Below are 57,671 nucleotides of genomic sequence, written 5' to 3'. Positions count from 1 at the left end.
CGGCGTGGACGTGCACTCGATGCGCCAGCCGCTCGGCGTCGTCGCCGGGATCACGCCGTTCAATTTCCCGGCCATGATTCCGCTGTGGAAGTCCGGGCCGGCACTGGCGGCCGGCAACGCCTTCATCCTCAAGCCCTCCGAACGGGACCCCTCCGTGCCGCTCCGCCTGGCCGAGCTCTTCACCGAGGCGGGTCTGCCCGACGGCGTGTTCAACGTGGTCAACGGGGACAAGGAGGCCGTGGACGCGCTTCTGGAGGATCCCCGGGTCCAGGCGATCGGCTTCGTCGGCTCCACCCCCATCGCCCAGTACATCTACGCCACCGCCGCGGCGAACGGCAAGCGCGCCCAGTGCTTCGGCGGTGCCAAGAACCACATGGTGATCATGCCGGACGCGGACCTCGACATGGCCGCGGATGCCCTCATCGGGGCCGGCTTCGGCTCCGCGGGCGAGCGGTGCATGGCAATCTCGGTCGCCGTCCCCGTCGGCCGCAAGACCGCCGATGACCTGGTGGCAAAACTGCAGGAGCGGATCGCCGGCCTCAAGGTCGGCCACAGCCTCGCCGAGGACTCCGACTTCGGCCCGGTGGTGGCGGCCTCCGCGAAGGAACGGATCGAAGGCTACATCGCCTCCGGCGTCGAGGAAGGCGCCAGCCTCCTCACCGACGGCCGGGGCCTGAAGGTGGAGGGCTACGACGGCGGGTTCTGGGTGGGGCCCACGCTGTTCGACAACGTCACGAAGGAAATGAAGATCTACAAGGAGGAGATCTTCGGCCCGGTGCTCAGCGTGCTCCGCGCCGAGGACTACGACGAGGCACTCCGGCTCTGCAGCGAGCACGAGTTCGGCAACGGCGTGGCCATCTTCACCCGCGACGGCGACGCCGCGCGCGACTTCGCCAGCAGGGTCCAGGTGGGCATGGTGGGCATCAACGTCCCCATCCCCGTGCCGATCGCCTACTACACCTTCGGCGGCTGGAAGGCCTCCGGCTTCGGCGACCTGAACCAGCACGGCGCCGACGCCTTCCGCTTCTACACGAAGACCAAGACCGTCACCTCGCGCTGGCCCTCCGGCATCCGCCAGGGCGCCAGCTTCGTGATGCCGGAAGGCAGCTGATGGGGGCAGAGGCTGCGCGGGAAACCGGCGGCGGAACCGCAACCGGGGAAACAGCCGATGTGCTCTTCGAGCGGCGCGGGCGCCTTGGCGTCGTGACCCTGAACCGGCCCAAGGCCGTCAACGCCCTCACCGCGGGGATGGCCGACGCCATGCTGGAGCAGCTTGCGCTCTGGGCAGACGACGACGCCGTCGCGGCAGTGCTGGTGCGCGGCGCCGGGGACCGGGGCCTCTGCGCCGGCGGCGACATCGTCGCCATCTACCGGGACATGCTCGACGGCGGGGACGCCACGGCGGACTTCTGGGCCGTGGAATACCGGTTGAACCTGCTCATTTCCGAATACCCGAAGCCCTACGTGGCGTTCATGGACGGGCTGGTCCTGGGCGGCGGGGTGGGGATCTCAGCGCACGGCTCAGTGCGGGTCGTCACCGAACGCACCCGCACCGGGATGCCCGAAACCACCATCGGGTTCGTGCCCGACGTCGGCGGCACCCTGCTGCTCTCCGGCTCGCCGGGGGAGACCGGTACCCATGCGGCCCTGACCGGCGCGCACCTGAGCGGCGCGGACGCGCTGTTCCTTGGCCTCGCCGATCACTTCGTGCCCTCCGACCGCTTGCCTGAGCTGGCGGCGGCGCTGGAGTCCGAAACGGTGGAAACCGTCGTCGCCCGTTTCGCCCAGCCGGCCCCGTCGTCGGGTCTCGCCGCGCGGCAGGAGTGGATTGACGCCTGCTACTCCACCGACGACGCCGAGGAAATTCTGCGCAGGCTCCGGGCCCGTGGCAGAGAGACCGGCGGCGAGGCCGCCGACGCCGCGGACACCATTGAGGCCAAGTCGCCAACGGCGGTCAAGGTGGCGCTGGAGTCCCTGCGCCGGGCCCGCGGGCTGAGCCTGGAACAGGCCCTCGAGCAGGAATACCGCGTGGGCCTGCGCTTCCTCGAGGGGCCGGACTTCCGGGAAGGCATCCGCGCCCAGGTGGTGGACAAGGACCGCAACCCCCGGTGGAAGCCCGCCACCCTCGCCGAGGTCACCGCCGCCGACGTCGCGGCCTACTTCGCGCCGCTGGGCGCGCGCGAACTGGAGCTCTCTCCGAGGGAGAAGAACAAGGAGAAGAACAATGTCTGACACCGCAGGGTCTGAAACCGCACCAACCGAGGCAGCCCAGTCGGAAACAGCCCCGGTTGGCACCGAGCTGTCCGCAACGGGCATGATCGCCTTCCTGGGCCTCGGGCACATGGGCGGGCCGATGGCCGTCAACCTGGTCAAGGCCGGCTACGCCGTGACCGGCTTCGACGTTGTGCCGGCCGCGCTGGACGCCGCCCGGGAGCATGGAATCCCGACCGCCGGGACGGCCGCCGAGGCCGCGGCCGGGGCCGGCGTCGTGCTGACCATGCTGCCCAGCGGCCGGCACCTCCTCGACGCCTACCGCGGCACAGGAGGTGCGCCCGGACTGCTCGAGACGGCCGCGCCGGGCACCATGTTCCTGGACTGTTCCACGATCAACGTGGACGAGGCCCGCGAGGCCGCGGAACTCGCGGTCGCCGCAGGCCACCGCGCCGTCGACGCCCCCGTGTCCGGAGGCGTCGTGGGGGCCGAGGCCGGCACGCTGACGTTCATGGTTGGTGCCCTCCCGGAAGACTTTGAGGCGGTCAAGCCGCTGCTGGAAGTCATGGGCAAGCGGGTGGTCCACTGCGGCGGCCATGGCGCGGGCCAGGCGGCCAAGATCTGCAACAACATGATCCTGGGCGTCTCAATGATCGCCGTCAGCGAGGCCTTTGTGCTGGGCGAGAAGCTCGGGCTGACCCACCAGGCGCTGTTCGACGTCGCTTCCGCCGCTTCGGGGCAGTGCTGGGCGCTGACCACGAACTGCCCCGTGCCGGGGCCGGTCCCGACGAGTCCCGCCAATCGGGACTACCAGCCAGGCTTCGCCGGGGCTCTCATGGCCAAAGACCTCAAGCTGGCGCTCAACGCCCTGCAGAGCACCGGCGTCGCGGCCCGGCTCGGCCCGCTCGCGTCCGAAATTTACGATACCTTTGCCGCGGAAGGCGGCGCCGGCCGGGACTTCTCCGGCATCATCACCGACATCCGGGAAAAGTCGGAGACGGGCACCTCAGAAACCGGCACGGCCGGACCCTAGGCCCGGACCGCAGCCAAATCCAGACCCGGAACCAGACACAGACCCAGCTAAGGGGAACACTCATGACCGATCAGTTCGCGAACATCCTGGTGGAGCGCCGCGGCCGTGTGGGCCTCGTGACGCTCAACCGGCCGGAAGCCCTAAATGCCCTGAACAAGGCCACGATGGACGAGCTCGTGCAGGCCGTCGCCGGAATGGACGCGGACCCGGAGGTCGGTGCCGTGGTGGTGACCGGTTCGGCGAAGGCCTTCGCCGCCGGCGCGGACATCAAGGAAATGCAGTCCAAGGGCTACATGGACATGTATGCCGCGGACTGGTTCCGCGGCTGGGAAGACTTCACCCGGCTGCGCATCCCCGTTGTGGCGGCCGTGTCCGGGTTCGCGCTGGGCGGCGGCTGCGAGCTTGCGATGATGTGCGATTTCATCATCGCGGGGGACAACGCAAAATTCGGCCAGCCGGAAATCAACCTCGGCGTGCTCCCGGGCATGGGCGGCTCGCAACGCCTGACCCGTGCGGTGGGCAAGTCCAAGGCCATGGACATGATCCTGACCGGCCGCTTCATGGACGCCGAGGAAGCCGAACGGGCGGGCCTGGTGTCCCGCGTGGTCCCGGCCGCCGACGTCGTCGAGGAGGCGCTGAAGGCTGCCGCGGTGATCGCGTCCAAATCCAAGCCCGTGGCGATGGTGGCCAAGGAAGCCGTCAACGCGGCGTTCGAGACCGGGCTTGCCCAGGGCGTGTTGTTTGAGCGGCGCGTGTTCCACTCGCTGTTCGCCACCGAGGACCAGAAGGAAGGCATGGCCGCCTTCACCGAGAAACGGCAGCCGGAGTTCACCCACCGCTGACAGGCGCCGGCGGGACATGTGGATTTGATCGCTCTTGCGGACGAACCGCGCTCAACGCCTCGTCTCGTACCGGGTCAGGACCACGCCGCCGGGAAACGTCCGCGTCTCCACCAGGTTCAGGTTCACCCAGCTGTCCAGCGCAGTGAAGAACGGCGTGCCGCCGCCCACCCGGACCGGATGGGTGGCCAGCACGTATTCGTCGATCAGCCCGGCCCGCATGGCCGCCCCGGCGAGCGTTGCGCCCCCGACGCTCATCGGGCCACCGCCCCCGGCCTTGAGCCGGGTGATCTCGGCGACCGCGTCGCCGGTGACCAGGCGGGTGTTCCAGTCCACCTTGTCGATCGTCGAGGAGAACACCACCTTCGGCGTGTCCCGCCAGTTCCGCGCGAACTCGATCTCCGCCGGAGTGGCGTTGGGCTGCTGGTCCCCGGTCGGCCAATAGGAGCTCATGGTCTCCCACAGCTTGCGCCCGTACAGCGACAGGCTGCTGGCCCGCTCCTGGTCGAGCCACCACTGGAACAGTTCCTCGCTCGGCTCGCTCCAGCTGATGTCATCGCCAGCCGCGGCGATGTAGCCGTCCAGAGTCAGATTCATGCCATAGATCAGTTTCCGCACGGCGCCAGCCTTCCATCCTCGTAGTGGTCGAGAGTGTCATGGATCACTGTCTTCGCGCCAGTGATCTGCATCATCCTGTCCCTCATGAACCCACCGTAAACGCTCATGATCTGGATGCCATAGCCTCCGGCCCGCGGTTCACCTGAGCCTTTTTTGCACCCCCAAAGATCCGGTAACAGGATTTTCGAAGTGCCTGACGGTCACGGGCACGGTCTCAAGAAGCACGGTCTCAAGAAGCCTGGTCTCAAGAAGAAAGTGGCGGCGCAGCGAGGCTGGTCGTGATGACCCGGAGTTGGGCCAGGACGGTTTTCACGTTTGCCCGTTCGAGTGTTTCGGGGCGGCCGAGGCAGTCGATGTGGCGGCCGGGTCCAAGGCGGGAAATCGGCCGGAGGAGCAGGTCCGGGTGATGATGCAAATCGGTGGTGTAGCGGGGCATCAATGCTACGCAGTCGCTGGCGGCAACCACTGCAGCGGCAACGAAAAATTCGTTGATCCGGTGAGCGATGCGGGCTTCGGCACCTCCAACACCGGCGATTTGCTCGATGGCGTTCTCGAGAGGAAACCCCTGGTGGACGGCCACCCAGGTTTCTCCTCGGAGGTCTTCTGGGTCGATGGAGTCTTTGGCCGCCAGCCGGTGGTCCTTGCGGATCACGAGGTCCAGGGGTTCGAACATCAGCGGTTCCACGCGTACCGATCCCGGCCACGGCGGACTGCCCGTCCACCGGTGGGCGATGACCAGATCGTGATCCTGGGTGAGGGCGGGGAAGCTTTCCTGGGCTACGTCGAAGTCGCTCAGGGTAACGCCGGGCTGGCCCGGGGCGTTCAACCTAGTAAGTAGCGGCCCGAAGATCGCCAGCGCAGCACTGTGGAATGCCGCGATCGCCACAACCCCCTGCGGTTCGCTCTGGAACTGCGCGACCGCCTGCTCCGCCCGTTCAAGCGCCACCTCCACTTCCACAGCCGCCAGGGCCAAGGCGCGCCCGGCATCCGTCAGCGCGGTCCGCCGTCCGTCCTTAAAGGTCAGCGGAACAGCCACGCCGCGCTGCAGAGCGCTGAGCTGCTGCGACACCGACGACGGCGTGACGCGGAGGGCTGCCGCGACAGCGGCGATGCTGCCCCTCTCGCCCAACTCCCTCAAAGCGCGAAGCTGTCCCAATTCCATTAGTCCAAACTAATGCATAGGCAACTTAAATAGCGGCTAGTGCTAATTGATGTACATGGGGAACGATTGGCCGATGGGTACTTTTCTTGCACGGTTCCGGGTCGATCTCTTGCTGCTTCTGGTGGCCGTATCTTGGGGATCGACCTATCTCGTGGCTAAGGAACTCGTCACGGCGGGCACGGTGTTGGCCCTTCTGGCTGCGCGGATGCTGCTCGCGGCCGGGGTAATGGCTGCAGTCGCGGGTGTCCGGCGGAAGCCTCTGACGCGTAAAGAGGTGTTCGCCGGCGTACCAATCGGGGTGCTGCTTGCAGCGGTCTTCGTCCTCGATACGTTCGGGATCGCGCATACCTCTGCCACGAATGCAGGGCTCATCATCAGCCTCACGATGGTCTTCACTCCGGTCCTTGAGTCCGTCGTGTTGCGCCGGCGGCTACCTGCCACGTTCTTCGCAGCCGCCATAATGGCGGTAGTCGGTGTGTTTCTGCTCGCCGGCAACGGTACCTTCGAACCTCCTAGCTTTGGAGACCTGCTCGTTCTGGGCGCCGCGGCCATGCGCGCCGCGCACGTTGTCTCCATGCACAAACTCACCGGCGGCAAAGCCCTGGATTCGCTGCACCTCACGGCCGTGCAGCTGGGAACCTGCGCGCTCCTATTTACGGCAGGCTCGTTCATTTACGGGGATTCCATCCCGCGCTACCTCTCACGGCTGGACGCACACCAGGCAGTGATGTTCCTCTACTTGGTGCTGATCTGCACCGTGTTTGCGTTCTTCGTGCAGATCTGGGCGGTCAGGCGAACTTCTCCATCGCGGGTCAGCCTCCTACTCGGCACAGAGCCAGTCTGGGCAGCCTTCATCGGCATAACCATCGCCCACGACACCATAGGGACCGCGGGGTATTGCGGCATTGTCCTCATTCTCGCCGGAACTGCCTGGGGCCGATTAACCGAACAGCAGCACCGCCAGGCAGTTCTTACGTTTCATCCGCTCCGATCAGAGCCCAAGCAACACGTTGCGGCGCCGCCAAACGGGGCTAACAGTGCGATGCAAGAAAACTCAACGCCAGGGTGAGCGACACTAGTGATAGCAGAACGCCGCGACGAAGCGTTGAACTCCGCCGGCAGGAAGGCACACATGAACACCGGATTCCTGGGAGTCGGTCCGTCCGCGGAAGAGGTCCGGGCCTTCATGCCCGGCGATGCGCTGGTCGCCGCCCCGGATGTGGTGATGGACCGCGGCTTCGACCTGGCGGCCCCGCCCGAGACCGTCTGGCCGTGGATCGCCCAGCTGGGCAAGGAACGCTCCGGCTGGTACCTGCCCCGCTGGGCAGAAGCGCTGATCCCGGGCCGGCGCCGGGCCCTGCGGAGCATTGACCCGGCGCTCCAGGACCTCCGCGTCGGAGACGTCATTGCAGACTGGGGCGGCCCCGGGGCCACCTTCGAGATCGCCGCCGTGGACCCGCCACGGGTCCTGGTGCACCGCTCGCAACGCGGCGCGCTGGCTGTCAGTTGGGCGATCGTGCTGCGGCCGGTGCCGGGCGCTGGACCCCCGCGCGGTGACGGGCCAGGCGCCGGGGCAGGGACCCGGGTGCATTTCCGGCTCCGGCTCTCCGGGGTCAACCGCCGTCGTCTCGTGGAAATCGGAGGCGGCCTGTTCGACCTCCTGACCATTGCAGGACTTGCGGCCGGGCTGCGGGAGCGGCTGCGCGCCATCAGGTGAAGATGTCGGCCACGTACCTGCCGTGGGTGCGTTCCACCTCATCCATCCACGCGTCGGCGTCCGCCCGGGAGACCCCGGCCGCCTCCTGATAGATCAGGGCGCACGTATCGCGGACCTGCGGCGCCATGTGCTTGCCGTCGCCGCAGACGTAGACCGTGGCGCCCTGCCGGACCAGCTCGACGACGTCGGCCCGGTCGGCCCAAAGCCGGTCCTGGACATACTTCAGGCCGTCGTCGGGCGCGGTGGAAAAGACGGGGCGCAGGTCGAGGTTGGCTTGGTCCGCCCACGCGGCGAGTTCCGCGCGGTACAGGAAGTCGGTGTCCGGGGCCCGGCAGCCGAAGAACAGCAGAGCGGGCGCCGGCGTCGTATCCTCGGCCTCCGCCCGCAGCGCCCGGTCCTGGACGAACCCGCGGAACGGCGCCACCCCGGTCCCGGCGCACACCATGATGAGCGGGACGGCCAGGGACGGCGGCGGGTGGAAAGCCGCATTCGACGGGCGGACCGTCACCGCCACCCTTGACCCGGGTCTGGCCTGGGCCAGGTATGTCGAAGACGCGCCTTCGAAGATGCCCCGGCCCGACCACGCCGGAGCCTGGATGACGGCGAAGGTGAGGGTCGCGTGGTCGGGGCTCCACAGCGGGGAAGAGGAAATGGAATACCGCCGGGGGGTCAGCTGGGTCAGCAGCTGCAGGAACGAGGTGAATGAGAGCTGGCATGACGGATACGTCTCCAGCAGATCCAGGATGGAGACCCGCTTGTCGAGGATCTCGGCCGTGTAGCGGCCGCGGTCCTGCGCCAAGGACTCAAGCTCTCCGCGGTGGGCCGGATCCGCCGCGACATCGGCCAGGTCCTCGAGCTGCGTGCGCGTGGCGGGAACCGCAAGCTCCACGTAACTGCTCAGCAGTTCGCCCACGGCCACCGGCGCGCCCGTGGGCAGGAACGTGTCGCCCCGCTCCATGCTCAGCTGGACGTGCGAATCGTAATCGAGATTGAAACGGGCCAAGGCCCGCTGTACGAGTGCGCTGGGATTCAGCGGCAGGACGGCCAGGTAGTCCCCGGTCCGGTAGCTCATCCCCTCGGGCAGGGCGATCTCGACGTGCCGTTTGGACCGGGCGCCGGGCTTGGCCAGATCGACCAGTTCCCGGTTCGCGACGACGGTACCCAGTGCCAGCCCGTTCTGGCGCAGCAGCGGATCCCGGACGTTGCCTACAAACTGAAGTTGAAGTTGCGGCTGCGCGGTCGGCGGGCTGGTCCTCTGCCCGAGGGCTGTGTCCACCGCAGGCCAGAATCCCGCATACCACTCTTCAAAATCACCGAAGAAGTCGCCGCGGGCGTTGGCTTCGCCCCGGGCATAGATCCTCACGGCTCCGGCAGCCTCGAGCCGGGCGTCGATGGCCTTGGGCACCTCCTGGTACGTTCGCGCCCAGTCCTTGTTGCCGTTGCCGAAGACGGCGTACCGCACTCCGGCGAGGCTGCCCGGCTGCAGGCCCTCTGTCCAGGCCACGAATTTTCGGGCGTTGTCCGGCGGCTGCCCCTCGTAGGAGGACGTCACGATTGCGACCAGCCCCTCTGTGGGCAGGCCGCCGGCTGCCTGATCGAGCGGGCCGATGGTGGGGCTGTAGCCGCGCCTCCCGGCGTCGTTGGCGATGCGCTGGGCGAAGTCCTGGGACGTGCCGGCGTTGGAACCATAAAGCACCCGGATCGGGATGCCGTTGGGGGCTGCGCCCGGCGTTTCCGCCTGCCGGGCATGTTCGACGGCGGCGGGGCGCACCGTCTCGATCGGCACGTCCCGCCGCCGCACATGGATGAAGAGCCCTTCCGGCTTCATCGTCAGCGTGTGCTTGATCTGCAGTTCATAGCCGGGGTCCGCCGCGGTGATGTCGAAGCGCTGCAGGAGCTTGGCCAGGAAGAGCATGGCCTCCTGCAGGGCAAAACCCCGGCCGATGCAGGACCGCTGCCCGTTGCCGAAGGGCTTCCACGCATTGGCCGGGATTGCCGCGGCCCGTTCCGGGGAAAACCGCTCCGGATCGAAGAGGCCGGCGTCCTCGCCCCATGCCGCCTTGTCCCGGTGCAGCCGCGGGAGCAGGACCAGGATGGGCTGGCCCGCGGGGACCTCGTAGCGGCCGCCCAGCCTCGTGTCCTCGAACGGGGCCACGTTGAAGGCCGGTGCGGTGGGCCAGAGCCGGAGTGTTTCCTTGAGGATCTGGTCCAGGTACCCGAGCCGGGGAAGGTGCTCGAACCGGGCGCTCTCGGTGCCCAGGACCTCATCCACCACGGCCTGGGCTTTGGCCAGAACCGCCGGATGCCGCAGCAGTTCATAAAGGGTGAAGGAGAGCAAACCGCTGGTGGTCTCGTGCCCGGCAATGAGGAAGGTGACCATCTGATGGCGGATGTTCTCATCGGACAACCGCTCGCCGGTCACCGGGTCCGCCGCGGTGAGCATGGTGTCGAGGATGTCCTCGCTTCCCGCCGGGCTGGGATTGCGGCGCCGGTCGCTGATCATCTGCTCGGCGACCTCGAACATCAGGGCGTTGTCTTCCTCAAGCTGGTGCCGCCGGCGCAGCATGATCTTGTTCTGCACCGGGAGCCTGCGGGCCCGGCCCCCGGACTCGACCAGGGCGCGGACCATGGCCCCGACGAAGGGGTGCATCTCCTCCCGGTAGAGGCTGTTGAACCGGTATTTGAACGAGCACAGGGCGATCGTGTCCAGCGTCAGGCGGGTGGTGTTGTCCGGAACATCGATCCGGGCCGTCGGGCCGAGCCTTTCCCACTTGAGCAGGAGCTGCTCGACGATGTCATCCATCCCCACGAACATCCGCTTGAGCGCCGCCGGGCCGAATGCCGGCATCAGGATCCGGTGCGCCTTTTGCCAGTTAGGCTCCCGGGTTTCAGCGGTGAACAGGCCGTCCCCGGCGAATTGCCGCACCTCCCGGAGGGCAACGCCCAGGACCTTGCCAAAGCGGGATTCGTCGCACACCTCGTTCACGAGCTCCTGGGAGGAGATGGCGACGATGCTGCGGTTGAAGAATTGGATGCGGACTATAGGGCCGTACTGCTCGGCGACCTCCACAAGGCCCAGGATGCCTTTGCTGGAGTCGATATCAGGCAGGTTGCCCACGACGGGCCGCGGGGGAGGCTGGGGAATGGGGACACTGGGGAAAAGCATGGGCCCTCCTAAGCGGTCGCCGATTGACGCTCGTGAGCACTGTTTCCTGTGGGGATTCCTGCCGGGCGGGACGGGACCGCCCTGCCCGGATCCACGATACTCCGCACAGATCCCGGGCAATAGGGGCGATAGGTCGGGACCGGGGCGTAAGCGATATGCCGATTCAACGATCAGTGACCTTACTTTTCATTGATAGAAGTAGCAAAATATTGAGCCTGGACGTACATTGTGACAATGACCACCCTCGATGATCTTGACCGCAGGCTCCTCTCCGCCCTCCGTGAGGACGGCAGGGCCTCGGTGGCCAGCCTGGCGCGCCGGCTGGATGTTGCGCGGGCTACGGTCAACAGCCGGCTGGAGCGGCTTGTGGCATCCGGGACCATCGTCGGATTCACGGTCCGGGTGCGCGATGAGCTCGACCCGCTGGCGATTCGCGCCGTTGCTCTGATTGCGGTGGAAGGCAGGACGACGGACAGGGTTATCCGCCAGCTCAGGGGCTTTCCCGAGATCACGGCACTGCACACCACCAACGGCGGGTGGGACCTTGTTGCCGAACTCCGCACCGAGAGTCTTGTCGACTTCGACAAAGTGCTGGGCCGGATCCGGGGCGTCGATGGCGTTGTCAACAGCGAAACGAGCCTCCTGCTGAGCTCCGTGCTGCGCTAGGGATCACGGGGCCCAAACGGTCAAGTTAGCAAAATGCACAACGAGTGTCGTCATTATGCTCACTCTCACAACAAAAAGCTTGCCGTTTGGCAATTGAGACTGCATATCGCCGAATCCTAGAGTTGTGGCATCAGCAACTAACTAGAGAATGAGGAGGCGCGATGACGCGCTTTGTCGATGTCCACAACATGGTGCGCTGGGCTGCCGGACGCGGGCCGGAGACCATCATTTCCGGCATGATCGACTACGTCGAGAATGACTTCCGGCGCTGGGAGTCCTTCGACAAGACTCCCCGGATCGCCAGCCACACGCCGTTCGGCGTCATCGAACTCATGCCCACGAGCGATCACGAAACCTATGGTTTCAAGTACGTCAACGGCCACCCATCCAACCCTGCGCGTGGTTTCCAGACCGTGACGGCGTTTGGCGTCCTGGCCGACGTCCACAACGGCTATCCCACGTTCCTCACCGAGATGACAGTCCTGACTGCGCTGCGCACCGCGGCGACCTCCGGCATGGTGGCCAAGAAACTCGCCCGTGCCGGCTCGCGCGTCATGGCGATGATCGGCAGCGGAAGCCAGTCCGAGTTCCAGGCCCTCGCGTTCCGGAGCGCACTGGGGATCTCTACGCTCCGGGTATGGGACACGGATCCCGCCGCGCTCAAGAAGTTCGTGGCCAACATGGCGCCGCTGGGCTTTGACATCACGATCGCCACATCCGCGGCGGATGCGGTGCGGGGAGCCGATGTCATCACGACGTGCACCGCGGACAAGGCCAATGCCACCATCCTCACGGCGGACATGATTGAACCGGGCGTCCACATCAATGCCATCGGCGGGGATTGCCCCGGGAAGACCGAGCTTGAACCGGCGATCCTCGGACTCGGGGACGTGTTCGTCGAATACGCACCCCAGACCCGGATCGAAGGGGAGATCCAGCACATGCCGGCAGACTTTGGTGTCACGGAGTTCTGGCAGGTCCTGTCCGGCGAAGCGGCCGGACGAGTCGACGATGCACAGATCACCATCTTCGACTCGGTCGGCTTTGCCATTGAGGACTTTTCCGCCCTGCGGTTCGTGCGCGACGCCGTCGCCGGCACCGATTTCTTCGTGGAGATCGACCTCGTCGCCAGCCCGGAGGACCCGAAGAACCTGTTCGGACTCGTGGGCGCCCTTTCCCCGGTCGGCTCGTAAGCCTGCGATGTCCGTTCAAGCCCCCTCCGCCGTCGTTCTCGTGAGGCCGCACAACTTCATGCCAAACGAGGCGACGGCATTGGATAATGCCTTCCAGGCGGCCTTCCGGATCCCGGCTCATCCCGGGGACCGGCAAGCGCTGGCCGCCGCCGCCCGTCACGAGGTGTCGGGGCTGGCCGAGGCGCTGGAGGCGGCCGGCGTCACGGTGCACGTGTTCGAGGACCATGACGAAACCCGCCCGGACAGTGTGTTTCCCAACAACTGGCTCTCCACCCATGCGGGTGGCCGCATCGGGATCTTCCCGATGTGCGCCCCCAATCGCCGCCACGAGCGCCGCAGCGACATCCTGGACTTCCTGAAGACCCAGTACCGGGTGCAGGACGTCATCGATTACTCCGGGCTGGAAATGGACAGCGTCTTCCTGGAGGGAACGGGGGCCATGGTCTTGGACCACGGCTCCCGTGTGGCCTATGCCGCACGATCCCGCCGGGCCGATCCCGTGGCGCTGGAGCGGTTCTGTACGAACTTCGGCTATGAGCCCATGCTGTTCGACGCGGTTGACGCAGACGGCACCGCCATCTATCACACCAACGTGATGATGACTGTCGCGACAGACTTCGTAATGGTCGGAGTGGACCTGATCCGCTCGGCCGGACGCCGGCGTGAGGTGATGGAACGGCTTGCCGCCGGAGGGCGGGCGGTCATCGAGCTGAGCCCCTACCAGATCAGCAATTTCGCAGGCAACGCGATCGAGCTGCAAGGCGCGGAAGGCCGCGTGCTGGCGCTCTCCCGGCGGGCCATGGGAACCTTGACGGCGGAGCAGAAGGTCATCATCGAACGAAACTGCACCCTGCTGCCCGTGGACGTTCCCACGATCGAACTGGCCGGGGGGTCCGTGCGATGCATGATCGCCGGCATCCATCTCGACCGCAGGCCCGTCGCCGCCGGCGTCGGGGGCTGACCGGTCCTCTAATCGCTGAAGTCTCCGGCGTTCCGGCGGAACGTGCCCAGAATCCGGATCAGCTGGTCCACGTCCTGGTCCCCGAAGCCCGAGCGGCCGAAGACCTCGGAGTTCAGCACCGCCGTCGCCCGCTTGGCCAGGGCGCGGCCCTCCGGGGTCAGCTCGATCAGCGTGGTGCGGCCGTCCGTCGGGTGCGGCGAGCGGATCACCAGCCCGGCGTCCTGGAGCCGGTCCACGGCGTTCGTGACCGAGGTGGGGTGGACCTGCAGGAGCGCGCTGGCCTTGTTCATGGGCAGCGCACCGCTGCGGGCGAAGCTCAGCAGGGCCAGCAGCTCGTACCGGGCAAAGGTGAGCCCGAACGGCTTGAGCACGGCTTCGATCCGGCCCAGCAGAATCTGCTGGGTCCGCATGATGGCGGTGATGGCGGCCATCGGAGCGGCGACGTCGGACCAGCCGTGGCGCTCCCAGTTCAGCCGGGCGTCGGCGATCGGATCTCGCGGCAGCGGTGTTCCCACGCTCAGCCCTGCCCCTTGAGCCCGGGGAAATCGGCGTCGGAATACTCGACGCCCAAGCCGTCCGGGACGGGGCCGCCGCCGTGGCGCACTTCCTCGCTGTGGCGCAGCTCGACGCGCCGGATCTTGCCCGAGATCGTCTTGGGAAGCTCGGCGAACTCCAACCGGCGGATCCGCTTGAACGGGGCGAGGTGCTCGCGGCAGTACCGCAGGATGTCCTCGGCGAGCTCCGGGCCGGGCTGGTGTCCGGCGGCCAGGACCACGAACGCCTTCGGCACCGATAGCTTCAGCGGGTCCGGGGAGGGGACGACGGCGGCCTCCGCCACCGCCGGGTGCTCGATCAGCACGCTTTCGAGCTCGAACGGGGACAGCCGGTAGTCGGAGGACTTAAAGACGTCATCGCCGCGGCCCACATAGGTGATGATGCCGCGCTCGTCCCGGCTTGCCATGTCCCCCGTGTGGTAGTAACCGCCGCGGAAGGCCTCCGCGGTCTTTTCCGGGTCGCCGTAGTATGCCTTCATGAGTCCCACGGGCCGGGGGTCCAGGCGCAGGCAGAGCTCGCCGTCGTCGGTTTCCTCACCCGTGGCGGGGTCCACAAGCACCACGTCGTAGCCGGGGAGGGGCCTGCCCATGGCACCGATCTTGATCGGCTGACCCGGGGTGTTCGCGATCTGCACGGTGGATTCGGTCTGCCCGAACCCGTCCCGGATGGTTTGTCCCCAAGCGCGGTGGACCTGGTCGATCACCTCGGCATTGAGCGGTTCGCCGGCGGAGACCACCTTGGTGGGCGGGTTCTTGAGCAGGGTGAGGTCGGCCTGGATCAGCATCCGCCAGACGGTGGGCGGGGCGCAGAAGCTGGTCACGGATTCGCGGTCCATCTGTTCCATGAGCGCCTTGGCGTCGAAGCGTTCGTAGTTGTAGATGAACACACAGGCCTCGGCGATCCAGGGCGTGAACACGTTGGACCAGGCGTGCTTGGCCCAGCCCGGGGAAGCCACGTTCAGGTGCACGTCGCCCGGTTCCATCCCGATCCAGAACATCGTGGACAGGTGGCCCACGGGGTAGGAGGTGTGCGTGTGTTCCACCAGCTTGGCCTTTGACGTGGTGCCCGAGGTGAAGTAAAGCAGAAGTGTCTCGTCCGCCAGGGTGGGTGCGTCCGGGATGAAGTCCGTGCCGGCCGCGGCAGCGTCCTCGTAGCGCAGGGCTTCGCCCCGGCCGGCGGCGGGGCCGGCGTCGCCGTCCTGGCCGATCTGGATCAGCCGGTAGTCACCGGCGACGTCGGCGAACTTGGCGATGTTGGCGTGCCCGACGGCGGCCCAGGCCGCGCCGCCGCGCTCCACCCGGTCCTGGAGATCGGCGGGCCCCATCAGAGTGGTGGTGGGGATCATGACGATGCCCAGCTTGATGCCGGCCAGCATGAGTTCCCAGAGCTCCACCTGGTTGCCGAGCATGATGATCATCCGGTCCCCGCGCCGCACGCCCTGGCTCCGCAGCCAGTTGGCCACCTGGGACGAGCGCCGGGAGAGATCCGCGAAACTGCGCCGCGTCGCGGACCCGTCCTGCTCCACGATCACGAGTGCCGGCTTGCTCCCGGCGGCGGGGTCTGCCGCGAGCTGGTCGAACCAGTCCAGGGCGAAGTTGAATTCCTCGAAGCGCGGCCATTGGAATTCGCCGCGGGCGGCCTCGTAGTCCCCGCGCAGGGCCAGCAGCCGGTCCCTGGCGGCCCGGAATTCATCAGTCACTGTCATGGTGCACCTTTCGAAGTCTTCTGGCGCAGCCGTTCCGGGCGGTCGGTGGCACGGCGCCGTTGCCTCGGGGGTCCAGCCGGCCCGGCGCGGCGCCTGCCTAGTGATCCCCGTCACTCTGCAATATACTAGGACATCCAAGGGTTTGGAAGAGCGGCGCTGCTCTGGCGGCGCATGACGAAGGGATGCGTGCCCGTGCAGCCACAAGGAAGTGCCAGCGGACAGCCAGCGCCAGCGGAACTCAGCACAGGCACGGCGGCAGCAGTTGCCGGGGACGCCGGTTCCCCGCCGGCGCCGCCGTTTCCCGACGCTGATCTCATGTACATCGTGGACTTGCTGCCGCCGGACGAACAGCTCCGGTACCAGGAGGTCCGGGACTTCCTGCAGTCACGGATCCGGGCCGCGTCGATCGACTACTGGAACCGCGAGGAGTTCCCCTTCGGCCTGCTCGCGGAACTCGGCAAATACGGGCTGGGCGGGTTGCAGACGGACGGCACGTCCAAGCTCTTCAAGGGGCTCATGTACGTCGAGGTGGCCCGCGCGGACGTCTCCCTTTCGGCGCTGGTCGGCATCCACAACGAGCTGATCGTCGGCATGATCGACCAGCTCGGCTCCGAGGAACAGAAGGCGCGCTGGCTGCCCGGCCTCACCGCTTTCACCCAGCTCGGGGCCTTCGCCCTGACCGAGCCGGACCACGGCTCGGACATCGCGGGGGGCCTGGCGACCACCGCGCGGCTGGAAGGCGGCGAGTGGGTCATCAACGGCGCCAAGCGCTGGATCGGCGCCGGCACCATCGCGGACTTCGCCCTCGTCTGGGCACGGGACGTTGCCGACCAGCAGATCAAGGGCTTCATCGTGGAGACGGACCGTCCCGGGTACACCGCCACGAAGATCGCCAACAAGATCGGCCTGCGCATCATGCAGAACGCGGACATAGTCCTGGACGAGGTCCGCATCCCGGAAGCCAACATGCTGCCCGGCGCCACCGATTTTTCCAAGGCGAACGAGCTCCTGCGCGATTCGCGCGCCTGGGTGGGCTGGCAAGGGGCGGGCATCCAGTTGGCCGCGTTCGACGTCGCGCGGTCCTATTCGCTGCAGCGCCGCCAGTTCGGCAAGGAACTGGCCCGTTTCCAGCTCATCGCGCAGCAGCTCGCCGAAATTCTTGGCAACGCCACCGCCTCGCTGGCCCTGATGGCCCAGCTCGCGAGGATCCAGGAAGACGGCAAACTCGAGATGGTCCAGGCCGCGATGGCCAAGTCCACCACGACGCGGCTCGCACGGGCCTCTGTGGCCATGGGCCGGTCGCTCATGGGCGGCAACGGGATCAGCAGCGACTATGAGATGGGCAAGCTCTTCGGCGACGCCGAAATCCTCTACACCTACGAAGGCAGCTACGAAATCAACTCGCTGATCGTGGCCCGGGCCGTGACTGGTAAGTCAGCCTTCGTCTAGCCCGTGTGTCCTTCCGCCCCGGGTCGGGCCTGTTCTTGCCCGGCCGGGGTGGCATGGCCGTAGCGGGAGGTGCGGTTGCGGCCTGCATTCTTGGCCTCGTACAGGGCCCGGTCCGCACAGTCCAGCAGGCTGCCGGCCGCCGCGTCGCGCTGTTCGCAGACGCCGGCGGAGATGGTCAGGAACCCGACGTCCCCGAACGGTTCGGACGCGATGGCCTCCCGGGCCCGCTCCGCGGCACGCAGGGCCTCGGCGCCGTCCGTGCCCGGCAGCAGCCACACGAATTCTTCGCCGCCGAACCGGGCAACGATCTCCTCGGCCCGGGCCACGGCCCGGAGCCTCGCAGCGACTGCCGCCAGCACCACATCGCCCGTCAGATGGCCGTGGGTGTCGTTGACCCTCTTGAAGTGGTCGATATCCAAGACAACTGCGCTCAGGTGCGTCCCGCGGCTCCCGGCCAGCGCAATCTGCTCGGAGAGGTGCAGTTCCAGGGCCCGCCGGTTGGGCAGGCCGCTCAGGGCGTCGGTGGTGGCCTGGAGCTCCAGATCGGTGCGGGCCTCCGTATTGCCGATCGCGATCTCGACCAGCTCCGCGAACTGGGCCAGCCGCTCCATCATGGCCTCGGTGACGCCTGTACTGGACTTCGACGTCAGGGTCACCACGCCCCACAGGCTTCCCCGGACCCGGACCGGCGCCGCCGCGGCGGACTGGAAGCCGCCCGCGCGCATCTGCTCCGCTGCAGGTCCGCCCTCCGGCCCGTAAACGACGAGTGCAGGCTTGCCCGTCAGGGCCACCCGCACGGTGGCGGATTCGTCGTTCGGGGTGAAGATGTGCCGGCGGCTCAAGGTTGGCGGGAGCGCCGGGGCCATGGCCACGATTTCCGCCGATGACGCGCCCGTGAAACGGACCACGGCGGCGGAGTCCACGTTGAACAGCTCGCGGACAATGGCGGCGACCCGCTCGGAGATGTCGGTGGGGGCGGCGTTGCGGGCGACGGCGGTCGCGATCTCGTGAAGGGCCTCCCACACCTGCTGCTGCTGCAGGCGCTCGGTGACATCAACGGCCACCACCATGCCCGTCGCTGCCGCGGCCTCGGCCCCATCGTCGGAATAGACCGGGCCGGCCTTCAGCCGGTAAGTGCGATGGCCGATCTGCCGGCTCCAGGAGACTTCCTTGCCGGCGAGGGCTGCGCGGTAGCGCGGCTCGAGCTCGCTGGCGAGATCGCCCTTGAGCACGTCCTGGATGAGCCGGCCCTCGAGCTCTTCCGTGCGGTAGCCGAAGGTCTCCAGCTCTTGTCCCTCGGCGATCAGGTAGCGCAACTCGGCGTCGAAGAGGAGCACAAAGACGCCGGGGACGCTGCGGGCCAGGGCCCGGTACTGGTCCATGTCCCGCTGCCGGCGCCGATCGGCCAGCACCCGCTCCGTGACATCTGTGACCACGACGAAATAACCCTGCACCGCACCGTCCCGGGCATCGGGAGTGTAGGTCACCTCGGTGAAGCGCGGCTTGCCCGCGGCATCCACGAGGCTCCGCTCAAACCGCTGCGCCTCTCCGGCGAGGACCCGCTCGATGAGCGGCAGGGTCGCTTCGAAGGCCACGTCCCCAAGCACGTCCCGGACATGCATGCCGTTCAGCTGCTGCGCTTCGAGCCCGAACCACTCGCAGTAGGCATCGTTGGCCAGGCGGCTGCGAAGCCCCGAGTCCCAATAACCCACCATGGCGGGTATGCCGTTGAGGACGGCCCGCAGCTGCGCCGGGATCACCGGTAGCGGCGACGCGCCGGCATCGTCCCTGTTGAGAGGGCTCGGATTAGTCATTGCCCCAGTATCCACGGCTGGCCGCGGCATGGAAAAATCCCGGGAAAACCGTCGGGAAGACTGTGACGAAAACTCCTAGGGCATGAACCGGTAGCCGATGCCGGCCTCAGTGAGCAGATGACGCGGGTTGGCGGTGTCCGGCTCGAGTTTGCGGCGCAGCTGGGCCATGTAGACCCGCAGGTAATTGGTCTCCTTGGCGTACGCCGGCCCCCAGACCTCGGAGAGCAACTGCTGCTGCGTGACGAGCTTTTCCGGGTTCCGGACCAACACCTCCAGCATTTTCCACTCCGTGGGGGTCAGCCGGACGTCCTGCCCCTCCCGGCTGACCCTGCGCTTGCCCAGGTCCACGGTGAAGCTCTCCGTGCTGACCACCGCTTCGGGTTCGGGTTCGCTGCTCCGGCGCAGCAAGGCGCGGAGCCGGGCCAGGAGCTCATCCAGCCCGAACGGTTTGGTGATGTAGTCGTCCGCGCCGGCGTCGAGGGCCTGGACCTTGTCGTCGGAGCCGTGGCGGGCGGAGAGCACCAGGACCGGCACACTGCTCCAGCCGCGCAGCTCCCGGATCACCGCCGTGCCGTCAAGGTCCGGCAGGCCGAGGTCCAGGATCACCACCGACGGCGGCGCCTGCATGGCTTTGAGCAACGCCGTCCGTCCGTCCGCCGCCGTCGAGACCTCGTAACCGTGGGCCTGCAGGGTGATGCGCAGCGCCCGCAACAGGTGGGGATCGTCGTCGACCACCAGAACCGCACTCATGGCGTCTCCTGCCCGGTCTCCTGCTCGAACCGGGCCCGCTCGAACCGGGCCAGCGGGGGCCGGTGACTGCGCCCGGTCAGCGCCGACTGCGGCTCAAAGGCGGCCCGGTCCGGAGGGGAGTCAACAGGTGCGCCCGTGGACAGCGGCAGGGTGATCACCATCGTCAGGCCCCCGCCGGGCGTCGCCTCAGCCGTCAGCCGGCCGCCCATCGCCTCGGTGAATCCCTTCGCCACGGCCAGGCCTAGGCCCACGCCGGCGCCCTGGGCGTCATCGTCGAGGCGCTGGAACGGGCGGAACATATCCAGAACCCGTTCGGCCGGGACCCCCCGGCCGTGGTCGATGATGCGCAGCTCTCCCGCCGGACGCCCGCGGAGGGTGGCCGGGCTGAGTCCGCCGGCGGCGCCCACCACCACGATGTCCGAATCCGGGGCGTACTTGACGGCGTTCTCGACGATGTTGGCGATCACGCGCTCCAGCATGCCTTGGTCGGCGTCGATCTCGGGCATATTGGCCGGAAGCTCCACCCGCACCCGGCCCGGCGGGACGCCGTGCAGCGCGCCGGGGATCACCTCGTACCAGCGGAGGGGGCGCAGCAGCGGGCTGACCGAGTCGGAGGTGATGCGGGACATGTCCAGCAGGTTGCCGACCAGCAGGTCCAGCCGGTCCGAGCATTCCTCGATTGTGGCGAGCAGCTCCTGCTCTTCCTGGGGGGTGTATCGGACGCCGGTCCGCCGGAGGCCGCCGACGGCGAGCTTGATTCCGGCCAGCGGCGTCCGGAGATCGTGGGAGACCGCACGGAGGATGGATGTGCGCATGGTGCTGCTCTCGGCCAGGCGCATCATTTCGCGCCTGCTGGCCACGAGCTGCTGGCGCTCCAACTGGGCAGCCAGATGCACGCCGAAGGCTGCGAGGAGCCGCCGGTCGCTGGCCGGCAGGATCCGTCCGTAGAGAACCAGCCGGGTGGTTGAGTCGATCTCCTCGACGTTTTCGCCGTCGGGGCTCCCTGTGGCCTCTTGAACTGTGCCAGTGGGGATGTCACCGGCGGATGCCAGCAGCCGCCAGGTGCCGCCGTCGTGGCTGTCCTCGCTGAAAAGTGCCGCCCCGCGGACCTGGAAGACGGTCCTGGCCTGCTCGAGCAACGACTGGACGGTGTCCTCCGATCCCGCCGCCCCGCGGGTGAGATCACTGAGGGTGGTGGCCTCGGCCCTGGCGCGGGCGGCCTCCTTCGAACGGCGCGCGGACAGGTCCACCACCACAGCCACGGCAGCCGACACGCCCAGGAAGACGAAGAGGGCCAGGAAGTTCTGCGGATCGCGGATGGTCAGGTTGCCGGTGGGGGGCGTGGAGAAATAATTCACCAGCAGGCTGCTCCACAGCGCCGCCAGGACCGCGGGCCACAATCCGCCCACCAGGGCCACCGCCACGGAGCCGCTGAGCTGGACGAGCATGGCCGTGGCAACGTTCTGCTGCGGATTGAGGAACACGAGGAGCAATTGCAGCAGCGCCGGCAGGAGCACCGCCAGGAGCAGGCCCACGGCAACCCGGATCCGGCCGAGGTCGCGGGGGCGCAGGATCCCCGTGCCTTGGCCGGCGAGAGGATGCGAGACCATGTGGACATCGATGTCGCCGGAGCCGCGCACCACCCGGGTGCCGATTCCGCCGCCGAGGAGGCCGCCGAGCAGGCCCCCGAGGTTCTTGTGCCGCGAGATCCCGACGACGATTTGGGTGGCGTTGACGCTGCGGGCGAAGTCCAGCAGGGCGGCCGCCGGGTCCTCCCCGGCCACGATGTGATAGCTGCCCCCGAGGTCCTGGACCAGCCGCCGTTGCCGTTCGAGTGCCTGCGGTGACTCGGAGGCGACACCGTCGGCGGCACGCACGTGGACTGCCAGGAGGTCACCGCCGCTGACCCGGGTCAGGATGCGTGCCCCCCGCCGGATCAGCGCCTCGCCTTCGGGGCCGCCGGCCAGGCCGACCACGATGCGCTCGCGGGCGGGCCAGCTGGCTTCGATGCCCTGTTCGGCCCGATACCTGGCCAGGCCTTCATCCACCCGGTCGGCCAGCCACAGCAACGCCAGCTCGCGCAGCGCACTCAGATTGCCCAGCCGGAAATAGTTGGACAGGGCCGCATCGATTCTGTCCGCGGCGTAGATCTTTCCGTCGCTGAGCCGCTGGCGCAGCAGCTCGGGCGGGATGTCGACCAGATCGATCTGGTCGGCGCGGCGCACAACGTCATCCGGCACCACTTCGGCCGGCACAGTATCGGCCTGCACAGTATCCGCCTGGCGGACGTCGGTGACGGCACTGACGACGTCGCCGAGGGACGCAAGCTGCGCGATGTTGACGGTGGAGAGGACATTGATGCCGGCGTTGAGGAGTTCGTCCACGTCCTGCCAGCGCTTTTGGTTGCGGCTGCCCGGAATGTTGGTGTGGGCGTATTCATCCACCACCGCCGTCCCGGGGGAGCGGGCCAGGACCGCATCCAGGTCCATTTCCTCGAACTCCGCACCGCCGTAGCTGAGGTGGCGGGGTGGCAGGATCTCCAGCCCCACCATCAGGGCCCGGGTGTCGGCCCGGCCGTGGTCGAGTGCGAACGCCACGGCAACGTCCTCGCCGCGTTCGCCGAGCCGGTGGGCTTCCTCCAGCATCTCGTAGGTCTTGCCCACTCCGGGCGCGGCCCCCAGGAAGATCCGCAGCGTTCCACGTGCCATGTCGTCATTCTGTCACTTGCAGGCGGGCGCAAGCGATGCGAGGGCAACCCCGAACAGAAGGTTTAACGCATCCTTGACGGTGAAGCCCCGGATCCTGACGTGGCCGTAGGTGTGCTCCCACTCTGCGCGGGGGCGGGGCCTTGACCGGCGGCGTTAAGGGGCCGCGTTAAGGAAGCATCAGGATTGTTCCCCGGACGGCCTGGCCGGCCGCAGGCGCTGATACTGTCGCGGACGGAAGCGGCGCGGTGCGTCGTGTGGAAAGGACACTATGACCACGCTCAGCCGGCCCCCGGCAGACCCCTCGACGCAACGGCCCGGCTCGGGGGAACACTTCAGGACCTGGCTGCTGTTTGGGCTCCAGGACGCCAAGGGAATCCACCAGGGTCCAGGGGCTGTGAGTGACAGCCATCTGAAAAGGCACACCTGGTGGCAGGTCATGTGCCTGACCGGCGTGGACTACTTCTCCACCCTGGGCTACCAGCCCGCCATCGCCGCGCTCGCGGCCGGCGTGATTTCGCCGCTGGCCACCTTGGTCCTGGTGGCTGTGACATTGCTCGGCGCGCTGCCCGTGTACCGGCGGGTCGCCGGCGAAAGCCCGCGCGGTGAAGGGTCCATCGCCATGCTGGAACGGCTCCTGCCGCGCTGGGGCGGAAAACTCCTCGTCCTGGTGCTTCTGGGATTCGCGGCCACGGACTTCATGATCACCATGACGCTCTCCGCCGCCGACGCCACCGCCCACGCCATCGAAAACCCTTTCGCCCCCGCGTGGATGCAGGGCCAGAACGTGCCGGTCACCCTCGTCCTGCTGGCCCTGCTCTCGGCGGTGTTCCTGCGCGGGTTCAAGGAGGCCATCGGCGTCGCCGTCGTGCTCGTGGGGATCTACCTCGGGCTGAATGTCATCGTGGTTGTCACCACCATCTTCGAGGTCTTCCGTCACCCGGTCGCCGTCGACAACTGGTGGCTGGCCCTGACCACCCAACACGGAAACCCGCTGATGGTGGTGGGCATCGCCCTGCTCGTCTTCCCGAAGCTGGCCCTGGGCCTGTCCGGCTTCGAGACCGGCGTCGCGGTCATGCCGCAGATCCGCGGCCATGCCTCGGATACCGAGGAGGACCCCGCGGGCCGGATCAAGGGCGCTCGGCGGCTGCTGACCACCGCCGCCGTCATCATGAGTGCGTTCCTTGTGACCACCAGCTTCACCACCGTGGTGCTCATCCCGGAACAGGAGTTCCAGCCGGGCGGCCAGGCGAACGGCCGCGCCCTGGCCTACCTCGCCCACGAGTACCTTGGCGCTGGCTTCGGCACCGTCTACGACCTCAGCACCATCGCTATCCTCTGGTTTGCCGGCGCCTCCGCCATGGCCGGGCTCCTGAACCTCGTGCCCCGGTACCTGCCCCGGTACGGCATGGCGCCGGAGTGGGCCCGCGCGGTCCGTCCCCTCGTCCTGGTGTTCACACTGGTCGGGTTCCTGATCACCTGGCTGTTCAACGCCGACGTCGACGCCCAGGGCGGTGCCTACGCCACCGGCGTCCTGGTCCTGATGACCTCCGCGGCGGTTGCCGTGGCGCTCTCCGCCCGGCGCCGGAAACAGCGCAAACGCACCGTCGGCTTCGGGATCATCGCCGTCGTGTTCATCTACACCACGGTGGCGAACATCTTTGAACGGCCCGAAGGCATCCGGATCGCCGCGCTCTTCATCGTCGGGATCATCGTCATTTCCCTGCTCTCGCGCATCCGTCGCTCCTTCGAGCTGCACGCCACCCACGTGCGCATGGACACCCCGGCCCTGGAATTCCTGGCCGCCAACGAAACCGGACCGATCGCGATCATCGCCCACGAGCCGCGGCGGCTCAGCGCTGAGGCGTACCGGGACAAACTGACCTCCGCGATCGAGGTCAGCCACCTGCCGGTGGACTACCAGGCAGTGTTCCTGGAAGTGGTGGTGGACGACTCCTCGGACTTCGAGACCGAGCTCGAGGTACGCGGGGTGACCCGGCACGGGTATCAGATCCTGGAGGTCCACGGGCCCGTGGTGCCGAACACCATCGCCTCCGTGCTCCTGCACATCCGGGACGTCACCGGCCTGATGCCGCACATCTATTTCCGCTGGACCGAGGGCAACCCGGTCAGCAATCTGCTGCGCTTCCTCGTCCTCGGGGAAGGCGAAATCGCCCCCGTCACCCGCGAAGTGCTCCGGGAAGCCGAACCCGACGTGACCAAACGGCCCTGGGTCCACGTCGGCTAAGCGCCGACGCCGGACCCGCGCCCGGATGCACGCCGGGAACACAAACGCCCCTTACGGAAGAATCCTCCGTAAGGGGCGTTGTGGTCTTCGGGGAATGTGTCCCGGCCGGGCGGCCGGGACTTTATCCTGTGTACTTAGAGCGGGCGGATGTTCTCTGCCTGCGGGCCCTTCGGGCCCTGCGTGACGTCGAATTCAACCTTCTGGTTCTCGTCCAGCGAGCGGTAGCCGCTCGTGGCGATTGCCGAGTAGTGGGCGAAAACGTCGGCCGACCCGTCATCCGGGGCAATGAAGCCAAAACCCTTTTCGGCGTTGAACCATTTAACTGTGCCTGTAGCCATGCCTTTATCCTTCTGAAATGCTGCTGATCTCCGGCGGCCATAAGGCCAACGGCTGCGGAGACATTCGTCCGCTGTCCCCCAACGTACGGGTCGGCGGCCCCCTGTGCAAGGGTCTGACGGGGGTCTTCGCATCGGGAACTTGTTTCAGTCACGCCGCGGCGGGGCCATCGAAGAGCGCAATCAGGTCCCGGCTGATTTGGTAAGGCGAGGTCTCACTCGGGCTATGGCCGCCCCGGTAGACGGCAATTTTGGCCCCGATCGACTGCGCGAACCGGCGGTGCAGCGCCAGCGGCCAGAGATCGTGTTCCCCGACGGCGACCAACTTCGGCAGCGCCGCGGCCGCCAGCAGCTGCCGCAGGTCGGGGGTGTGCTGCATGAGGCCGATGATGTCGACCACCGAGGCGCGGCGCGTATACGCGAAACGGCTTTTCACAAAGCGCAGGCGCTTGGGCGCCACCCTTGCGACATTGCTGCGGATGCCCCAGATCATCAAGGCGGTGCCCACCCGGCCGTTGACCCAGCCGCTGAACCAGCCGATGAACCGCACTCCGCGGAAGCACTGCCCGGGTTCCGGCGGGCAGCTGATCAAGGTCAGGCTCCGGAACTTCTCGGGCCGCTGCTGGAAAGCCAACTGGGCGACGGTGGCCGCGAACGAGTAGCCCACGACGTGTGCGTCGCCTTCGCCGGCGTCGAGCATGGCGATGAGGTCGTCACGGAAGAGTTCGTAGTCGTAATGGGGCCGCGGCGGGTCCAGGTTTTCCGGGCCCGCCTGGGCGGATTCGTACTGCCCCGCAATGTCGCAGCTGAGGACGAAGTAGCCGGCCGCGGCAAGCTCGGGCAGCATGAGGACGAAATCTTCCTTGGAGCCGGTCGCACCCGGAATGAGCAGGACGCGGGTATGCTCTGGATCGCCGCTGGCAATGGTCGCCAGGGTACCGCTGGGCGCCTGAAACTCCCCGCGTACCACGCCTTCCGGCAGGACGGACCAGTCGAAGTCCGGCAGCCCGGCGTCCCGGCGGGCGGCATCATCCACCAGCCCCGAACCGAAGCCCTCGGGCTCGGGAACCGGGGTGCCCTGCGCGTTCCTGCCGGCAGAAACCATGCCCCTAACATAACCCCCTGGCCCACGGCGGATCTGCAGGGGATCTGCGGGGACCTGCCGCAACCGGTAGGCGGCGTCCGCCCGGCGCGAATAAAAAGCCAGCGGGCCGCGGATCATCCGGCCAGAGCGCCGGCGGACTTTGCCGGCGAGAGTGGGGCGTCCACCAGCCGCACCGTTCCGGCGGATCCGTCCACGGTCACTCTCTGCCCGGTCCGCAGAAGGGTGGTCGCGTCCGGCACGCCCACCACGGCCGGGATGCCGTACTCGCGGGCCACCACGGCCCCGTGCGAGATCACCCCGCCCATCTCCATCACCAGGGCGCCGGCGGTCATGAACAGCGGCGTCCAGCCCGGGTCGGTGGACGGCGCCACGAGGATTTCCCCGGGCTCGAGGTGGGCGCCCACCGGATCCAGGATGACCCGCACGGTTCCGGTGGCGCTGCCGGCCGACGCCGGTGTCCCGGCGAGGGCATCGGAAGCCGGGGACTTCGCCATCACCGCGGCCTCGACGTCCGTGCCGTCGGAGAGCAGGATCCGCGGAATCCGGCGGCGGCGCAGTTCGACGTCGTAAAGCCTGCGGCGGTCCGCCACAATGCCTTTGAGGTCGGCGCCCCGCAACCCCACGCGGACCTCGTCGAACTCCAGGAAATACACGTCGTCGGGGGCGGCGATAGAACCCGAGCGGGCCAGTTCGGCGCCGATCTCGGTGAACTGGCGGCGCATCTCCGCGAGCGTGAGGACGATGTAGAACTTCGGGAGTTCGCGCAGCCCTGACAGCTGCCGGGTCCGGCGCAGGCACAACTCCACCGCCCTGGCCCGGAGCCGGCCCCGCGCCGCCCGGGTCCGTTCCACGAGGTCCCGGATCCTGGCCTCCGCGTGTTCCTCCGCGCGGGCAAACTGCCGGTCGGGGGCCTGCTCTGGGTCCTCCACACGGAGGTAGTTCGAGATCATGCCGAGGATATGGTCCGGCTTCTCCGACCAGCGCGGCATGCCAAGGTCAATCTCGGCCACGGCACGGTGGCCGTAGCGGTCCAGGAACGCGCCCAGTCCGGTCTGCGCCACCGGGGGAAGGGTGCCGGCCGCGTACATGGCGGCCAGTTCTCCGGGACTGTGTGCCAGGAAGACCTCGCGGGACGCGGCATTCGCGCCGATGGTGACGGCCAGTTGCCAGAGTTCAAGGTCCATCTCCGTGGTGACGTTGTTCGGCAGCCCCCGCAGCACCGCCTCGAGTTCCCGCGGCTCAGCAATGCCTCGCAACAGGCTGCGGGCGACGGCCAGCATGAGATACCCGACAGAAGGCCCCGGCAGTGTGACCAGCATCAGTTCGTCCACTGTGCGGTCCAGGACGTGCTCGGCGTGATCGAGCCGGCCAAAGACGGTAGCCGGCTCCGGCAGGACCATCTCCTTCTCGAGGCGCCTTCCGTAGTCGAACGCGCGGCGCAGTTCCGCTGCCGGCCGCACCGCGGCCCGCAGCATGGCCGGAATGATCCGAACCAGAAGGGACACGTTGTCCATGGTGTTCGCGCCGCCTGCTGGGACCCGGCCTGCCTCCGGCTGCGCGGCCGGCGCTGCCGCGGCGCCGGGACGCCTCCGCCGCGGCGGCCTCTCGCGCAGGCCGAACCGTGGATCCTCCAGCAGCGACGGGAAAACCGCGGCTGACCTCCCGTCGGCCAGCGGGAGCATCCGCAGCAGGTAGCGGCGGCCGTATTTGTTGTGGACAAACGGCGTCATGTCCACATACATCCGCAGCCCCGGGTTGATGAACTGCCACAGCCCCTTGCGGTTCCGCATTGAGCCCAGCACATAGAGCCCGATGGGGGTCAGCGGCCGTGTCAGGCCCTGGAGCAGGGTGCCGCACAGGTACACGCGGGTGTCCGTGGGGGTGCGTGTCTCCGCGCCAACAGGTTCGGCGGCAGCCGGGTCCGGCAACGGATACAACGTGGTGATGGGCCGCGACTGCGTCACCCAGATTTTGCCGTCAGCGTCGATCACCCATTCCACATCCTGCGGGGCACCGAACAGCCGTTGGATGGTATCGCCCAGCGCCGAGAGTTCGCGGATCCGGGCATCGTCCAGGGCCGCCGGCCGGCCTGCCGGGGGCCGCTCCGGGGAGCGGAGCAGGACACGTCCCGTCGCCGTATCCACGACGAAATGGTCCGGGTTCACACTGCCGGAGACCACCGCCTGGCCCGGCCCGGCGCTAGCATCGATGACCGTTTCGGTCCGGGTGCCCGTGACGGGATTGGCGGTGAACAGGACACCGGCTGCGGCGGCTGCGATGACGTCCTGGACGACGACGGCGAGTCCGACCTCGCGGTGGCTGATCCCGTTGGCGGTTCGGTAGGCCACCGCCCGTTCGGTCCAGAGGGACGCCCAGCAGCGACGGACCGACTCGACCACGGCGTCGGCTCCGGAGATGTTGAGGAAGGAATCCTGCAGTCCGGCGAAGCTGGCGAACGGCAGGTCCTCGGCCGTGGCGGAGGACCTGACCGCCACGGCGGCGCCGGGTCCGAGGGCGGCGTACGCGGCGCGGACGGCACTATCCACATCGGCGGGAATCGGCGCGGTCACGATCAGTTCCCGCGCTTGCCTGGCCAGTTCGCGCAGGTCCGCCGGGGGGTGCTCTTCGGCGCGGGCCAAAGCGGGGTGGGCCGCGCCGGACTGCGCCGGCCCCGGCTGCGCCGCGTCGAGCCGGGCCGCGAGTGCCTCGAGCCCGGCCGGGGCCGCCTTCCAGTAGGCGGTGGTGGTCAGGCAAAAGCCGCGCGGCACGGGGAACCCGGCCGCCGTGAGCCTGCCGAGGTTCACGGCCTTGCCGCCCGCGAGCGGCAGGGGAGCGGAGCCCAGTTCACTGAGATCCATGACGAGACTTTCCGGCGCCCCGCCCTCTGCAGAACCCATTTCCCTGCTCCCACGTCCGGTTCGCGTATTCAACTAAGGCCGCGTGCGGGCTTGTGCCCGGCGGCGGGATCCCTCTGCCCAGCGATGCAGCGGGGCTACTGGCCGGCGTCGGCCTCGCCGGTGTCCTCCCACATCACATCGAGATTGCGGAAGACCGGCGGACCGTCGCACAATGCGGCCATCTGAGCGGCGAATTCGGAGGTCTCAGGCCGGTTGGAGTTCTCCATGGCCGACTCGTAAGAGTCGAACTCAACGATCGTGAGGTACGTTCCGGGCCGGTCGCGATCGGCCGTGGCCACGATGCGTCCGAACGTCGGGGCCGTGGAACCCTCGGTTCTCGAGGGCCGGCCGAGCTGTTCGATCTCCTCGATGCGGGACGACTGGAATTCGATGATCTGCACAAACCTTGCCATGATGGCTCCTCGACGGCGGCGGATGCTGATGGGCATCACGCTAGACCCTCGCCCTTGCGGGTGCAAGGGCGAGGGCAAGCGGCCGCGGGCGGCGCGGCGCCGCCGCCGTCGGGAGTCCGGCTATGGAGTCAGCAGGACCTTGATGGCGCGCCGTTCGTCCATGGCGCGGTAGGCCTCGGGGGCCTCTTCAAGGGGCATGACCGAGTCGAACACCCGGCCCGGATTGATGGTGCCGGCGAGAACGTCGGCCAGCAGTTCCGGGATGTACGTCCGGGCCGGGGCCATGCCGCCGCCGATCGAGATGTTGGTGTCGAACAGGAAGCGCAGCGGGGCCTCCGCGCCGCCGGTGGGGACGCCGACAAAGCCGAGGGCGCCGCCCGGACGGACGCTGTGCAGCGCCTGGTCCATGGATTCCTTGGTCCCGACGCACTCCAGCACGGAGTCGGCCAGGACACCGCCGAGCAGTTCGCGGACCTTGGCCACGCCGTCGTCGCCACGTTCGGCCACGATGTCCGTGGCCCCGAATTCGCGGGCGATGGCCTGCCGGTCGGCGTGCCGGGACATCGCGATGATCCGTTCCGCGCCCAGGCGCTTGGCGGCGAGGACACCGCAAAGCCCGACGGCACCGTCGCCGACCACCACCACGGTCCGGCCCGGGCCGACCTTGGCCGCGAGGGCCGCGTGGTGGCCGGTGGCCATGACGTCGGAAAGCGTGAGCAGGCTGGCACGGAGGGCGTCGTCAGGATCCGTGACGCCCTGAACCTTGACCAGCGTGGACTCGGCGAGCGGGACGCGGACCGCCTGGCCCTGGCCGCCGTCGATGCCCAAGCCGGCGTCGTCCTTGCCGCCCCAGCCGGCCAGGTGGTCGCAGGCGACCGTGACGCCGTCGAGGCACTGGGGGCACTTGCCGCAGCTGACCACGAAGGGCGCGATCACGAAGTCGCCGACGGCGAGCTCAGTGACGTCCTCGCCGATGCTTTCGACCGTCCCGATGAACTCGTGTCCGATTGCGGACGGCTTGTGGGTGGGCTTGACCCCGCGGTAGGGCCACAGATCCGAGCCGCAGACGCAGGAGGCCGTGACCTTCACAACGACGTCGGTGGGCAGCTGGACCGTGGGGTACTCGCGGTCTTCGACGCGGATGTCGCCGGGACCGTGGATGATGGTGGCGCGCATGGGGGCTCCTCGCATGGTGGTGGGTGGGCTGGGTCCGAGTTTAGTCGTCCCGGGGCGCCGAGGCTCCCCCGGGGCCGAGCAGCCGGACAATCCTGTCGCGGACCCGCAGCTCAGAAGCGGATTCGTGATTGAACAGGATCCGGTAGATCACCGGCGCCACCACGACGTCGATGATCTCCCGCGCCGCCGGCGCGGCTTCTCCGCGGGCCCGGGCGAGGTCCCGGATCTCCTCGACATGGCCCTGCATGAGGGCGAAGTAATCCCGGGTCACCGCGCCGTCGGCGAGCATGTCCCGCAGCACCTGGCGGCCGAGCGGCGAGGAAAACTCCTCGACGTAGGGCTCGAACCAGGCTTCCATGTCCCCTCTCAACGATCCGGTGTCCTCCACCTGCTCGGGCAGCATCCGGTTGGAGGCGACTGCGGCGAGCAGCCGCTGCAGATCACCCCAGCGCCGGTAGATCGTGGACGAGTTCACGCCCGCGCGTTCAGCCACCAAGGGCACCGAAAGGCCCGTGCGGTCCCCGCCGTTCTCCTCCAGCAGGGACCGGACTGCCTGGTGGACCGCCTGCTGGACCCGGGCGCTGCGGCCGCCGGGCCGTGGTGTCGCTGTAGCCATCATCACACCATGTTAATGCAGATTCTTCGCTTTAGTGCGGGTTTCGAATGCTAGCCTCTTAATGCACAGATTGTGCTTTTAGTAGGTTGGGAAGAGCATTGAAGAACATCCGCACCGCGTTCTGGCTGCACGCGGCCCTCCTGACGGTTTTCATCGGGGCCTCCTCGGCCCCGTCGCCGCTGTATGAGTTTTATGCCCGGGAGTGGGGCCTTGGCTCGGCGGCCGTGACGGTCGTGTTTGCCGTCTACGCCGTGGCGGTGCTGCTGACGCTGCTGATTGTGGGCTCACTGGCGGACCACGTGGGGACCCGCCCGGTCCTCCTGGGGGCGGTGGGGCTGCAGGTCGCGGCCATGATGACGTTCGCGTTTGCTCCCGGACCGGAAGTCCTCATTGCAGCCCGGGCCCTGCAGGGAATTGCCACGGGAGCGGCCATGGGTGCCGCCGGGGCGGCGCTGCTTGCCTTCGAAGGCGCCGCCCGGCGCGGCCGGGGATCCCTGGTGAACAGCGCGGCCTCCCCGGTGGGGCTGTCCGTCGGGGCGCTTGGCTCGGCGTCGCTGGTCAGTTTCCTGCCCGAGCCCACCAAGGCCGTGTACTTCGTCGTGGCCGTGCTCCTCCTCGGCCTGGGGGCCACCTTGCTGTGGATGCCCAGCGCGGGCCGCAAGGCGCCGGGGGCGGTCCGCTCCCTGGTCCCGGAGGCGAGGATTCCGCTGGCGGCCCGGCGTACCATGGCCGCCACCATGCCGGTCGCGGCGGCGACCTGGGCGCTTGCCGGTTTCTACCTCTCACTGGGCCCGGTGCTGGCGCACGCCATGACAAAGAACGGCTCGGTCCTGGTCGGCGGCCTGGCGCTTTTTGCGCTCTTCGTGCCCGGTGCGTTGGCCATCCTGGTGGTCCGGCGCTGGTCGGACCGGAACACGCTGCTCACCGGTGTCATTGCGTTGATTTCGGGGATTCTGGTCACGGTGCTGGCGGTCCAACTGGGCTCCGCGCCGCTGTACTTCGCCGGCACGGCCGTGGCCGGGGTCGGGTTCGGCAGCGGCTACTTCGGCGCGATGCGCATGACCCTTCCCCTGTGCGATCCGAACGAGCGCATCGGCATGCTTTCCAGCATCTACGTCATCTGCTACCTCGGCTTCAGCGTCCCGGCCGTGGCGGCGGGCCTGCTGGTGCCGGTCGCCGGAATGAAGAACACCACGCTGATCTACGGGGTGGCCCTTGTGCTTGCCGCCGTCCCTGCCCTTGTATTGATCGCCAAGGGCACCCGCACAAACCGCTCTAACCTGGCCGTTGCTTCGGCAGCAGCCTCCTGAAAGGAATCGACATGACCTACACGCTCCCCGTCAACTTCGCGGACCGGCCCATCACCGTCATTGGCGGCGGGACCCTGGGCCGCCGGATCGCCTTGATGCTTTCACTCCAGGGTGCCGAGGTGCGTGTCTATGACACGGACCTCGGCGTGGCCAAAGCCGCCGTCGAGTACATCGCAACGCAGCGCCACCGCGCCGTGGAGGAGCTTGGCGGCAACCCGGCGGTCCGGCTCGCGGCCAAGGACGATCTCCCCGGGGCCCTCCGGGATTCCTGGCTCGTGGTCGAGGCGGTCCCCGAGAAGCTTGGCCTCAAGCAGGCGCTCTTCGCTGACCTGGACCAGCTCGCGGCCCCGGACGCCATACTGGCCAGCAATTCTTCCTCGTTTCCCTCCGCCGAATTCATCGGAGGCGTGAGCAGCCCGGAACGGGTCCTGAACATGCATTTCTACATGCCCCCGGCGGTCCGTTCGGTGGAGCTGATGTCCAGCGGACACACCGATCCGCAGATCATGGAGCTGCTCATGGCCGAGCTGCCGAAGTACGCTCTGATGCCGCACCTGGTGCGCAAGCAGAGTACCGGCTTCATCTTCAACAGGATCTGGGCGGCGATCAAGCGCGAATCGCTGCTGGTCGTGGCCGAGGGCGTGGCGGAGCCCCGCGACGTGGACGCGTTGTTCGCCGACGTCTTCAAGTCCGAAACCACGCCGTTCCGCTTTATGGACGAGGTGGGCCTGGATGTGGTGCTCGACATCGAGAACCACTACTGCGAGGTGGCCGGCGTGGAGAACAAGTCTGCCCCCATGCTCCAGGAGTTCATCGCCAAGGGCTGGCTCGGGGTCAAGAGCGGCCGCGGCTTCTACAACGACTACACCTGAGGCCTGCCGTCCGTCCCACCCCACCCCTAGCAACGCGGGGTCAGATCGCGCCCATAAAGACCCCCGGAATGGGCCGGATCTGACCCCGCGTTGCTTGTCCTAGACCGCTTCGAGGACGCTGACGTAGTTGGCGATGCCCACGCCGCCCATGTTCTGCACCGCGGCCCGGCGGGGGCTGGCCAGCTGCATGGCGCCTGCCGTGCCGGTGAGCTGCATGGCGGCGATGACGTGCTGGGAGACGCCCGTGGCGCCGACCGGGTGGCCCTTGGCCTTGAGCCCGCCGGAGACGTTAACCGGGAGCCTGCCGTCCTTAAAGACCCAGCCTTCCTCGAGGGCCCGGGCGCCCTGGCCGCGTTCGGTCAGTCCCATGGCCTCGTACATCAGCAGCTCGGCGATGGTGAAGCAGTCGTGGACTTCCGCGAAGTCCAGATCCTCCAGCCCGACGCCGGCCATCACCAGGGCGCGCTGCCAGGAAGCCCGCGTGGCGGCGAACTCGGTGGGGTCACGGCGCTCTGCCGGGAAGAAATCGTTCGCCTGGCCGAAGCCAGCGAGCCGTACCGGGGCGGTGGCACCGCCGGTGGGGGCGACGCTGAGGACGACGGCGGCGGCGCCGTCGGACACGGGGGAGCAGTCGGTGCGGCGCAGCGGGTCCGCGACCATCGGGTTTTTGTCCGAGACGGTGCGGCAGAAGTCCTCGCCGAGGTCCTTGCGGAGCTGGGCGTAGGGGTTGTCCACGCCGTTGCGGTGGTTCTTGGCCGCGATGGTGCCCAGGACGTCGCCGAGTCTTCCGTTGCCGTCCCCGTAACGCTTGCCGTAGTGTTTCGCGACCTCGGCAAAAAGTCCGGTGAACCCGGTGGTGGAGGCCTTGCCGGCCATGTCGTAGTCCGCGCCGAGCAGGGCAGCGCCCACGACGTCGGCCCCGGCGTGGGTCATCTTTTCGGCGCCGATCACCAGCACGGTCTTCGCGGTGCCGGCCAGCAGGGACTTGGTGCCCTGCTGGAACGCGGCCGAGCCGGAGGCGCAGGCGTTCTCGACCCTGGTGGAGGGGACGTTGGCCAGCTGGTCCGAGACCTGCAGCGCCAGGGAGGACGGGAAGGCCAGCGGCATCATGCCCGAGTTGAACTGGCCAAGGTAAATCTCGTCGATCTGGCCGGGTTCGATCCCTGCGTTGCCGATCGCCTCGGTGGCGACCTGCACGATCAGGGACTCGAGGGTCTCCTCCGTGAGTTTGCCGAAGCGGCTGTGGCCCCAGCCGGTGAGCAGGACGTCCTTGCCGAACTGGTCTTTGAGGCTCATGCCGTTGCTCCTTCGAGTTCGAGCGCGACGTCGAAGTCGGCTTCGGTCTTAGCGCGGATTTCCTCCACGGTGACGCCGGGGGCGAGGCGGGTGAGCGTGAGCCGCCGGCCGCCGTCTGTTTCGTGTTCATGCTTCACAAGGTCAAACACGGCGAGGTCGCTGATGATCCGGTCCACGCAGCTGAGTCCGGTGAGCGGCAGGGTGCATTCCTTGACGATCTTGGCGGTACCGTCCTTGGCGTTGTGCTCCGTGAGGACCACGACGCGCGGGGTGCCGGCCACGAGGTCCATGGCGCCGCCCATGCCCTTGACCATCTTGCCGGGGATGGTCCAGTTGGCGAGGTCGCCGTTTCCGGAGACCTGCATGGCGCCCAGGATCGCGACCTTCACGTGGCCGCCGCGGATCATGCCGAAGGACGTGGCGGAGTCGAAGATGCTGCCGCCGGGCAGCACGGTCACGGTCTGCTTGCCGGCGTTGATGAGGTCAGCGTCTTCCTCGCCCTCGTAGGGGAACGGGCCCATGCCGAGCAGCCCGTTCTCGCTCTGCAGGACCACGCGGACGCCGTCGGGCAGGTTGTTGGCCACCAGCGTGGGGATGCCGATGCCCAGGTTGACGTAGTCGCCGTCGTTCAGTTCTTCGGCCGCGATCGCAGCCATCTCATCTCGGGTCCAAGCCATGGGGTACTCCTCGGAAAAGTTCGGGCGCCAGGGTCGGGGCGCTCAGGAATGTGGGGGGACAGGATTCGTGAAGCGGATACGTTCAGGCCGGCACTGCCGCGCCCGCGGCCTCGGCGGGGCGCGGGCGGACGGTCCGCTGTTCGATGTCCTTCACGCGGCCGCTGGCCTGGACCACGCGCTGCACGAACACGCCGGGGGTGATGATGTGGTTCGGGTCCAGCTGGCCGGGCTCCACGATGACTTCGGCTTCGGCGACCGTCACGACGCCGGCGGTCGCCACCACCGGGTTGAAGTTCTGGGCGGTGTAGCGGTAGATCAGGTTGCCGTCGGTGTCGGCGGTGTGGGCATGCACGAGTGCGACATCGGCCTTGATGGCGCGTTCCTGGACATAGGTCTCGCCGTCGAACTCGGCCAGCGGCTTGCCTTCGGCCACGAGGGTGCCCACCCCGGTCTTTGTGTAGAACGCCGGGATGCCGGCTCCGCCGGCGCGCAGGCGCTCCGCGAGGGTGCCCTGCGGGGTGAACTCCACCTCCAGCTGGCCGGCGAGGTACTGCTCGGCGAACAGCTTGTTCTCCCCGACATAGGAGGCGACGACCTTGCGGACCTGACCGCCTTCGATCAGCACGCCGAGGCCCTTGCCGTCCACGCCCATGTTGTTGGATACCACCGTCAGGTCCTTCACCCCGGAGTCCCGCACGGCCTCGATCAGGTCAGCGGGGATCCCGCTCAGGCCGAAACCGCCGACGGCGAGCGTCATGCCGTCCCGCAGCACGTCCTGCAGTGCGGCTGCCGCCCCGGATTTCACCTTTGACATTGCATCTCCTCATTGAGCTCTTCTTGCTGTCCCGGCAATCCACTTTATGGACCCCGCATCTGAAGAAGGAGCCTAGGGTGTGGCGCAGGGCACTGTCAATGCAGAAAACTACCGCCAAATCGCGGATGTTTACAGTGTGGACGCTATGCTGGGACGTGTCCACAATATGGATACCAGATACATTTCGGAGTATTGTCCGAGGCGGAATGAGGCAAAGATGAACGCGACACCGGTCCAGGGCGCGCAGGTGGTCAGCCGGGTTGCCGCCCTGCTGCGGATGGTCGGCCGGAAACCGGAGGGCTGTCCGCTCGTGGAGCTGGTGCGCGAATCGGGGCTGACGCGCCCCACGGTGCACCGGCTGCTCAGCTCCCTGGCGGCGGAGGGGCTGCTGGATCAGGACCCGGGCAGCGGCCATTGGGTCCTCGGTCCCGAGGTCCTGCTCCTGGGCTCCGTCGCATCGGCCCGCTTTCCGCTGGAGGACATCGCCAGGCCGAGCCTCCGCCGCCTCGCCGAAGAGACCGGCGAGAGCGCGTTCTTCTCCATCCGCCGCGGGAACGAGACCGTGTGCCTGCTCCGGGAGGAAGGCAGCTTCCCGGTCCGCTCCTTCGTGCTGCACGAGGGAGTCCGGTTCCCGCTCGGCGTCGCCTCGGCCGGCACCGCCATCATGGCGTTCCTGCCGCCGGAAGAGCAGGAAGAACTGCTCGCGGACTGGGCGGCCCACGCCGGGAGCTTTGCGGACGCGCACACGGAAGCCCTGGTCCGCGAGAACCTGGAAGCAACGCGGCAGGCCGGCTATTCGGTCAACCCGGGGCTGGTGCTCGAGGGCAGCTGGGGGATGGGAGCCGCGGTCTTTGACCAGCGGGGGCGCCCGGCCTGGGCCTTGTCCCTGACCGGCATCGAGCCGCGCTTCCGGGAAGACCGTCGGCCGCTGCTGGGGCGGCTGCTCATGGATGAGGCCCACCGGATCTCCACGCAGCTGCAGGGAACTGCGGGCGCCGTTTAGAACCTTGGCGGGCGCCCTTTAGCGGGTTCCCTTTGGCGGGCGCCCTTAGCGGGTTCCCTTTGGCGTGCGCCCTTAGCGGGTCCCCCGCCGCGGGCGGCCGGTCGCGGATCCGGCTATTTCCACCAGGTGTCGAAAATCGTCACCGGCACCGTGCGCTTGTGGCGGGTCCGCAGATACATCCCCTCAATCCGCTCGGCAACCGCATCCGGGACCTCACGGCCCTCAAGGTAGTCATCGATCAGGTCATAGCCCAAGCCGAGTTCGTCTTCGTCGGTGCGGCCGGGCTTGCCGTCCAGGAGATCCGCCGTCGGGATCTTTTCCCAGATCCGCGCGGGCGCGCCGAGTTCGGCAAGCAGGGCACGGTTCTGGCGCTTGTTGAGGCCGAACAGCGGCAGGATGTCCGCGCCGCCGTCGCCGAATTTGGTGAAAAAGCCGGTGACGGATTCGGCGCCGTGATCCGTGCCGATCACCAGGTAGTTGTGCTCTCCGGCCAAGGCGTACTGGGCGATCATCCGGGTCCGGGCCTTGGTGTTGCCCTTATGGAAATCTGAGATCTCCGCGCCAACCGTCTTTTGGAACTCGTCCTCAAAGCCGTCCACCGCCGCCGAGATATTGAACGTCCATTCGGTCTTGGCGCGCACAAAGTCCAGGGCCGCCTGGGCGTCGTCCTCGTCGTGCTGGACGTCGTAGGGGAGCCGGACGGCCACGAAATTCGCCTCGACGCCCTCGGCCTCGAGCTCCTCGACGGCCAACTGGGCCAGCCGCCCGGCCAGGGAAGAGTCCAGGCCGCCCGAGATGCCCAGGACAAAACCCTTGGTGTGGGTCGCCGTCAGGTATTCCTTGAGGAACGTCACGCGCTTGCGCACCTCCCCGGCGGGGTCGATCCGGGGCTGCACGCCCATTTCCTCGATGATCTTCGCCTGGAGTTCACGCATGCCTCACAGCCTAGCCAGCGGTGTCAACAACGCTCAACTGTTGCGGCCCCGCCGGGCAGGCGGGCGGGTGCGGGCGGGTGCGGGCGGCTCGGTGGGCGTCCGACGTCGGCTTTGCGCGGCGATTCGCGACTGGCGCCACGATTTCGGGCGGCCGCTACGCGGATCCCCGCCGCGCAGGTCCGGACCCGCCGCGCAGGTCCGAAGGCGCCGCGAAAACCACCGCAGCGGCGGCTCGGCCCGCGGAGCCCCGGACTGATCGCTGCAGCGTCAGTGTGCCGGTCTATTGCGCCTGTTGATTGCGCGTGTTTTTCCCCTGCCCTACACCTTTGGAGCGGGGCCGGTGGAACCGCGCACGGTCAAATGGGTGGGCATGACGGAGCGGCTGCGTCGTCCGCCGCCGGCCAGGGGATTCAACCGGGCCAGCAGCATGGACACGGCCACCCTGCCGGCCTGTTCGATCGGGGAGGCCATGGTGGTCAGGGGCGGATTGCAGAAGTCGGCACCGAAGATGTCATCGCATCCCACAATGCTCATGTCCTCGGGGACGCGGATCCCGCGCGCACTAAGCCGCTGGAGCATGCCGATGGCGATGAGGTCGTTGAAGGCGATGCAGGCGCTCACCCCGCTGTGCACGGCGGCATCCGCGGCGGCCGCACCGGACTGGGTGGTGGGGGCGAAGGGGCCGAGCCGGTGGGCTTCCACTCCGCGGGCCTCGGCCGCCGCGGCTAGGGCGGTCCACCGCCGCTCGCTGGATTGTGACGTCGCGGGACCAGCCACGTAGGCCACCCGGGTGTGTCCCAATGAGATCAGATGGTCCAGCGCCTGGCTGGTGGCGGACGGCGTGTCGATGATGACGGCCGGCACCCCGGGGACGTCGCGATTGACGGCAACAATGGGGATCTTGGCCGCCGCCGCCAGCAGGACGTCGTCGCTAAGCCTGGAGGCGGCCACGATGATTCCGTCTGCCCCCTTGCGCAGCTGCTCCATGGCGCTGGCTTCCACCTCGTCGGACTCCTCCGTGTCCACCAGCAGCTGGGTGTAGCCGGCCGCCTTGAGCTGGAGCTGTGTGCCTCGGATGAGATCGAAGTAAAAGGGGTTGGTGATATCCGGCACCAGAACCCCCACTGCGCCGGTGCGGCCGGAACTCAGCGCCTTGGCCTGGCTGTTGGGCGTGTAGTTGAGCCTGGCGGCCGCCTCCTCGATGCGCGCACGGGTCCGCACGTTCACCCGCTCGGGCGTCGAGAGCGCCCGGGAAACAGTGGAGGCCGCCACGCCGCAGAAGGCCGCGATGTCGTGGATAGTGGCCGGCCGCTCGGCCTGGTCCGGTCGGATCGACACGGGGCTCCTCTCTGAGCAAATATCTCGGGGCGATGTCTGTGAGCCTAGCGATCTCGGCCGGGACCCCGGGCGGGTGGGACAGCCTGTCGGTAACCGCCGGGCCGTATCGGCACGAGCCCCTTAGAAAAGTGTCGGGTGGGCCCCGCCACATTGGTGGCGTGAACAAAGACTGGCATAGTTGCAAACTTTTGGCAATCGGTTGTCAGTCACATGTGACGCGACTAGACTCGCCCCAAGAACATCTATGTGAACTGACTCACCCGCCCGGGCGGCGGGACACCTGAAACGGGAGCCTGCATTTGACAACAGCGTCAGCACCAACAACCTTCACCCTTTCCGGCTTTGGCGACGAAGTTGATCCCAATCCCGAGATCCAAGCGGCAGTACTGCTGGCGATCGGCGCCAAGCACATCGAGGTGCGCAGTGCCTGGGGGGCCAATGTTTCCGAGCTCTCCGCGGAACAGCTCGTCGAACTCAAGGCTGTTCTGGACGACAAGGGCCTGGCGGTCTCGGCCATCGCCAGCCCGATCGGCAAGGTCGATGTCTCCCTCCCGGTGGAGCATGAAGTGCAGCGGTTGCGCCGGATCATTGAGGCCGCCGGGACACTCGACACCAAATACATCCGCATCTTCTCCTTCTACCGGGCCGAGGCCCAGAGCCAGGAACAGATCCGTGGGGACGTTATGACCCGCATGACGGCACTGGCAGCCCTCGCCGCGGAGTCCGGCGTCGTGCTGCTTCATGAAAATGAAAAGGGCATCTATGGCGATACCCCCGAGCGCGTATTGGACATCATGAAGACTGTCGATTCGCCGTCACTGCGCATTGCCTGGGACAACGCCAACTTCGTCCAGGTCGGCGTCAAGCCCTATACCGACGGCTATGCCATGCTGCGCCCCTACCTGGAGTATTTCCAGGTCAAAGATGCGCTGGCGGCCACCGGCGAGGTGGTTCCGGCCGGGTACGGCGACGGCGAATTGAACGAAACCATTGCCGCGCTGAAGGCCGACGGCTACACGGGCTTCGCCTCCCTGGAGCCGCATCTGGCCAGCGCGCATGAACTTGGCGGGTTCTCCGGTCCGGTTGCCTTCGGTTCCGCGGCCCGGGCCTTCGCCGAGCTGGCCACAAAGAACCAGATCGACCTTATCTAGCACAGCTGCGCTAGATGGGGAATTGGGCAGGGAATCAGTCGTTGACCCCAGCGCGGCGCTAGAGACCTAGGCAGTAGACAATCAGGGAGCTCCGGATGATTAAGGCAGCAATTATCGGCTGCGGCGACGTGTCGATCGTTCACTTTGAAGCGCTTGCGGGAATGGGCGACGCCGAACTGGTGGCGGTCTGCGACACGGACCCCGGTCGCCGTGCCGCGGCGCAGAAGGCCCGCGGAGTTCCCGGCTTCGAGGACTACCGCGACATGCTGGAGGCGACCGCCCCGGACGTCGTGCATATCACCACCCCGCACCACGAACACGCGGCGATCGCCATCGACTGCCTGCGCCGCGGCGTCAACGTGGTGCTCGAAAAGCCGCTGGCGCACACACTGGCCGAGGGGGAGAGGCTGCAGGCCGCCGCCGCCGAAAGCACGGCACGGATTGGGCTCTGCTTTCAAAACCGCTACAACGCCCCCGTACAGGAAATGCGACGACTCCTGGACTCCGGCGGGCTGGGCAAGGTGCTCGGAGCCTCGGCCACTGTCATGTGGCACCGCAATGCCGACTACTACCTGGACCGGCCGTGGCGCGGAAGCTGGGGCGGAGGCGGTGGTGGCCTGATGATGAACCAGGCCATCCACACCGTGGACCTGCTGCAATGGTTAGTGGGAGACGTGGTTTCGCTCTCCGGCAGTGCCTCGACCCATGTGCTGGGAGACGCGATTGAGGTGGAGGATACGGCCGAGTTTGCCGCACTCCACAGCAACGGGGCGCGCAGCGTTTTTTATGCGACGCTGGCAAACGCGGTCAACGCTCCGGTCACCCTGAACATCAGCACCGAAAAGGCCGCGCTGGGTCTGAGTGGGGACCTGACGGTCACGTTCGACGACGGGCGCATCGAGGTGGTTCGCGAACGCGCCACCGGCTCAGGCGGCCGTTCCTACTGGGGTGTTTCGCATGCCCTGCTGATCGCCGATTTCTACGCCGGCCTGGCGCAACCTGGTCCGTTCTGGATCGACGCCGCCGAAGGGGCGAAGTCGCTGCGGATCGTGAAGGAACTGTACCGGCAGGCCTACCCCGGATCCGAGGAAAAAGTGTCCTAGGCCGGGGCGCTTCAGCGGCACGGCAGGGCGGCGGCGCCGCCGCCCTGCGGAGCTTTGGCTTGCAGTGACCGCCTGCGCTGGCTCTGCCGTGCCCTGCCGTGCCGCGCCCCGCCGAGTCGGGCCCTGCCGCGCCGCGAGAGCGTGCCTGGACGGATCCAAATGCGCCCTTGAACGGCTTAAAATCCCCGGAGTTCGGACCGCAAGGCACCCCAGGGCGCCGACTGCGCCTTAGGGTGCCCGGAACCGGATCCGAGCGCCCGCCAGCCTGCCCCCGGGCGGCGCCGTGCCGGCGTCGGGCGGTCCCCGGGCGCCCCGCCAGGCAACAATGCAGAAACTTTATGACAATCGGTTGCCAGATATGGCAACCCAACGTACGCTGAACCCACAAGCGGCCATGTGGCCCACGCCACAAGGCCGCCGCAAGCATCCGTCCCCACGGATCTCGTCAGGCGATAGGAGCCAACAATGAAGTTCGGTCCCCAGGCAGCAGCTGCTGCCCTCATACTCAGTGCGTCCCTCGCGCTGACCGCCTGTGGCGGAGGCGCTGCTGCCGGCGGCGCCGGCGCGGCGGCCACGTCCCTGACGCTGGGCACCATCCAGGACGTCCGGTCCTGGGACCCGGCCCAGGCCCACGTTGGTCACCTCCTCCAGCCGTATCAGGCGGTTTACGACACCCTGATCCTGCGCCAGCCCGATGGAAAGCTCAGCCCCATGCTGGCGACGGACTGGAAGTACAACGCGGCCAACACCAAGCTGACCGTGGACCTGCGAACGGACGTCACCTTCAGTGACGGCGCCAAGTTCGACGCCGAGGCTGCCAAGGCCAACATCGACCACTTCAAGAAGGCAAACGGCCCGCAGATGGCGCAGCTTTCCTCGGTCCAGGACGTGACCGTGGTGGATGCCGACACCATTGATATCAACCTCAGCGCCCCGGATCCCGGGCTGGAATACTTCCTCAGCCAGGCTGCCGGCCTGATGGGCAGCCCCAAGGCGCTCGGCACGGACGGCATCAAGACCGAACCTGTCGGCTCCGGCCCCTACGTCATGGACAAAGCGGCTTCCGTCAAGGATTCCCAGACGGTGTTCACGGCCCGCAAGGACTACTGGAACAAGGACCTGCAGAAGTTCCAGAAGCTGACTTTCAAGATCCTGACTGATCTCACAGCCCGCACCAACGCCCTGGTCTCCGGCCAGGTGGATGCGACCATTCTGGACCCCAAGAACGGCAAGCAGGCCGAGGGCGCCAAGATGAAGCTGGCCGCCAACGAGGTTGACTGGCAGGGCCTGCTCCTCCTGGACCGGGACGGTGCCAAGAACCCGGCGCTCAAGGACGTCAGGGTCCGCCAGGCGATTAACTACGCCTTCGACCGCAAGACCATCCTGGACCAGGTAATGCTGGGGCAGGGCACCCCGACGTCCCAGCCGTTCGGCAAGGCCAGCGGGGCCTGGACAGAACAGCTGGAGAACTACTACAGCTACGATCCGGCCAAGGCGAAGCAGCTCCTCAAGGAGGCCGGCTATGAAAACGGCGTCACCTTGGAAATCCCCAGTGTCCCCGGGTTCGAAACCCAGATTTCCGTGGTCCAGCAGCAGTTGGCGGACGTCGGCATCACCCTGAAGGTTGGCGCCGCGCTGACCAACACCTTCACGTCCGATGTGGCCGCGCAGAAGTACACCACCATGTACTTCTCCCTCTTCCAGGGTGAGCCGACGGTTGCCATCAACCAGATCGTCTCCACCAAGGCGCTCTACAACCCGTTCAAAAACGCGACGCCGGAACTGGATGCCAAGATCGGGGCCGTGCGCGCCGGCGGAGCCGATGCCGGCAAGCTGGCCCAGGAGGTCAACAAGTACGTGGTGGAGCAGGCGTGGTTCGCTCCGCTGTTCCGCGTCAACCAGATGTACTACCACAACGCCAAGGTGGATGTGACGCCGCAGATCCAGCAGGCCGTCCCGTCCATCTACAACTACTCGCCGGCCAAGTAGGACACCATGATCAGGTTCATTGCGAAACGGCTGGGCAGCGGGCTGGTGGTGCTGTTTGTGGTCTCGGCGTTCACCTTCTTCCTGCTGTACATTTCCAGCGGGAGCATCGCCAGGAACATCCTGGGGGACCAAGCCACCGCCGAGCAGGTGGCGCTGAAAGAACACGAGCTGGGGCTGGACCAGCCGCTGCTGGTCCGATACTTCGCGTGGGTGGTCGATGCCTTGAGCGGAAACCTCGGTGCCTCGTGGTTCACCTCCGAACCGGTGGCCAACTCCCTGGCCACCCGGATCCCGGTGACCATGACCATGGTCTTCGCCGCAATGATCCTGATCGCAATTTGTGCCGCACTCATTGGTGTCCTTGCCGCGGTCAAGCGTGGCTGGGTGGACCGGGTGGTCCAGGTTGGCGCCATCATCGGTGACTCCATTCCGGGGTTCGTGATCGGCGTCATCCTGGTCACCATCCTGGCCATCCAGCTGGGCCTCTTCCCGGCGACCAGCACCATTTCCCCGGATTCCGGGGCCGGTGCGTGGGTCTATTCCATGGCGCTTCCGGTGATCGCCTTGCTGATCAACGGCGTCACCGGAGGCGCGCAGCAGATCCGCAGCGCCGTCATCAAACAACTCGAACGGGACTATGTCCGCACCCTGCGCAGCCGCGGCATCGGGGAGCGCGAGATTTTGTTCAAGCACGTATTGCGCAGCGCTGCACCGGCCGGCCTGACCGTGCTGAGCCTGCAGCTGATCGGCATGCTGGGCGGCGTGGTGATCATCGAACAGATCTTTGCCCTCCCCGGCATGGGGCCGCTGGCGGTCGCTGCCACCGGCCAGTCGGATCTTCCGGTGGTGATGGGCGTCGTGATGTACACGGTGGTCGTCGTGATCGTGGTGAACCTGCTGGTGGACATTCTCAATGGCTGGCTCAACCCGAAAGTGCGTGTGTCATGAGCGATTCTGTAGAAACAGCGGCCGTTGCCGCCGCCACTTCTGCCGCCACCTCCGCTGCCGGGCAGAGCGGAACGGTGGTCCGCTCCACCGTCCTCCGGCGGCTGTTCAGGAACCCCCTGAGCCTCGTTGCCATGACCCTGCTGCTGGCGATCTCGCTCCTGGCCGTCCTGGCTCCGGTCCTGGCACCCTTCGATCAGAACTACGCCAACATTGCCAAGACGCTCGCCGCCCCGGACTCCGTGAACATCCTGGGCACGGACAGCGCCGGCCGCGATGTCTGGAGCCGTTTGTTGTTCGGTGCGCAGTTGACGCTGCTTTCGGCATTGCTCTGTGCGGGCGTGGCCATCGGCATCGGCCTGCCGGCCGGCCTGATCGCCGGCTATTACGCCGGCAAGTTCGAGGCCGTCTCCAACTGGGTGGTCAGCATCCTCATGAGCCTTCCCGGGCTGATCGTGCTGCTGACCATCCGGGCGGCCTTCGGCCCCTCGGTGTGGATTTCCATGATCGCCTTCGGCATCCTCATCAGCCCCTCCTATTTCCGGCTGACCCGCACGGCCGTCCAGTCCGTGCGCAACGAGCTGTACGTTGACGCTGCACGGGTTTCCGGGCTCTCGGACTTGAGCATCATCGCGCGCCACATCTTCTCCGTGGTCCGGGCACCCATCATCATCCAGACCGCCGCGATCGCCGGGGTGGCCATCGCCATCCAGTCCGGCCTGGAGTTCCTCGGCCTGGGCGATCCCACCAAGTCCACGTGGGGCGTCATGCTCTCCGAGGGCTTCAAAAACGTCTACCTGAACCCCACCCTGCTGTTCTGGCCGGCTCTGGCCATGGCGCTGACCATCGGCGGCCTGGTTCTCCTGGGCAACGCCATCCGCGACGCCCTCGAGGACGGCGAGAAGATCAAGCACCGCCGCGGCAAGGGTGCGGCCAAGGCAACGGCCCCGGCCGCAGGCGCCGCTAGAGGCACGGGCCAGCAGACGACGGCGGCGCCCGCCGCCGCGCGCCCGTCGCGGAAGTCGGTGGCCGCCGTCGTTCCCGGAACCGAGCACCACCTGATCAAGGTGACCAATCTCGGCGTCGGGTATCCCCAGGCGGACGGTTCCATCAAGAAGGCCGTTGACGACGTCTCCTTCCACGTGGACCGCGGCGAGATCCTGGGCATTGTCGGTGAATCGGGCTCGGGCAAGTCCCAGACCGCCTTCTCCATCCTGGGACTGCTGCCGGACAACGCCCGCATTGTGGCCGGCTCCATCCAGTTCGACGGGTGCTACACCGTTGCCCCGGGTGAGGACAGCGTCAACCAGGAGCGCCTGTCCAAACTGCGGGGCAAGCGGATTTCCTACATTCCGCAGGAGCCCATGAGCAACCTGGATCCTGCTTTCACTATCGGTTACCAGCTGGTCACGCCCATGGTGCGCGTCCTCGGGATCACCAAGGCCGAGGCCAGAAAGCGGGCCCTGAAGCTGCTCGCGGACGTCGGAATGGTCAACCCGGAACGGACGTTCGCCGCCTACCCGCACGAAGTCTCGGGAGGCATGGCCCAGCGCGTGCTCATCGCCGGAGCCATCAGTTGCGAGCCGGACCTGGTGATCGCCGACGAGCCCACCACAGCCCTGGACGTCACGGTGCAGGCGGACGTGCTGGACCTGCTGCGCGAGCTCCAGCAGCGGCTGAATATCGGTGTCATCCTGGTGACCCACAACTTCGGGGTGGTGGCGGACCTCTGCGACCGCGTCGCCGTCATGCAAGACGGCCGGCTCGTGGAGGAAGGACCTGTCCGCGAGATCCTCCGCAATCCGCGGGAACCCTACACACAGACGCTTCTGGCGTCGATGCTTGAAGGCAAGGAACCCATGTCCATGCTCGTTTCCACCCTGCAGAAGGAGCCCGTCGCATGAGCACCACCGAAAGCGCGCCGCTGCTGACCGTGGACAACCTGGCGGTCGAGTACCCCAGCAAGAAGTTCCGGGCCAGGCCCTTCCGCGCCCTGACGGACATCAACATCAGCATCGGCCGTGGCGAAACCCTCGGTTTGGTAGGGGAATCGGGGTCCGGAAAGACCACCCTGGGCCGCGCCATCCTGGGGCTGGCCCCGGTGACCGCCGGGACTATCAGCTTCGACGGCAAGGACATCAGCCACGCCACCCGCAGGGACCGGCGGGACCTGAGCCGGGATCTGCAGGTGGTCTTCCAGGACCCGTACACCTCGCTGAACCCTGCACTGGAGATCGGCGCCATCCTCGCCGAGCCGCTGGGCGTGCAGGGCATGGAACCCGCGGCCGCCAGGAAACGTGTGAAGGAACTGCTGGATCAGGTGGGCCTGCCCTCCGACGCCATCAACCGGCTGCCGCGCGAATTCAGCGGCGGGCAGCGCCAGCGCGTGGCGATCGCCCGCGCCCTGGCGCTCTCGCCCAAACTGATCGTCTGCGACGAGCCCGTCAGCGCGCTGGATCTCTCCACCCAGGCCCGGGTGCTGGACCTGTTCCTGCAGATCCAGAAGGACACCGGGGTGTCCTACCTCTTCGTCTCGCACGACCTCGACGTCGTCCGGCACATCAGCCACCGCGTCGCCGTGATGTACCACGGCGAGATCGTCGAACAAGGCCCGGCAGACGCCGTCACCACCGACCCCGACCACCCCTACACCCAGCGGCTGCTGCTCGCCTCGCCGGTCCCGGACCCGGACCGGCAGGAACAGCGCCGCGCGGACCGGCACCGCCTGCTCGAAGCGCAGCGGATGCAGCATGAACAAGCGGGTGCCCTCGCCTGAGGGCCCCGCAGCAAGCGGACACAACAGCAAGCGGACACAACAGCCGGCGCCCCATGGCGGCCCGGCAGGCAACGGAGGAAACAGCGTGACAACAACAGCCAGAATTGGCGTGCAGGCGATGATGCTGAAGGACAGCTTCGCCGAGGTCGGGGCGTTCGAGACGCTCCGGAAGGTCAACGCGATCGGCTACAACGCCGTCGAAATCTCCCAGATCCCCATGACACCGGAGAACGTGGCGGAACTGGACCGGGCGCAGACCGAGCTCGGCATGGACGTGGCTGCCCTCTCGGTGGCGATGGAAACCCCCAAGGGCATGCCCGGCGATTCGCTGAAGGACCACTTCGACAAGATCGTCGAGGACGCCCAGCGCCTGGACACGACGCTCCTGCGGATCGGCATGCTGCCGTTCCCGGCCATGAAATCGATCGACGCCGTGGTGGACTTCGCCAAGCGGGCCAACGACTACGCCGAGCGCCTGGCAACGCACGGGATCGGCCTCTACTACCACAACCACCACATCGAGTTCGCGAAGTTCGACGGCACCTCCATGCTGGACATCATCGCCGAGAACTCCCCGGCCATGGGCCTGGAAATCGACGTGCACTGGGTGCAGCGCGGCGGCCTGGACCCGGTCCGGACGCTGGAAAAGTACGCCGGCCGCACGGCCATGGTGCACCTGAAGGATTACCGGATCGGCCAGCTCCCCGAGAGCGCCTTCGGCCTCCTGGAAACCGGTGACTTCAAGGGCTTCATGGCCGAGTTCAGGGGCGTGGTCCAGTTCGCCGAGGTGGGCGAGGGCAACCTGGACTTCCCCTCCATCATCCCGGCCGCCCAGGCCGCCGGCGCGCGGTATCTGCTGGTGGAGCAGGACGAGCTCTACGGGTGCACCGTCTGGGACGCGCTGCAGACCTCCTACGACAACCTCGTGGCCATGGGCCACGCCGACCTCTTCTAAAACTTCCCCGACTCAGCACCAAAGAACACGGAGATTCACACAATGAGCACCAAAGTACGCCTCGGCATCATCGGCCTGGGCCAGCAGGGCGGTCTGTACGCCAAGTTGATCACCGAAGGAAAAGTCCCGAATATGGTGATCGGCGCCATCTGCGACACCGATCCCGCCAAGAAGGAACTTGCCGCTTCCCAGCACCCGGATGCGCCCTTCTACGACGACTACATCGCCATGCTCGACAGCGGTGACGTCGACGCAATCGTCACCTGTGTGCCACACTTCCTGCACCCGGAAATGGGCATCGAAACCCTCAAACGCAACATCCACGCCCTCGTGGAGAAGCCGGCCGGCGTCTACACCAAGCAGGTCAAGGAGCTCAACGAGTTCGCAGCCTCCAAGCCCGAGCTGTCCTTCGCCATCATGTTCAACCAGCGCAACAACCCGCTGTACCAGAAACTCAAGGAAATCGTCGATAGCGGCGAGATCGGCGCCATCCGCCGCACCAACTGGATCATCACCAACTGGTGGCGTCCGCAGGGCTACTACAACTCGAGCGAATGGCGCGCCACGTGGGGCGGCGAAGGCGGCGGCGTCCTGGTCAACCAGGCACCGCACCAGCTGGACCTGTGGCAGTGGATCTGCGGTGTGCCCAAGTCCGTCTACTCCAAAGTTGCCTACGGCTTCCGCCGCGACATTGCCGTCGAGGATGAAGTCACCGCCGTCGTCGACTACGGCAACGGCGCCACGGGCGTTTTCGTCACCGCCACGCACGACATCGTGGGAACGGACCGCTTCGAGATCCTCGGCGACCAGGGCAAGATCGTCGTCGAAAACAGCAAGACCGCCACGGTGACCCGCCTGCACAAGCCCGAGCGGGAACTGAGTGAGAGCCTGGACATGAGCGATGTCCTCAAGCTCTTCATGGGCCAGATGGACACGGAGGAGTTCTACACAACCGAGGTCCTCGAGTTCGAGTCGGCCTGGGGCGCCCAGCACGCCGGCGTCCTGGCGAACTTCGCCGCCAACATTCTGGACGGCACCCCGCTACTGGCGCCGGGCTCGGACGGCATCAACGGTGTCCGGCTCGCCAACGCCATCCACCTCTCCAGCTGGACGGGCCGCGAAGTGGGCTTGGACTTCGACCAGGACGAGTTCCTCACCGAGCTCAACAAACGGATCGCCGGGGAAGGGAAGTTTCCCGAGCGCGCCTGACGCCCGCCCGGCAACCCAGCCCGGCGACGCGGACCAGCTGACTGGCAGCCGGGGCCGTTTTTGAGCCCTCAAAACGGCCCCGGCTGCGGGCTGGTTGGGTTGATTCCTCGTTAGGATGGGGCGGTGACTGAACCTAAGACGCCGGAATCTGCCGCAACAACAGGTCCGGTCAAGAAGCACGGCCGGGACGGGAAATCCGGCGCCACGATCTACGACATCGCCAAGGTCGCCGGGGTCAACCCCTCCACGGTGTCGCGGGCCCTCAGCAAGCCGGGGCGGGTCAGCGCCAAGACGCAGAAACTCATCGAGGATGCCGCCGCCGAGCTCCACTATCAGGTGAACCCGTTCGCCCGCGCGCTGCCCACGGGACGGACCAGCACCTTCGGCCTGATCGTCGCCGACATCACGAACCCCACCTTTTTCGACATCATCCGCGGGGCGGGAACCACCGCGACCGCCCGCGACTACACCCTGGTCCTCGCGGACGCGGCTGAGTCGGCCGTCACCGAGCTGACGACGGCACGGCGGATGATGGCCACCGTGGACGGGCTCATCCTCGCCAGCCCGCGCATGGACGACGACGACATCCGTGCGCTCGCCCGGGACAAGCCGGTGGTGGTCATCAATCGCGAGGTCGACGGCGTGCCGTGCGTCGTCCCGGACGTCAACAAGGGGATCAGCGAAGCGGTCCGCAGCCTGGCCGCCAACGGGCACCGGAAAGTGGCCTACGTTGCCGGGCCGGCCCAGTCCTGGATGTCCGCGCGGCGCTGGGACGGTGTCCGCTCCGCGTGTGAATGGTCCAAGCTCGACGCCGTCCGGCTCGAATCCACCAAGCCCACGGTCGACGGCGGTCGGCAGTCCGCGCGTGCGGTTGTGGCCAGCGGGGCTTCCGCGGTCCTGACCTACAACGACCTCCTGGCCATCGGCCTGATGCAGGAGCTCCAGGCCGCCGGCGTGGTGGTCCCGGACCAGATCAGCATCGTGGGCTTTGACGATATCTTCGGGGCTGATTTCACCACCCCGCCCCTGACCACGGTGCGCTCCCCGCTCGGCGAATGCGGTTCCGGTGCGGCAACGATCCTCCTGGACCGCCTGGCCGGCGCCGGCGGGGAAACCGCCGGGACGCTGAGCGTGGAAACCGAGCTGGTGCTGCGCGGGTCCAGCGGCCGGCTGATCGTCGCCCGGTAGGCGCCGCCGCATCGCAGTCCGCGGCCTGTTCCGCTTTCCGCGGCACTTTAGGACATCCGCGGCTGGGATCCCGGCCGCGGATGTCGCTTTCCGGCGCGAAAATCCGCCATGGAATGTTTTGGCAATTATTGGCAACCGGTTGACAAATGGATTGCCGCGGCACGACCATTGAGCTATGTCACAGTCGATTGCTGCCCACCCAGACCGTCTCCTGCCCGCGGATCCAGGAACGCGAAGGATCGCGCGCGAGCTCCTGGGCCGGGTCCAGGACCTTCCGATCATCTCCCCGCACGGCCACGTCGATGCCGCCGTCCTCGAGCAGAACACGCCCTTTCCTGATCCGGCAGCGCTGCTGGTCAGCCCGGACCACTACGTCACCCGCCTGATCCACGCCAGCGGCGTCCCGCTGGACCGGCTGCGCCTTCAGGCCCCCGCCCCGGCAGACCCGTCCGCGGCGGACCCGTCCCAGGCGGGCCCGTCCCAGGCGGGCCCGTCCGCCGCGGCTCCGGACTCCCGGACCGTGTGGCGCGAATTCTGCCAGGCCTGGCCGCTGTTCGAGGGCACCGCCTCCGGGTACTGGCTCCGCGACCAGTTCCGCAGCGTCTTTGGCCTGGACCAGGAGATCAGCGGCGCCACGGCCGATGCCTCCTACGACGCCATCTCCGCCCGGCTCCAGGAACCTGATTTCCGCCCGCGCCAGCTGTTCAAGGACTTCAACATCGAGGTCCTGGCCACCACCGACGATCCCCTGGACGATCTGTCCAGCCACAAGGCCCTCGCCGAAGACGTCACCTTCCACGGGCGGGTCCTCCCGACCTTCCGCCCGGATGCCTACCTCAACCCGGCCAACCCGGCCTGGAGTGCCAACGTTGAGCGACTCATCGCGGCAGCGGGCGACGGCGGCAGCGGCTTCGCCGGATACCTCATCGCACTGGAGAACCGGCGTCGTTACTTTGTGGAGCACGGCGCCGTGTCGGCCGACCACGGCGTGCGCACCCCGCGCACCCTGAAGCTGGACGCCGCCGACGCCGAGCGTCTCTTCAACCGGGCCCGCTCCGGGGAAGCCACCGCCGCCGAGCGCGAGGACTTCGAAGCCCACATGATGTACCAGATGGCCCGGATGTCCGTCGAAGACGGCCTGGTCATGACCATCCACCCGGGGTCCTTCCGCAACCACCACACGGACACGTTCAACCAGTACGGTGCGGACACCGGCCACGACATCCCCTTCGCGATTGACTACACCGAGTCCATCCGGCCCGTCCTGCAGGACTTCGGCACCGCCAGGGACTTCCACCTGGTGCTCTTCACGATGGACGAGACGGTCTACTCGCGCGAGCTCGCGCCGCTGGCCGGCTTCTACCCGTCCGTGTACCTCGGCGCCCCGTGGTGGTTCCTCGACGCGCCCGACGCCATGCTGCGCTTCCGGTCCGCCGTGACCGAGACCGCGGGCTTCTCCCGCTCCTCCGGATTCATCGACGACACCCGCGCCTTCTGCTCCATCCCCGCCCGGCACGATGCCTCCCGCCGCATCGAGGCCTCCTTCCTGGCCCGCCTCGTGGCGGAACACCGGATCAGCGAGGACCGCGCCCACGACATCATCGTCGACCTCGTCGACGGCTCCCCACGAAGGGTTTTCAAGCTATGACCATGACAGAGAATGCCGGCGACACCCGGCCCGCCCAGCCGGGGGCCGACCTGCCGCGGCTGAACCGCAGCCTTCGCCCCGCGGCCAAGGCCCCGGTGCGGATCGTCCACCTGGGCCTCGGCGCCTTCCACCGTTCCCACCAGGCCTGGTACACCCACCGGGCCGGCGACGCCGCGGAGTGGGGGATCGCCTCCTTCACCGGCCGGCGCCCGGACGCGGCGCTGGCGCTCGCGGAGCAGGACAGCCTGTTCACACTCGTCGAGCGCGGCGACGCGGGGGACTCCTTCGAGATCATCGGCAGCATTGTCGACGCCGTTGACGGGGCCGACGTCGCCCGGCTCGCCGAACTGGTGTCCGCCCCCGCCACCGCCATCATCACCCTGACCATCACCGAGGCCGCCTACCGCCTTGGCGCCGACGGACTGCTAGATCTCCGGGCCCCCGACGTCGTAGCGGACCTCGACGTGCTGGCCCGGCGCACCGGAAGCCCCGCGACGCCGTTGGGCCGGCTGGCCTTCGCCCTCGGCGCCCGCCGGGCCGCCGGGACAGGACCCCTGGCCGTCGTCTGCTGCGACAACCTCGCCAGCAACGGCACCGTCGCCCGCCGCGCCGTCACCGGCCTGGCAGCCGCCTGGGACGCCGGGCTGGCCGCCTGGATCGAGGCCAACGTCAGCTTTGTCGGCACCTCGGTGGACCGGATCACGCCGCGGACCACGGAAGCCGACACCGCCGCCGTCGAGGCCGCCTGCGGCTACCGTGACACCTCGCCCGTGGTGGCCGAGCCGTTCCGCAACTGGGTTCTCAGCGGCGACTTCCCGGCAGGCCGCCCCCGCTGGGAGGACGCCGGGGCGGTGTTCGTGGATGACATTGAGCCGTACGAAAACCGCAAGCTGTGGCTCCTGAACGGCGCCCACTCGCTCCTGGCCTACGCCGGACAGCTCCGCGGCCACGCCACGGTGGCCCAAGCCCTGCAGGACGAGCTCTGCCGGCGGGCCGTGGAGCGGTTCTGGGACGAGGCGGAAGCCAACCTGCCCGGCCCGGACCTGCAGATTCCCGCCTACCGCGCCGCACTGCTGGAGCGCTTCGGCAACGGCCGGATCGCGCACCACCTGGCTCAGATCGCGATGGACGGAAGCACCAAGCTGCGCATGCGCGCCGTCCCCGTGCTGCTGGCCGAACGTGCCCGGGGCCGCTCCGGCGCGGCGGCGGCCCTCATGATCGCCGCCTGGATGGATTACGGCGCCGCGGCCGCCCAACTGCAGGACCCGCTCGCGGCCGGGGTGGCCGCGGCCAACTCGCTTGGCGGCGCGGAGCGCACCCGCGCGCTCCTGGCCCTGGTGGATCCGGACCTGGCGGCGGACGCCGCCGTCGTGGACCTCATTGAAGACCTGCGCGGAATGTTCGGGGAGCGGGCTGTCTCCCGGTAACGGCTTCCGTGCAAGCAGTGTTGTGCCGCAGGCGGGCCTGACGAGGTGCCGGCTGCGAACCTGAATGCGGACTCCATAGAAATATTTGGCAACCGCTTGCCAAATGATTGCCACGTGACTAGGATTACATCCAGACGAAGAGGCCACCGGGTGGCACCCGGCACCGCCGGCCGTACCGGAAGGCCCGCCCCGCAACGACGCGTAAGGATTCCCCACGATGCTCAAGCCCCAGGCCAGTGAAACCCGCGAGATCGTCAATCTCGACGGCCTGTACCGCTTCAAGGTGGACTTTGACCGCTCCGGCCACCGGGACGAATGGTTCCAGGCGCCGCTGGACTCGGACCTGGAAATGGGTGTCCCGGCCAGCTACAACGACGTCTTTCCGGACAAAGCCATCCGCGACCACGTGGGCTACGTCTGGTATCAGCGCGAAGTCCGCGTCCCGCGCGGCTGGGCCGGGGAACGCATCCACGTCCGCCTCGACTCCGCAACGCACGAGGGCATGGTGTGGGTCGATGACACTCTGGTGGCCCAGCACACCGGCGGCTACATGCCGTTCAGCGCCGACATCACCGAGCACGTGATCCCCGGGCAGGTCTTCCGCCTCACCATCTCCGTCAACAACGAGCTGACCCAGGCCACGATCCCGCCGGGCACCATCACCGTCACCGAGGACGGCCGCCGCCAGCAGAGCTACCTCCACGACTTCTACAACTACGCCGGACTGCACCGCAGCGTCTGGCTGTTCAGCACCCCCGCGGTTACGGTCGATGACATCACCGTGGTCACCGGTTTCGAGGGACCGACCGGCAGCGTCGACTACACCATCGCCACCGCCGGCGGAACCGGCAGTGAAACGGTTGCCGTTTCCCTTCGGGACGCCGACGGCGCAGAGGTTGCCCGCGCCGACGGCGCCCGCGGCACCCTGACGATCGCCGACGTCGTGCTCTGGAAGCCTGGCGCCGCGTACCTCTACAGCCTTACCGCCGAAATCCGCGACGGCGGCCGGCTCCTGGACAGCTACACACTGCCAGTCGGGGTCCGCACCGTGGAAGTCCGCGGCAAGGAATTCCTCATCAACGGCGAACCGTTCTACTTCACCGGATTCGGCATGCACGAGGACCACGTGGCCATCGGCAAGGGCCACAGCAACGCCCAGATGGTCAACGACTTCCAGCTCCTGGATTGGGTGGGCGCGAACTCCTTCCGGACCTCGCACTACCCTTACGCCGAGGAAGTCATGGAGTTCGCGGACCGGCACGGAATTGTCGTGATCGACGAGACCGCCGCCGTGGGCCTGCACCTGGGCTTCGGCGCCGTCTTCGGCGGCATTGCCAAGAAAACGTATGTCGAGGGCGGTGTCGACGCCAATACCGCCGCCAACCACCGGCAGGCGATTTCCGAGCTCGTCGCCCGGGACAAGAACCATCCATCCGTGGTCATCTGGTCCATCGCCAACGAACCGAACGGCTCGGAAGAGGGCGCCCGCGAATACTTCGCGCCCCTCGCGGAGCTGACCCGCCGGCTGGACCCCACGCGGCCGGTCGGCTACGTCAACGTCATGTTCGATACCCCTGACAAGGAATTGCTCGGGGATCTGTTCGACGTCATCCTGCTCAACCGCTACTACGGCTGGTACCTCAACAACGGCGACCTCGAGACAGCCGAGCAGTCCCTCGAGAAGGAGCTGCGTCAATGGGAAGCCAAGTACGGCAAGCCCATGATCATGACCGAGTACGGACCGGACACCATGCCCGGTTTCCACTCGATCTATGAGCAGCCCTGGAGCGAGGAATACCAGGCCGCTTTCCTGGCCATGTACCACCGGGTCTTTGACCGCGTGGATGCCATGGTGGGCGAGCAGGTCTGGAACTTCGCGGACTTCCAGACCTCCAACGGCATCATGCGGGTGGACGGCAACAAGAAGGGCGTCTTCACCCGGGACAGGCGGCCCAAGCCCGCCGCCTATGCCCTGCGCGAACGGTGGACGGCGCTGGCCGGCACCAAGAACACTTCCGAGGCGTAGGCCTTAACGCACATTTTTCGCCGGACCCGGACCAGGGTCTGAGTCCGGCAACGGGTAAAGGAGCCCAATCATGAAAAAGCTGAGCAAGCTCAGCATCGTCGGCTATGGCGCCGGCGATGCTGCCAACAACCTCGCATTCACCACCGCCACGATGTTCCTCCTCGTGTACTACACGGACGTCGCAGGGATTTCGGCCGCGGCCGCCGGTACCCTGCTGCTGGTAGTACGGATCTTCGACGCGTTCGCCGACGTCTTCGCCGGCCGCGTGGTGGACCGGACCTACAGCAAGCGGTTCGGCAAGTTCCGCCCGTTCATCATGTTCGGCTCCATCCCCCTGCTGTTGCTGAGCGTGGCTACCTTCTCCATCCCTGCGCTCGGGGAGTCCGGCACCCTGCTCTACGCCTACGTCACGTACGCAGCCCTGGGTCTTGCCTACAGCCTGGTCAACATCCCCTACGGCTCGCTGGCCGGTGCCATGACCCAGGACCCGGGGGAGCGCGCCAAGCTGGGCTCCGCCCGGATGATCGGCGGGCTGCTGGTCGGCTCCGCCTTGGGCATCTTTGTGGCACCCCTGATCAAGCCGGGCGCCAACCTGCAGGGCACGTTCACCACCATCACTATCGCCTTCGTCGTCATCGGCGCGGCCCTGTACCTCTTCACCTTCCTGACCGCCAAGGAACGGGTCCACCGCGCCGTCCCCAACGTCACGTTCAGGCAGAGCATGGAGACGCTCAAGGGCAACCGGCCGCTGCTCATGCTGTGCGTGAGCTCCTTCTTCTTCCTGACCGGCTACCTGGCCCTCACCTCCGTGCAGTTGTACTACCTCCGGGACGTCCTGGGCCGGCTGGACCTGTACCCGGTGCTGTCCATCATCCAACTCGGCCTGACCTTCGTGTTGGCCGGATTTATGCCCAAGCTGGTCCGGAACCTCGGAAAGAAGCGTGTCTACATCTTCTCCTCACTGTTCACGGTGGTTGGCGGTGCCATCATCTTCTTCACCCCGGCAAGCCAGGCCCTGGTCGGCTTTGCCGGCCTGGTGATCAGCCTCGTGGGCGTCCTCGCGGTCAACATCGTGGTGTGGGCACTGGAAGCCGACACCGTCGAGTACGGCGAGTGGAAGACCGGCGTCCGCACCGAGGGCATCACCTACGCACTGTTCTCCTTCACCCGCAAGACCGGCCAGGCCGTCGGCGGTGCGCTCGCCGCCTACGCCCTGGCCCTGGGCGGCTACAAGTCCGGCGCCGTCCAGACCCCCGACGCCGTCTTCGGCATCCAGATTGCCGCCGGCGCACTGCCCGCGGTCATGACCATCCTGGCCGTGCTCGTGATGGCCAAGTACACGCTCACCGATGCCATGCATGCCCGGATCCTCACCGACATCCAGGCCCGCCGCACCGAGGGTGACGGCAGCGGCAGCGCCGTCACCGTTCCCGCCGGCGCCGTTCCCGCCGCGCCGCTGGCGCCCAGCAACTAACACCCACCGAAAGACAAGATAAGGACCTGTTGTGAAAATCATTGCCGCTGAAGTCTTCGTGACCAGCCCTTCCCGGAACTTCGTGACCCTGCGGATCACGACCGAGGACGGCGTGACCGGGATCGGGGACGCGACGCTGAACGGGCGCGAGCTCGCGGTGGCCGCGTACCTGAAGGAACACGTCGCGCAGCTGCTGATCGG

At 67.5% G+C, this 57,671-nt stretch carries 46 protein-coding genes and 1 pseudogene (1 of these 47 running past the window's edge); 28 read left to right on the top strand and 19 right to left on the bottom strand.

All coding sequences use genetic code 11. The features are described 5' to 3' along the window. The 4 genes from C8D78_RS07900 to C8D78_RS07885 form a co-directional block, all read left to right on the top strand. Positions 1–1,111, top strand: partial view of a CoA-acylating methylmalonate-semialdehyde dehydrogenase gene (locus tag C8D78_RS07900; RefSeq protein WP_120952008.1) — the 3' portion only. 389 nt of this gene lie to the left of the window's left edge; the window shows 1,111 of its 1,500 coding nt (coding positions 390–1,500); its start codon lies beyond the left edge, outside the window; its stop codon occupies positions 1,109–1,111. After that, positions 1,111–2,232 (top strand): enoyl-CoA hydratase/isomerase family protein, encoded by a 1,122-nt coding sequence (locus C8D78_RS07895; protein ID WP_120952005.1) that lies wholly within the window; start codon positions 1,111–1,113, stop codon positions 2,230–2,232. The genes C8D78_RS07900 and C8D78_RS07895 overlap by 1 nt, the downstream gene beginning before the upstream one ends. 82 nt (positions 2,233–2,314) lie before the next feature. After that, entirely contained in the window at positions 2,315–3,244 is a 930-nt protein-coding gene (gene mmsB / locus C8D78_RS07890) for a 3-hydroxyisobutyrate dehydrogenase (protein ID WP_120953238.1), read from the top strand. A 62-nt stretch (positions 3,245–3,306) separates the two neighbouring features. Next, positions 3,307–4,086, top strand: a complete 780-nt coding sequence (locus C8D78_RS07885; protein ID WP_120952002.1) for an enoyl-CoA hydratase — start codon at positions 3,307–3,309, stop codon at positions 4,084–4,086. A 51-nt stretch (positions 4,087–4,137) separates the two neighbouring features. Here the strand turns inward: C8D78_RS07885 and C8D78_RS07880 are convergent, their stop codons facing one another. Together C8D78_RS07880 and C8D78_RS07875 are read right to left on the bottom strand one after the other, a co-directional pair. Next, on the bottom strand, positions 4,138–4,701 hold the full coding sequence (locus C8D78_RS07880) for a dihydrofolate reductase family protein (RefSeq protein ID WP_120952000.1): 564 nt from the start codon (positions 4,699–4,701) through the stop codon (positions 4,138–4,140). A gap of 244 nt (positions 4,702–4,945) precedes the next feature. Then, positions 4,946–5,863, bottom strand: a complete 918-nt coding sequence (locus C8D78_RS07875; protein ID WP_120951997.1) for a LysR family transcriptional regulator — start codon at positions 5,861–5,863, stop codon at positions 4,946–4,948. Positions 5,864–5,936: 73 nt separating this feature from the next. On the opposite strand from C8D78_RS07875, the gene C8D78_RS07870 reads away from it, so the two are divergent. Continuing rightward, positions 5,937–6,932, top strand: coding sequence for a DMT family transporter (locus C8D78_RS07870; protein WP_208641906.1), 996 nt, complete (start codon positions 5,937–5,939; stop codon positions 6,930–6,932). Between the two features lie 63 nt (positions 6,933–6,995). After that, positions 6,996–7,580: a hypothetical protein gene (locus tag C8D78_RS07865; protein ID WP_120951991.1), complete on the top strand. Its 585-nt coding sequence runs from the start codon at positions 6,996–6,998 to the stop codon at positions 7,578–7,580. Here the strand turns inward: C8D78_RS07865 and C8D78_RS07860 are convergent. Continuing rightward, positions 7,573–10,746: a bifunctional cytochrome P450/NADPH--P450 reductase gene (locus C8D78_RS07860; RefSeq protein WP_120951987.1), complete on the bottom strand. Its 3,174-nt coding sequence runs from the start codon at positions 10,744–10,746 to the stop codon at positions 7,573–7,575. The two genes, C8D78_RS07865 and C8D78_RS07860, sit on opposite strands and share 8 nt — an antisense overlap. A 234-nt stretch (positions 10,747–10,980) precedes the next feature. Here C8D78_RS07860 and C8D78_RS07855 point away from each other — a divergent pair, with 234 nt between their 5' ends. The 3 genes from C8D78_RS07855 to ctlX all read left to right on the top strand — a co-directional run bounded on the left by C8D78_RS07855 (position 10,981) and on the right by ctlX (position 13,566). Next, complete coding sequence (locus tag C8D78_RS07855) at positions 10,981–11,412, top strand: Lrp/AsnC family transcriptional regulator (RefSeq protein ID WP_120951984.1); 432 nt, start codon at positions 10,981–10,983, stop codon at positions 11,410–11,412. Between the two features lie 161 nt (positions 11,413–11,573). Beyond that, a complete protein-coding gene (locus C8D78_RS07850; protein WP_120951981.1) occupies positions 11,574–12,605 on the top strand; it encodes an ornithine cyclodeaminase in 1,032 nt (343 codons plus the stop codon). A 7-nt stretch (positions 12,606–12,612) separates the two neighbouring features. Beyond that, positions 12,613–13,566: a citrulline utilization hydrolase CtlX gene (gene ctlX, locus C8D78_RS07845; protein ID WP_120951978.1), complete on the top strand. Its 954-nt coding sequence runs from the start codon at positions 12,613–12,615 to the stop codon at positions 13,564–13,566. Positions 13,567–13,574: 8 nt separating this feature from the next. Here the strand turns inward: ctlX and C8D78_RS07840 are convergent, their stop codons facing one another. Beyond that, positions 13,575–14,081, bottom strand: coding sequence for a MarR family winged helix-turn-helix transcriptional regulator (locus C8D78_RS07840; RefSeq protein WP_120951975.1), 507 nt, complete (start codon positions 14,079–14,081; stop codon positions 13,575–13,577). Between the two features lie 2 nt (positions 14,082–14,083). Beyond that, the gene (locus tag C8D78_RS07835; protein WP_120951972.1) at positions 14,084–15,826 is read right to left on the bottom strand and encodes an AMP-binding protein; all 1,743 of its coding nucleotides are present in this window, start codon (positions 15,824–15,826) and stop codon (positions 14,084–14,086) included. Between the two features lie 315 nt (positions 15,827–16,141). Here C8D78_RS07835 and C8D78_RS07830 point away from each other — a divergent pair, with 315 nt between their 5' ends. After that, on the top strand, positions 16,142–17,275 hold the full coding sequence (locus C8D78_RS07830; protein ID WP_120951971.1) for an acyl-CoA dehydrogenase family protein: 1,134 nt from the start codon (positions 16,142–16,144) through the stop codon (positions 17,273–17,275). Here the strand turns inward: C8D78_RS07830 and C8D78_RS07825 are convergent. From C8D78_RS07825 to C8D78_RS07815, 3 genes are all read right to left on the bottom strand, one after another. Then, the gene (locus tag C8D78_RS07825) at positions 17,272–19,089 is read right to left on the bottom strand and encodes a sensor domain-containing diguanylate cyclase (protein ID WP_167467879.1); all 1,818 of its coding nucleotides are present in this window, start codon (positions 19,087–19,089) and stop codon (positions 17,272–17,274) included. The genes C8D78_RS07830 and C8D78_RS07825 overlap by 4 nt on opposite strands. A 75-nt stretch (positions 19,090–19,164) precedes the next feature. Beyond that, positions 19,165–19,839 (bottom strand): response regulator, encoded by a 675-nt coding sequence (locus C8D78_RS07820; RefSeq protein ID WP_120951965.1) that lies wholly within the window; start codon positions 19,837–19,839, stop codon positions 19,165–19,167. Continuing rightward, positions 19,836–22,547 (bottom strand): DUF4118 domain-containing protein, encoded by a 2,712-nt coding sequence (locus C8D78_RS07815; RefSeq protein WP_120951962.1) that lies wholly within the window; start codon positions 22,545–22,547, stop codon positions 19,836–19,838. Before C8D78_RS07815 ends, C8D78_RS07820 begins: the two co-directional genes overlap by 4 nt. Positions 22,548–22,815: 268 nt before the next feature. On the opposite strand from C8D78_RS07815, the gene C8D78_RS07810 reads away from it, so the two are divergent. Continuing rightward, on the top strand, positions 22,816–24,792 hold the full coding sequence (locus C8D78_RS07810; protein ID WP_120951959.1) for an APC family permease: 1,977 nt from the start codon (positions 22,816–22,818) through the stop codon (positions 24,790–24,792). A 134-nt stretch (positions 24,793–24,926) separates the two neighbouring features. Here the strand turns inward: C8D78_RS07810 and C8D78_RS07805 are convergent, their stop codons facing one another. The 6 genes from C8D78_RS07805 to C8D78_RS07780 form a co-directional block, all read right to left on the bottom strand. Next, positions 24,927–25,130 carry a cold-shock protein gene (locus C8D78_RS07805; protein ID WP_009357211.1) on the bottom strand — a complete coding sequence of 68 codons (204 nt, stop codon included), beginning with the start codon at positions 25,128–25,130 and terminating at the stop codon, positions 24,927–24,929. A gap of 148 nt (positions 25,131–25,278) precedes the next feature. Further along, complete coding sequence (locus tag C8D78_RS07800) at positions 25,279–26,232, bottom strand: alpha/beta fold hydrolase (RefSeq protein ID WP_120951957.1); 954 nt, start codon at positions 26,230–26,232, stop codon at positions 25,279–25,281. 113 nt (positions 26,233–26,345) lie between these two features. Then, positions 26,346–29,090, bottom strand: coding sequence for a PEP/pyruvate-binding domain-containing protein (locus C8D78_RS07795; protein WP_120951954.1), 2,745 nt, complete (start codon positions 29,088–29,090; stop codon positions 26,346–26,348). Positions 29,091–29,224: 134 nt separating this feature from the next. Next, positions 29,225–29,542 (bottom strand): hypothetical protein, encoded by a 318-nt coding sequence (locus tag C8D78_RS07790; protein WP_120951951.1) that lies wholly within the window; start codon positions 29,540–29,542, stop codon positions 29,225–29,227. A gap of 120 nt (positions 29,543–29,662) precedes the next feature. Beyond that, the gene (locus C8D78_RS07785; RefSeq protein ID WP_120951948.1) at positions 29,663–30,718 is read right to left on the bottom strand and encodes a zinc-dependent alcohol dehydrogenase family protein; all 1,056 of its coding nucleotides are present in this window, start codon (positions 30,716–30,718) and stop codon (positions 29,663–29,665) included. Positions 30,719–30,758: 40 nt separating this feature from the next. Next, positions 30,759–31,337 carry a TetR/AcrR family transcriptional regulator gene (locus tag C8D78_RS07780; RefSeq protein ID WP_120951946.1) on the bottom strand — a complete coding sequence of 193 codons (579 nt, stop codon included), beginning with the start codon at positions 31,335–31,337 and terminating at the stop codon, positions 30,759–30,761. Positions 31,338–31,432: 95 nt separating this feature from the next. On the opposite strand from C8D78_RS07780, the gene C8D78_RS07775 reads away from it, so the two are divergent. Next, positions 31,433–32,644 (top strand): MFS transporter, encoded by a 1,212-nt coding sequence (locus C8D78_RS07775; RefSeq protein ID WP_167467878.1) that lies wholly within the window; start codon positions 31,433–31,435, stop codon positions 32,642–32,644. A gap of 11 nt (positions 32,645–32,655) precedes the next feature. Next, the gene (locus tag C8D78_RS07770) at positions 32,656–33,516 is read left to right on the top strand and encodes a 3-hydroxyacyl-CoA dehydrogenase family protein (protein ID WP_120951940.1); all 861 of its coding nucleotides are present in this window, start codon (positions 32,656–32,658) and stop codon (positions 33,514–33,516) included. 99 nt (positions 33,517–33,615) lie between these two features. Here C8D78_RS07770 and C8D78_RS07765 read toward each other — a convergent pair whose 3' ends face one another. The 3 genes from C8D78_RS07765 to C8D78_RS07755 all read right to left on the bottom strand — a co-directional run bounded on the left by C8D78_RS07765 (position 33,616) and on the right by C8D78_RS07755 (position 36,303). Continuing rightward, entirely contained in the window at positions 33,616–34,812 is a 1,197-nt protein-coding gene (locus C8D78_RS07765) for an acetyl-CoA acetyltransferase (RefSeq protein ID WP_120951937.1), read from the bottom strand. After that, positions 34,809–35,489 (bottom strand): CoA transferase subunit B, encoded by a 681-nt coding sequence (locus C8D78_RS07760; protein WP_120951934.1) that lies wholly within the window; start codon positions 35,487–35,489, stop codon positions 34,809–34,811. Before C8D78_RS07760 ends, C8D78_RS07765 begins: the two co-directional genes overlap by 4 nt. Positions 35,490–35,571: 82 nt before the next feature. Further along, the gene (locus tag C8D78_RS07755) at positions 35,572–36,303 is read right to left on the bottom strand and encodes a CoA transferase subunit A (protein ID WP_120951931.1); all 732 of its coding nucleotides are present in this window, start codon (positions 36,301–36,303) and stop codon (positions 35,572–35,574) included. 217 nt (positions 36,304–36,520) lie between these two features. Here C8D78_RS07755 and C8D78_RS07750 point away from each other — a divergent pair, with 217 nt between their 5' ends. Next, positions 36,521–37,306 (top strand): IclR family transcriptional regulator, encoded by a 786-nt coding sequence (locus C8D78_RS07750; RefSeq protein WP_120951928.1) that lies wholly within the window; start codon positions 36,521–36,523, stop codon positions 37,304–37,306. 113 nt (positions 37,307–37,419) lie between these two features. Here the strand turns inward: C8D78_RS07750 and nadE are convergent, their stop codons facing one another. Together nadE and C8D78_RS07740 are read right to left on the bottom strand one after the other, a co-directional pair. Further along, a complete protein-coding gene (gene nadE / locus C8D78_RS07745; RefSeq protein ID WP_120951925.1) occupies positions 37,420–38,241 on the bottom strand; it encodes an ammonia-dependent NAD(+) synthetase in 822 nt (273 codons plus the stop codon). A 318-nt stretch (positions 38,242–38,559) separates the two neighbouring features. Further along, entirely contained in the window at positions 38,560–39,579 is a 1,020-nt protein-coding gene (locus C8D78_RS07740; RefSeq protein WP_120951922.1) for a LacI family DNA-binding transcriptional regulator, read from the bottom strand. A gap of 299 nt (positions 39,580–39,878) precedes the next feature. On the opposite strand from C8D78_RS07740, the gene C8D78_RS07735 reads away from it, so the two are divergent. The 14 genes and pseudogenes from C8D78_RS07735 to C8D78_RS07670 form a co-directional block, all read left to right on the top strand. Continuing rightward, positions 39,879–40,730, top strand: coding sequence for a sugar phosphate isomerase/epimerase family protein (locus C8D78_RS07735; protein ID WP_120951919.1), 852 nt, complete (start codon positions 39,879–39,881; stop codon positions 40,728–40,730). 95 nt (positions 40,731–40,825) lie between these two features. Next, positions 40,826–41,833 (top strand): Gfo/Idh/MocA family protein, encoded by a 1,008-nt coding sequence (locus tag C8D78_RS07730; RefSeq protein WP_120951916.1) that lies wholly within the window; start codon positions 40,826–40,828, stop codon positions 41,831–41,833. Positions 41,834–42,298: 465 nt separating this feature from the next. Further along, complete coding sequence (locus tag C8D78_RS07725) at positions 42,299–43,822, top strand: ABC transporter substrate-binding protein (protein ID WP_120951913.1); 1,524 nt, start codon at positions 42,299–42,301, stop codon at positions 43,820–43,822. A 6-nt stretch (positions 43,823–43,828) separates the two neighbouring features. Continuing rightward, a complete protein-coding gene (locus C8D78_RS07720; RefSeq protein WP_120951910.1) occupies positions 43,829–44,770 on the top strand; it encodes an ABC transporter permease in 942 nt (313 codons plus the stop codon). Further along, entirely contained in the window at positions 44,767–46,671 is a 1,905-nt protein-coding gene (locus C8D78_RS07715; protein WP_120951908.1) for a dipeptide/oligopeptide/nickel ABC transporter permease/ATP-binding protein, read from the top strand. Before C8D78_RS07720 ends, C8D78_RS07715 begins: the two co-directional genes overlap by 4 nt. Further along, complete coding sequence (locus C8D78_RS07710) at positions 46,668–47,543, top strand: ATP-binding cassette domain-containing protein (protein ID WP_120951905.1); 876 nt, start codon at positions 46,668–46,670, stop codon at positions 47,541–47,543. The genes C8D78_RS07715 and C8D78_RS07710 overlap by 4 nt, the downstream gene beginning before the upstream one ends. An 85-nt stretch (positions 47,544–47,628) precedes the next feature. Continuing rightward, positions 47,629–48,498 carry a sugar phosphate isomerase/epimerase family protein gene (locus C8D78_RS07705; RefSeq protein WP_244208308.1) on the top strand — a complete coding sequence of 290 codons (870 nt, stop codon included), beginning with the start codon at positions 47,629–47,631 and terminating at the stop codon, positions 48,496–48,498. Positions 48,499–48,540: 42 nt separating this feature from the next. Then, positions 48,541–49,707, top strand: a complete 1,167-nt coding sequence (locus tag C8D78_RS07700; protein WP_120951903.1) for a Gfo/Idh/MocA family protein — start codon at positions 48,541–48,543, stop codon at positions 49,705–49,707. A gap of 123 nt (positions 49,708–49,830) precedes the next feature. Next, positions 49,831–50,895, top strand: a complete 1,065-nt coding sequence (locus C8D78_RS07695; RefSeq protein WP_120951900.1) for a LacI family DNA-binding transcriptional regulator — start codon at positions 49,831–49,833, stop codon at positions 50,893–50,895. A 175-nt stretch (positions 50,896–51,070) separates the two neighbouring features. After that, entirely contained in the window at positions 51,071–52,543 is a 1,473-nt protein-coding gene (uxaC, locus tag C8D78_RS07690) for a glucuronate isomerase (protein ID WP_120951897.1), read from the top strand. Beyond that, the gene (locus C8D78_RS07685) at positions 52,540–53,970 is read left to right on the top strand and encodes a mannitol dehydrogenase family protein (protein ID WP_120951894.1); all 1,431 of its coding nucleotides are present in this window, start codon (positions 52,540–52,542) and stop codon (positions 53,968–53,970) included. The genes uxaC and C8D78_RS07685 overlap by 4 nt, the downstream gene beginning before the upstream one ends. A 217-nt stretch (positions 53,971–54,187) precedes the next feature. Continuing rightward, positions 54,188–55,996 (top strand): beta-glucuronidase, encoded by a 1,809-nt coding sequence (uidA, locus tag C8D78_RS07680; RefSeq protein ID WP_120951889.1) that lies wholly within the window; start codon positions 54,188–54,190, stop codon positions 55,994–55,996. 70 nt (positions 55,997–56,066) lie between these two features. Next, positions 56,067–57,470 (top strand): glucuronide transporter, encoded by a 1,404-nt coding sequence (gene uidB, locus C8D78_RS07675; protein ID WP_244208307.1) that lies wholly within the window; start codon positions 56,067–56,069, stop codon positions 57,468–57,470. 31 nt (positions 57,471–57,501) lie between these two features. Further along, positions 57,502–57,671, top strand: a pseudogene (locus C8D78_RS07670) (bifunctional D-altronate/D-mannonate dehydratase); the annotation flags it as partial.

Origin of the sequence: Arthrobacter oryzae (assembly GCF_003634095.1) — a bacterium.
GTDB lineage: Bacteria > Actinomycetota > Actinomycetes > Actinomycetales > Micrococcaceae > Arthrobacter > Arthrobacter oryzae.
Note: the sequence above shows the minus strand (reverse complement) of the source record. Positions and strands in the feature narration are given on the sequence as shown.

What these genes read in the sequence shown, in the direction of transcription:
- C8D78_RS07895 (WP_120952005.1), top strand. Translation starts at nt 1,111, where the DNA reads ATGGGGGCAGAGGCTGCGCGGGAAACCGGCGGCGGAACCGCAACCGGG.
- mmsB (WP_120953238.1), top strand. Translation starts at nt 2,315, where the DNA reads ATGATCGCCTTCCTGGGCCTCGGGCACATGGGCGGGCCGATGGCCGTC.
- C8D78_RS07885 (WP_120952002.1), top strand. Translation starts at nt 3,307, where the DNA reads ATGACCGATCAGTTCGCGAACATCCTGGTGGAGCGCCGCGGCCGTGTG.
- C8D78_RS07875 (WP_120951997.1), bottom strand. Translation starts at nt 5,863, where the DNA reads ATGGAATTGGGACAGCTTCGCGCTTTGAGGGAGTTGGGCGAGAGGGGC.
- C8D78_RS07870 (WP_208641906.1), top strand. Translation starts at nt 5,937, where the DNA reads ATGGGTACTTTTCTTGCACGGTTCCGGGTCGATCTCTTGCTGCTTCTG.
- C8D78_RS07865 (WP_120951991.1), top strand. Translation starts at nt 6,996, where the DNA reads ATGAACACCGGATTCCTGGGAGTCGGTCCGTCCGCGGAAGAGGTCCGG.
- C8D78_RS07860 (WP_120951987.1), bottom strand. Translation starts at nt 10,746, where the DNA reads ATGCTTTTCCCCAGTGTCCCCATTCCCCAGCCTCCCCCGCGGCCCGTC.
- C8D78_RS07855 (WP_120951984.1), top strand. Translation starts at nt 10,981, where the DNA reads ATGACCACCCTCGATGATCTTGACCGCAGGCTCCTCTCCGCCCTCCGT.
- C8D78_RS07850 (WP_120951981.1), top strand. Translation starts at nt 11,574, where the DNA reads ATGACGCGCTTTGTCGATGTCCACAACATGGTGCGCTGGGCTGCCGGA.
- ctlX (WP_120951978.1), top strand. Translation starts at nt 12,613, where the DNA reads ATGTCCGTTCAAGCCCCCTCCGCCGTCGTTCTCGTGAGGCCGCACAAC.
- C8D78_RS07835 (WP_120951972.1), bottom strand. Translation starts at nt 15,826, where the DNA reads ATGACAGTGACTGATGAATTCCGGGCCGCCAGGGACCGGCTGCTGGCC.
- C8D78_RS07830 (WP_120951971.1), top strand. Translation starts at nt 16,142, where the DNA reads ATGTACATCGTGGACTTGCTGCCGCCGGACGAACAGCTCCGGTACCAG.
- C8D78_RS07825 (WP_167467879.1), bottom strand. Translation starts at nt 19,089, where the DNA reads ATGACTAATCCGAGCCCTCTCAACAGGGACGATGCCGGCGCGTCGCCG.
- C8D78_RS07820 (WP_120951965.1), bottom strand. Translation starts at nt 19,839, where the DNA reads ATGAGTGCGGTTCTGGTGGTCGACGACGATCCCCACCTGTTGCGGGCG.
- C8D78_RS07815 (WP_120951962.1), bottom strand. Translation starts at nt 22,547, where the DNA reads ATGGCACGTGGAACGCTGCGGATCTTCCTGGGGGCCGCGCCCGGAGTG.
- C8D78_RS07810 (WP_120951959.1), top strand. Translation starts at nt 22,816, where the DNA reads ATGACCACGCTCAGCCGGCCCCCGGCAGACCCCTCGACGCAACGGCCC.
- C8D78_RS07805 (WP_009357211.1), bottom strand. Translation starts at nt 25,130, where the DNA reads ATGGCTACAGGCACAGTTAAATGGTTCAACGCCGAAAAGGGTTTTGGC.
- C8D78_RS07800 (WP_120951957.1), bottom strand. Translation starts at nt 26,232, where the DNA reads ATGGTTTCTGCCGGCAGGAACGCGCAGGGCACCCCGGTTCCCGAGCCC.
- C8D78_RS07795 (WP_120951954.1), bottom strand. Translation starts at nt 29,090, where the DNA reads ATGGATCTCAGTGAACTGGGCTCCGCTCCCCTGCCGCTCGCGGGCGGC.
- C8D78_RS07790 (WP_120951951.1), bottom strand. Translation starts at nt 29,542, where the DNA reads ATGGCAAGGTTTGTGCAGATCATCGAATTCCAGTCGTCCCGCATCGAG.
- C8D78_RS07785 (WP_120951948.1), bottom strand. Translation starts at nt 30,718, where the DNA reads ATGCGCGCCACCATCATCCACGGTCCCGGCGACATCCGCGTCGAAGAC.
- C8D78_RS07780 (WP_120951946.1), bottom strand. Translation starts at nt 31,337, where the DNA reads ATGATGGCTACAGCGACACCACGGCCCGGCGGCCGCAGCGCCCGGGTC.
- C8D78_RS07770 (WP_120951940.1), top strand. Translation starts at nt 32,656, where the DNA reads ATGACCTACACGCTCCCCGTCAACTTCGCGGACCGGCCCATCACCGTC.
- C8D78_RS07765 (WP_120951937.1), bottom strand. Translation starts at nt 34,812, where the DNA reads ATGAGCCTCAAAGACCAGTTCGGCAAGGACGTCCTGCTCACCGGCTGG.
- C8D78_RS07760 (WP_120951934.1), bottom strand. Translation starts at nt 35,489, where the DNA reads ATGGCTTGGACCCGAGATGAGATGGCTGCGATCGCGGCCGAAGAACTG.
- C8D78_RS07755 (WP_120951931.1), bottom strand. Translation starts at nt 36,303, where the DNA reads ATGTCAAAGGTGAAATCCGGGGCGGCAGCCGCACTGCAGGACGTGCTG.
- C8D78_RS07750 (WP_120951928.1), top strand. Translation starts at nt 36,521, where the DNA reads ATGAACGCGACACCGGTCCAGGGCGCGCAGGTGGTCAGCCGGGTTGCC.
- nadE (WP_120951925.1), bottom strand. Translation starts at nt 38,241, where the DNA reads ATGCGTGAACTCCAGGCGAAGATCATCGAGGAAATGGGCGTGCAGCCC.
- C8D78_RS07730 (WP_120951916.1), top strand. Translation starts at nt 40,826, where the DNA reads ATGATTAAGGCAGCAATTATCGGCTGCGGCGACGTGTCGATCGTTCAC.
- C8D78_RS07725 (WP_120951913.1), top strand. Translation starts at nt 42,299, where the DNA reads ATGAAGTTCGGTCCCCAGGCAGCAGCTGCTGCCCTCATACTCAGTGCG.
- C8D78_RS07720 (WP_120951910.1), top strand. Translation starts at nt 43,829, where the DNA reads ATGATCAGGTTCATTGCGAAACGGCTGGGCAGCGGGCTGGTGGTGCTG.
- C8D78_RS07715 (WP_120951908.1), top strand. Translation starts at nt 44,767, where the DNA reads ATGAGCGATTCTGTAGAAACAGCGGCCGTTGCCGCCGCCACTTCTGCC.
- C8D78_RS07710 (WP_120951905.1), top strand. Translation starts at nt 46,668, where the DNA reads ATGAGCACCACCGAAAGCGCGCCGCTGCTGACCGTGGACAACCTGGCG.
- C8D78_RS07700 (WP_120951903.1), top strand. Translation starts at nt 48,541, where the DNA reads ATGAGCACCAAAGTACGCCTCGGCATCATCGGCCTGGGCCAGCAGGGC.
- uxaC (WP_120951897.1), top strand. Translation starts at nt 51,071, where the DNA reads ATGTCACAGTCGATTGCTGCCCACCCAGACCGTCTCCTGCCCGCGGAT.
- C8D78_RS07685 (WP_120951894.1), top strand. Translation starts at nt 52,540, where the DNA reads ATGACCATGACAGAGAATGCCGGCGACACCCGGCCCGCCCAGCCGGGG.
- uidA (WP_120951889.1), top strand. Translation starts at nt 54,188, where the DNA reads ATGCTCAAGCCCCAGGCCAGTGAAACCCGCGAGATCGTCAATCTCGAC.
- uidB (WP_244208307.1), top strand. Translation starts at nt 56,067, where the DNA reads ATGAAAAAGCTGAGCAAGCTCAGCATCGTCGGCTATGGCGCCGGCGAT.